This is a genomic window from Glycomyces sp. NPDC021274, assembly GCF_040641195.1.
Taxonomy (GTDB): Bacteria; Actinomycetota; Actinomycetes; order Mycobacteriales; family Micromonosporaceae; genus Glycomyces.
The window spans coordinates 1-57671 of record NZ_JBFADC010000004.1 but is presented as its reverse complement, the minus strand read 5'-3'; the positions used below and the strand labels follow the sequence as shown (position 1 = coordinate 57671).

The following is a 57671-nucleotide window of genomic DNA, read 5'->3' as shown; positions in this document are numbered from 1 at the left end:
GGCGAACGCCAAGTCGTTCATCTGGTACTCGCCGCAGTTCTTCGCCGACAACAACTACACCGTCCCCACCACGTGGGACGAGCTGATCACCCTCTCCGACACGATCGCCGCCTCCGGGATCACCCCGTGGTGCGCCGGCTTCGAATCGGGCGGCGCCACCGGATGGCCGGGCACCGACTGGATCGAGGACATCGTCCTGCGCGAGGGCACCGACCTGTACGACCAGTGGGTCAACCACGAGATCCCGTTCAACGACGCGCGGATCGTCGCCGCGATCGAGAAGGCCGGCACGGTCCTGCAGAACGAGGAGTACGTCTTCAACGGGCCGGACACGATCAGCTCCACCGCGTTCCAGACCGGCGGGCACCCGATCCTGAACAACGAGTGCGCGTTCTACCGCATGGCCTCCTTCTACGGCGCCATGTGGCCTGAGGACACCGAGGTCGCCGAGGACGGCGACGTGTTCGCCTTCCAGTTCCCCGAGACCGACCCGGCCGCCAACACCATGCTCGTCGGCGGCGAGTTCGTGGCCGCGTTCTCCGACTCCGAGGCCACCGAGGCCACCCGCCAGTTCCTGGCGTCGGAGCTGTACCACAGCACCCGCCTGCAGACCGGCCCGTGGAGCACCGCCCAGCAGGGCGTCGACCCGTCGGTCGCCACCACGCCCGTCAACGTGTACGCCACCGAGATCCTGACCGACCCGGCCGTCACCGTCCGCTTCGACGGCTCGGACCTCATGCCCGGTGAGGTCGGCGCCTCGTCCTTCTGGACCGGCATCGTCGAATGGGCCGACGGCGCGAAGACCGCGCAGCAGATGGCCGACGACATCGAAGCCTCCTGGCCGCAGTAGCCTGCCGCCTGCGCAGACGTAGATGAAGCCGAGCGGGACCCCACCGGTCCCGCTCGGCCCCATTGCACCCGCGGCGCAGCGCAAGCCGCCGACGGGCGCTGCACAGACAACTGGAGTCGCACAACGTGGACATCTCCGATTACACCGACCGCTTCGGCCTCCTGGGCGTCGGCCTGGTCGCCTTCGCGGCGGTCCTACTGGGCCTCTACGGCCTCGCCGAACTCGCCTCGCGGCGCGACCGCAGCCGCGCGGTCGCCCTCGTGTTCCTCGCCCCCGCCGTCCTGTTCCTCGTGGTCGGCCTCGTCTACCCCGCCATCCGCACCGTCGCCATGTCGTTCTACTCCGGCGACGGCTCGCAGTTCGTGGGCGTCGACAACTACACCTGGGCCGTCACCGACCCGGACGCCCTCAGGGTCCTCATCAACACCGTCATGTGGATCGTCATCGTCCCGCTGGTGTCCACCGTGGTCGGCCTCGTCTACGCCGTCCTCATCGACGGCCGCAGAGGCGAGCGCGTCTACAAGGCCCTCGTGTTCCTGCCCATGGGCATCTCCTTCGTGGGCGCCTCCATCATCTGGAAGCTCGTCTACGAGTACGACCGCTCGGGCGACCAGATCGGGCTCGCCAACCAGGTCCTCGTCTGGTTCGGCGCCGACCCGGTCAACTGGCTCACCGTGAACCCGTGGAACAACCTCCTGCTCATGGTCGTCCTCGTCTGGATCGAGGTCGGCTTCGCGACCGTCGTCCTCTCGGCGGCCCTCAAGGGCGTGCCCACCGAGATCGTCGAGGCCGCCCGCATCGACGGGGCCAGCCCCTCGCAGATCTTCTGGAAGGTCACCGTCCCGTCGATCCGCTCGGCCATCGTGGTCGTCGCGGTCACCGTCTTCATCGCCACGCTGAAGCTCTTCGACATCGTGCGGGCCATGACCGGCGGCCACCAGGGCACCGACGTCCTCGCCCACAACATGTGGGACCAGGCCTTCCGGCTCGGCAACGACGGACGCGGCGCCACGATGGCAGTGCTGCTGTTCGCGCTCGTCATCCCCGTCGTCATCTACCAGGTGCGCAACATGCGCCGCCAGGAACTGGAGACCCGATGAGCGTCGACACCACCGCGCAGGAGCAGGCCTCCCGGATCGGCGAGACCCGCGGCCAGCGCCTGCGCCGCGTCCTCTCCAGCCGCCTCGCCAGCGTCATCGCCCTCGTCATCGCAGCACTGTGGACGATCCCGACCGCCGGGCTCTTCATCTCCTCGCTGCGTCCCGAGGACGACATCAACGAGACCGGCTGGTGGATGTTCTTCACCGATCCGGGCTCGGCCACACTGGAGACCTACAACTACGTCCTGTACTCGAACACGCAGGGCGGCGGGCTCATCCGCAACCTCATCAACACGATCGTCATCACCATCCCCGGCGTGGTCATACCGGTGGTGTTCGCCGCCATGGCGGCCTACGCGCTGTCCTGGATCAACTTCAAGGGCCGGAACTTCCTGTACATCGCGATCTTCGCGCTGCAGGTCGTCCCGCTCCAGATGGCGCTCATCCCGCTGCTGTCGTTCTTCAGCAAGGGCCTCCACATCGGCGGCGTGACCATCACGCCCGCCTGGGAGCTCGAGGGCGTGAACACGATCGTGCAAGTCTGGATCGCCCACGCGATCTTCGGGCTGCCGCTGGCGATCTTCCTGCTGCACAACTTCATGCGGGAGCTCCCGGGCGACGTCATGGAGGCCGCCCGGATCGACGGCGCCACCCACTCGCAGATCTTCCGCAAGGTGGTCCTGCCGCTGGTGACCCCGGCGATCGCGTCCATCGCGATCTTCCAGTTCCTGTGGGTGTGGAACGACTTCCTCGTCGGCCGCACCTTCGGCGGCGGCGAGGCCACCCGGCCGCTCACCGCGGTCCTCGGCGACATGGCCGGCAGCTGGGGCAACAACTGGACCCGCCTGCCGGCGGCGGGCTTCCTCGCGATCATCGTGCCGCTCCTGGTGTTCCTGCTGCTCCAGCGCTACTTCGTGCGCGGGCTGCTGGCGGGTTCGGTCAAGGGCTAGCGAGACCGAAAAGGAGGGAGGGGCCGCGAGGCCCCTCCCTTCCGGTCTACCTGCCCTCGTTCCACAAGCGCTGGAAGTGCTGCGCGTAGCGGTCGGCCACGCCCTGGTTCGCGACCCGCAGCACGTTGTCGTCGGCGTGCTTCAGGCCGTTCCCGTTGAGGTTGTGCGTCCCGGTCCACACCACCGCCCGGTGCTCGCCGCCGAAGCCCGCCTCCGCGACGATGTACTTGTTCCGGTGCGCGTCATGCACCTTCACGTTCCGCGATCCGAGCTTCTCCTCGACCCACCGCGGACTCGACGTCTCCGCGTCGAGCACCACCACCCGCACCGTGCAGCCCAGGCCCTGGATCCGGTCGAGCTCGGTGCGCACGGCCGGGCGGTTCGACTGGAAGTTCGCGTGTGCCACCAGCACCCGGTCGCCCGAGGCGCACGCGGTGATCTCCGCGAGCTGGTCGGCTACCGCATCGCTCCCGCGCGAGAACACCCACGCCCGCGCCAGGCTCCCCGTGGTGCTCTTGTGCTTGTCGGTCCAGCCGTCCCAGTTCCCGGCGTACAGCCGGTTCCAGTACGACGTGTAGAAGTCGAACAGGTCCCGATCGCCGTGGACGCCGAGGAGGTTGTGCGCCTGTGTCGTCTGCGACCACGTGAAGTTGAAGCTCGTCACCAGCACTGTGGGCGCGCCGCCGTGCTCGATGAGGAAGAACCGGTTGTGCATGGGGCCCTTGCGGGTCCCGTTCGCGTTCGGCAGGCAGGAGCCGGAGCACTGGCGGACCTTCACCCCGGCGGCCCTGAGCTTGCCGATCACCGGGTCGTTCGCCGCCGGCCTGTCGGAGCGGGTGCCGATCACGGCCTGCACGTCCACGCCGCGCTGCTCGGCGGCGACCATCGCATTCGCCAGCGCCGCCACCGGCGGGTCGAGTGTCCACTGGTAGGCGGCGGCGCGGATCGTGTCGCCCGCCCCGGTCGCGTCGACCTGCTGAACGATCTCACTGACGATCGCGGTGTCCTTGGCGCCGTTGGGGTCCGTGCCGCACATCGTGTAGCTGCCGGTCCTGGCGCAGCCGGTGCCCGTCGCATCGGCTTCGGCCGAGACGGTCACCGTCAGGGCCGCGAGCAGCGCGCCCGCCGCCGCCAGGGCGATGATGCTCCGGTTCATGCCGGTCTCCTTCTGCGGTTGCCTGAGACATGAACATGGCACGGGTTCGGGGCGGTGGCGGGTTTTCGGGCGGGTACCGGACGTTTCGCATGGTAGGGCGGTCACGGCCGTGTAATTTCCACGAGGGTGAAATGGGGTCGTTGTCAGGCGGATTCCTGGAAACGACAGTCGGATACCCGACGATTTCTCAACAATCAATGGAGGTCCCCAAACTCGCAGTGCCGATTCGACCAGTGCAGTCAGGAGTCATCATGAGTATGAGCGCCGCAGGAGAACTGCCCGAGGAATTCCGCAGGGACCTCGCCGAACAGGCCAAGCAGACCGCCGAGCACCCGGAACCGCACTTCCTCGCCGAGGAGCAGCCGCGGCTGGCCGAGCCCGCGAGCGGCTGGCTGCTCATCGGCATGCTGCTGGTGGTGGCCGTGGGAGTGCTGCTGCTCCTCATCTTCGCCTCGGGCGGCAACGCGGAGCAGTCGCTGATGCTCTAGGCCCGCCGCGCTGGAACACGCTTGCATCACTGCCGCCCCGTCACGGCGCCGTCCGCGTTGCGGGAGTGGCAAGATCGGGACCGTGGAAACCTGGCGTGGAATAGACGCGACCCCCGAGGGCTGGCCCGCCTCAGTGATCGCCATCGGCGTGTTCGACGGCGTGCACCGCGGCCACGCGGCCCTCGTCCGCACCGCCGTCAAGGCCGCAGCCGAGCGCGAGGCCCGCTGCGTCGTCGTCACCTTCGATCCCCATCCGACCGCCGTGGTCGCACCGCACGCGATGCCGTCGCAGCTCACCGGCATCGAGCGGCGCATCGAACTGCTCGGCGCGCTCGGCGTCGACGCGGTGTGCGTGCTGCCGTTCACCAAGGAGCTCTCGCAGCTGAGCCCGGAGTACTTCGTGCGGCACGTCCTCGTGGGCGGCCTGCACGCCAAGGCCGTGGTCGTCGGCGAGAACTGGCGCTTCGGCCACAAGGCCGCCGGCGACGTCAAGCGACTCGCCGAACTGGGCGAGGAGTACGACTTCGAGGTCCTGCCGCAGACCCTGACCTCCGACGAGGAGGTCTTCTCCTCGACCCGCGTGCGCGGCCTCATCGCCGCGGGCGACGTGGCCGGTGCGGCGGTGCTGCTCGGACGCGACCACGGCATCGAGGGCACGGTGGTCCACGGGGCCGGGCGCGGCGGGACCGCCCTGGGCTTCCCGACCGCGAACATCGAGTGGACGCCGGGCGCGGCGATCCCCGCGGACGGGGTGTACGCGGGCTGGTTCCAGCATCACGCCGACCGCGACTCGCACCGCCACGCCGCCGCGATCAGCGTCGGCACGAACCCCACCTTCGAGGGCACCGCGCGCACGGTCGAGGCGCACCTGCTCGACTTCGACGGCGACCTCTACGGCGAGCACGTCCGGCTCGACTTCACCGAGCGGCTGCGCGGCCAGATCACCTTCGACGGCCTCGAACCGCTCATCAAGCAGATCGAGACCGACGTCGCAGACACCCGCCGGGCTTTGGACCTGGGCTGACGCCCTGTTAGCCTGGACAGGTTCTGCAACTGACCAGCCTGCTCGACACCGCGGGTTGGCCGTAACCATGAAAGGGTGTTCGAACATGGCGCTCGACGCTGAAAAGAAGGCCGCGATCATCAAGGAGTACGCGACCAGTGAGGGCGACTCGGGTTCCACCGACGTCCAGGTCGCGATCCTGACGACCCGCATCCGCGAGCTCACCGCCCACGTGCAGGAGCACAAGCACGACCACCACTCGCGTCGTGGCCTGCTCCTCCTGGTCGGCAAGCGCCGCCGCCTCCTCAAGTACCTGAAGAAGGAAGACATCACGCGCTACCGTGCGCTCATCGAGAAGCTCGGCATCCGCGACAACGCTTAATCGCGACTTGCAGAAAGGGAGCGTCCCGCCTGGGACGCTCCCTTTCGCCTACCCCGTCCGAGTGCCTGTCCCGGCTCACTTTTGCTTCGCCTGTGCCGCCGCGTCGGCCGGATAACGTATGGTGGGGATTGAGCACACGCTCGACCGCAGCGCCTCAGGGAGGCGCGGCGCGGCCCGCCAAAGACCGCCCCGGTCCTCGGTAGTGGCATCCGGAACGTCCCGCTTGAAGCGGGGCCGAGCTTCCGAGTGCTTCGATCGAAGACCGGAAAAGCGCGCCGGCGAGCCGCATTCCGAACGACGCAGTGCGCTGCACTGCAAAAGGAGATCGACACTCTATGTCCGATAACCAACGGACACCCGAGGCCTTCAACCTCGGGGAGCACCACGCCACCGCCGTGATCGACAACGGCGCCTTCGGCACCCGCAAGATCGTCTTCAGCACCGGCCGCCTGGCCAAGCTGGCCCACGGCTCCGCGATCGTCCAGATGGACGACACCGTCGTCCTCTCGACCACGTCCGCCTCGAAGAACCCGAAGGACCACTTCGACTTCTTCCCGCTGACCGTGGACATCGAGGAGCGGATGTACGCCGCCGGGCGCATTCCCGGCTCGTTCTTCCGCCGCGAGGGACGCCCGAGCGAGAACGCCATCCTCATCTGCCGCCTGATCGACCGCGGCCTGCGCCCGTCCTTCGTGTCGGGTCTGCGCAACGAGGTCCAGGTCATCGGCACGATCCTCTCGGTCGACGCCCGCGACGAGTACGACGTGGTCGCCATGAACGGCGCCTCCATGTCGACCCAGCTCGCCGGCCTGCCCTTCTCGGGCCCGCTGGGCTCGACCCGCATCGTCCTCATCGACGGCACCTGGGTCGCGTTCCCGACCCTGGAGCAGATCGAGAAGGCCACCTTCGACATGATCGTCACCGGCCGGGTCCTGGACTCGGGCGACGTCGCGATCATGATGGTCGAAGCCGAGGCCACCGCGGGCGCCATCGGCCTCATCGCGGCCGGCGGCACCAAGCCCACCGAAGAGGTCGTCGCGAGCGGCCTCGAGGCCGCCAAGCCGGTCATCGCCGAGCTCGTGCGCGCCCAGGCCGAACTGGCCAAGGTCGCCGCGAAGCCGCAGGCCGACTACCCGCGCTTCCTGGACTACCAGGACGACGCGTACGCCGCCGTCGAAGCGGCCGTCTCGGCCGAGCTCGACCAGGCGCTGCAGATCGCCGACAAGACCGACCGCCAGAACGAGCTCGACCGCGTCAAGTCGGTCATGCTCGAGAAGCTCGGCGCGGACTTCGAAGGCCGCGAGGCCGAGCTGGGCGCCTCGCTGCGCTCGCTCACCAAGAAGCTGGTCCGCAAGCGCGTCATCAGCGAGGGCGTCCGCATCGACGGCCGCCTGCCCGCGTACATCCGGCCGCTCGCGGCCGAGGCGGGCATCCTGCCGCGCGTCCACGGCTCGGCCCTGTTCGAGCGCGGCGAGACCCAGATCATGGGTGTCACCACGCTGAACATGCTGCGCATGGAGCAGGCCATCGACACGCTGTCGCCGGTCAGCAAGAAGCGCTACATGCACAACTACAACTTCCCGCCGTACTCGACCGGTGAGACCGGCCGCGTGGGCTCGCCCAAGCGCCGCGAGATCGGCCACGGCGCGCTCGCCGAGCGCGCCCTCGTGCCGGTGCTGCCGACCCGCGAGGAGTTCCCGTACGCGATCCGCCAGGTCTCCGAGGCGCTCGCGTCCAACGGTTCGACCTCGATGGGCTCGGTCTGCGCGTCCACGATGTCGCTCATGAACGCCGGCGTGCCGATCAAGGCCCCCGTCGCGGGCATCGCGATGGGCCTCATCTCCGAGGAGGTCGACGGCGAGACCAAGTACGTCACGCTGACCGACATCCTCGGCGCCGAGGACGCTTACGGCGACATGGACTTCAAGGTCGCCGGCACCGCCGAGTTCGTGACGGCCCTGCAGCTGGACACGAAGCTCGACGGCCTGCCGTCGGACGTGCTGGCCCAGGCGCTGCAGCAGGCGAACGACGCCCGCCACGCGATCCTCGACGTCATGCTCGACGCGATCAGCGAGCCCGGTGAGCTGGCGCCGACCGCGCCGCGCATCACCACGCTGAAGATCCCCGTGGACAAGATCGGCGCGATCATCGGCCCGAAGGGCCAGACGATCAACCAGATCCAGGACGACACGGGCGCGGACATCACCGTCGAGGACGACGGCACGATCTACGTGTCGGCGGAGAACGGCGAGGCCGCTCAGGCCGCGGTCGAGACGATCAACGCGATCGCGAACCCGACCCTCCCGAACGTGGGGGACCGGTTCCTCGGCACGGTCGTCAAGACCACCGACTTCGGCGCGTTCATCTCGCTGACGCCGGGCCGCGACGGCCTCCTGCACATCTCGAAGGTCGGCGACGGCAAGCGCGTCGAGCGGGTCGAGGACGTGCTGGGCGTCGGCGACAAGGTCGAGGTCGAGATCGGCGACATCGACAACCGCGGCAAGATCTACCTGGACAAGGTGTACCCGGAGGGCCAGGAGCCCGAGGGGTACAAGAAGGGCCGCCCGGCCGAGCGCAAGGAGTCCCGCGGGGACTCCCGCGGGGACCGGGGCGATCGCGGTGACCGCGGCCCGCGCCGTGACCGCGAGCGCTCCGGTGAGCGTTCCGGTGGCGGCGAGCGCAGTGAGCGCCCCGCGGCCTCCGGTGGCGCCGGCAGCGACGGCGAGCGCCGTCGTCGCCGCACCCGCCGCAGCGACGAAGGCGGAGGCTCGGAAGAGTAGATGAGTCGACCCCAGACTCACACGCTGATTGACGATCCGCTGGGCGGCACGGTCCGAGTGACCGTGCTGCCCGGCGGTTTGCGTGTGCTCACCGAATCCGTCCCGACCATGCGCTCCGCCTCGGTGGGCGTGTGGGTCGGCGTGGGGTCCCGCGACGAGGCCCCCGAGCTCGCCGGCGTCTCGCACTTCCTGGAGCACCTGCTGTTCAAGGGCACCGAGAAGCGCACCGCCACGGAGATCGCCGAGGCCGTGGAGGCCGTCGGCGGCGAGTCGAACGCGTACACCGCGCGGGAGCTGACCTGCTTCTACGCGCGCGTGCTCGACGACGACCTGCCGATGGCCGTCGACGTGCTCGGCGACGCCATGTGCAACTCGCTCGTGACCCCCGCCGACGTCGAGGTCGAGCGCGACGTGATCCTCGAGGAGATCGCCGCGTCCGCCGACGAGCCGTCCGATGTCGTGCACGAGCTGTTCTCGCTGGCGCTGTTCGGCGAGGGGGCCCTGGGCCGGGACATCGCCGGCGACCCTGACACCGTCCGGGCGCTCACCCGCGACCAGATCTTCGACTTCTACCGCGAGCACTACCGGGCCCCGAACCTGACGGTGTGCGCGGCGGGCGGGGTCGACCACGCCGAGACCGTGAAGCTCGTGGCGGAGGCGTTCGCGCCGATCCTGGGCGGCGCCGAAGTGCCGCGCCAGCGCCGCCACGACGACGACCTGCTGCCCGCGCCGGTGCCGCTCATGGTGGAGCACCACGACACCGAGCAGGCGCACCTGGTGGTCGGCTGCCGCCTGTTCTCGCGGCACGACCACCGCAAGGACGCCTTCGAGGTGCTGAACAACATCCTCGGCGGCGGCATGTCCTCGCGGCTGTTCCAGTCGGTGCGCGAGCAGCGCGGCCTGGCGTACACGGTGTACTCGTTCTCGACGTACTTCGCGGACACCGGCATGTTCGGCGTCTACGCCGGCTCCAACCCCGACCGGGTCCACCAGGTCCGGGACCTGGTGCTCGCCGAGCTCGCGAAGGTGGCCGCCGAAGGCGTCACCGAGGCGGAGCTGCGGCGCGGCCAGGGCATGAGCAAGGGCGGCATGGTGCTCGCGATGGAGGACTCCGGTTCGCGCATGAACGCGCTGGGCCGCGAGGAGCTGCTGTACGGCGAGCACACGAGCCTGGAGCGGGACATCGCCGACATCGAGGCGGTGACCGTCGATCAGATGAAGGCGGTGGCCGCCGAGATCCTCACGCAGCCGATGACGACCGTGGCCGTGGGGCCGTTCGACCAGAAGGATTTCGCATGATCAAGGTGGGTGTGCTCGGCGCGCACGGCCGCATGGGCAAGGCCGTGTGCGAGGCGGTGGACGCCGCCGAGGACATGGAACTGGCGGCGACCGTGGGTCGCGACGAGGCGCTGGACGCCCTCACCGGCGTCGACGTGGTCGTGGACTTCACGCTGCCGGACGTCGTGATGGGCAATCTGGAGTGGTGCGTCGACCACGGCATCCACACCGTGGTCGGCGTGTCGGGCTTCGACGCGAAGCGCCTGGAGGCCGCCCGCGAGATCATCGCGGCGGACCCCGAGGTCGGCTCCGTGATCGCCCCGAACTTCGGGATCGGAGCGGTGCTGATGATGCAGTTCGCGGCGAAGGCCGCCAAGCACTTCGACTCGGCGGAGATCATCGAGTCGCACCACCCGCGCAAGGTCGACGCGCCTTCGGGCACGGCCGTGCACACTGCGCGCGTGATCGCGGCGGCCCGCGCCGAGGCCGAGCTGCCGGACATGCCGGACGCGACCGAGACGGACCCGCAGGGTGCGCGCGGTGCCGAGATCGACGGGGTGCGCATCCACGCGGTCCGCTCGGCGGGCTATGTCGCGAGCCAGGAGGTGCGCTTCGGCGGCCCCGGCGAGCGGTTCGCGATCAGCCACGACTCGCTCGACCGGGCCTCGTTCATGCCCGGCGTGCTGCTGGCGGTGCGCGAGGTCGTGAAGCGCCCGGGCCTCACGGTGGGCCTGGACGACCTGCTCGACTAGCGCTCAATGACGAAGGGCCCGCCGAAAGGCGGGCCCTTTTCTCGTCTCTGCTACTCGGTGGCGGGGCTTTCGCTGACGGTGTCGTCCTGCGGGGTGGGGCTGGCGGTCTCCTCGGTGCCGCCGGACCCGGCGTCGGGCGTGGGCGACGCGCTGGGCGAATCGGTCGTCGCGGACTCGCTGGGGGAGGTGCTCGGTGAGGGCGACTCGGAGGTGGCGGACTCGCTCGGGGACGCCGATTCGCTGGGCGCCACGGAGGTCGTCGGGCTCTCGGGGCTCTCGCTCTCGACGTGGGTCTCGATGATGATGGTCTCGGGGCCGTCGCTCACGAACCGCTCGGGGTCGCCGGTCAGGGCGCCGAGCAGGTAGAGGGCGGCGACGGTGAGGGCGAAGACGAGGACGCTGGAGACGAGGATGGCCACGAGGGTCCGCTTGTTGGACTGGGTCTTCGTGACGTGGCCTTCAGGGGCCGGTTCGGCAGGGATCACGATCTCGTCGGTGTCTGCAGTGCCGAAGGGCCTGGTGGCGTCGGAGCCGCCGGCAGCGTCGGCTGCGCCCAGCGGTTCGGTGGCGTCGGGCTGCTCGGCGAGGACGGCCGTCTCGTCCGGGTCCGCTGCGGTGCCGGGGAGCTTCGCGGTGGCCTGGACGCTGCCTGGCCCGAGCGGCCGGGTCACCGCGGTGGCCTTGCCTCGGGCGACGGGCGCGAGCGCGGTGATCTGCTCTTTGATCTTCTCGCCGGTGCGGCGCATGGCCCGGAGGATGAGGACGGCGCCGATGGAGGAGCAGACGCTGAGGACGGCGGTGCCCGCCAGGGTGCCCCAGAGGCCGAGGAGTTTGGCGAGGACCGCGCCGAGGACCGTGGCGCCCGCGGCGGCGAGGACCTGGCCGATGCTCAGTTCCAGGCCGGGGTCGTGTTGCTTGTGCCCCTTGCTTTTCGACTCGTATTGAGTCACCGGCCCTCCCCGCTGGTGTTATAGATCCGTTATGCCGACAGGCTCACCAGAATACGGGCCGTAGGGGACACGGCTACGGTTTGTGCTGGAGCTAACGGCTCACGCTGACGGGTTGCCGACGGAGTGGCGGCGCAAACGCCGCGACTGCCACAGCCACAGCAGCCCGCACGCGACCAGCAGGAATGCGATGCCGGCGATGAGGAACGCGACGCCGTCGTTCTCGACGGCGGTGGCGTTGAGGTCGTACTCCTCACCGGGGGTCATGGTCCAGGTGACGGTGCGGCCCTCGAGGGTGCCGTTGTGCTCGGTGACGCGGGCGGGGAAGTCGACGCTGAGGAGGATCTCGGCGTCCTCGAACGCGTCGGGGTCGAGGAACCCGGCGGCGCGCAGGTCCCAGTGGCCTTCGAGGCCGTACTCGCGGCCGGTGTGGTCGAGGCGGAGGTAGCCCCAGTCGTCGCCGCCGAACTCGGCGAAGTCGCCGAGCGGGCGGTCGGTGAAGGTCGCGGTGTAGCCGCTGTAGCCGTCCTCGTCGTAGGGGGTGCGCTCGGTGCCGGGCACGCCGTCGAGGAGGGCGTCGAGGAACGCGTCGAGCTGCGCCTGGTCGAGCCCCTCGTCGCCGGCTTCGGCCACGAACTCGTCGCTCCAGGCGGCGGTGAACGCGCCGCCCACGGTGTCGTCGGGGCGGACCTGGAGCCCGAGGTCGAGCCGGAGGCACCCGGAGGTGGCGACGAGCAGTCCGAGCGCGGCGGCAGCGGCGACCGCCCGGCGAGTGTGCAGACCCAGCATGACCTGAGCCTAGGCCCGGAAAAGCGCCGATTCACCGGTTTCGACCGACTCAGGGGGAGCGGCATGTCGTACCCCCGTGCCACCCTGTTACCGGGGGCCCTGGAAACGAGCCTCAGCTGCTCTCGCCCTGCCTTCGTATCGAGCACAGCGGCGCAATGTCGTACCCCCGTGCCACCCTGTTTTCGGGGGCCCTGAAAACGAGCTCCGGTGGCTCTCCCCGTGCCCGCCGAACTCGCGCGCTCGGCCGTTCCCGTTAGGCTGTGGGGGAGGAGGCGATGTGTGCGCAGTCGATGAGGCCACGCTGGTGTCAGAACCGGGCCAGAGCCCGCCGGAGCCCAAGCGCGGCAACCCGGTGCAGCGCTGGGTCACGGGCTTGTTCGGCCACCCCGCATTCGCGCCGCTCGCGATCCTCGGCTGCTTCTCGGCCGCCGCGGCCGGGATCGTCGCCACGGACCCGACCGACAACACCGGCCCCAGCACCTGCCTGTTCAAGATCGCCACCGGCTTCGACTGCCCCGGCTGCGGCGGCACCCGCGCGTTCTACTACCTCGCCACCCTCAACCTGCCCGAGGCCGCGCGCCACCACCTCATGGCCGTCTTCGCCGCCCCGTTCCTCGTCTGGATGTACCTCGCCTGGGCCCTGCCGCGCCTCGTCCCGCGCCGCACCTGGCGGCTCCCGACCTTCCACCTCACCCCGAACGCCCTCACGACGTTCCTCATCGTCTGGGGCGTCTTCTTCATCGCCCGCAACCTGCCGTGGGAGCCGTTCAGCTTCTTCTACGTATGAGCAGAAAAGGCCCGGCCGACTGCGCCGACGCTCGCAAGGCGAGCAGGTGCACAGTGCGGCCGGGCCTCACTCGGGTGTTGGGTTGCAGCTGTTACGCGTAAGCGCTCGCGCGGTGCAGGTAGATGTCGCCCGAGACCGAGCGGGCCCGCACTTCCAGGCTCGTGCCGGTGCTCGACGGGGCCGGCGAGGTGTCGCCCGTGGCCAGCTCCGAGGTGACCGAGCCCGCCTTGGCGTCCAGGTCGACCCAGATGTCCGTCCCCGGGATCACGCCGAGGCTGATGCGCCCCGAGACCGTGTTCGCCTTGACCGAACCGGAGCGCAGCGCGCTCAGCTCGATCCCGCCCGAGAGCGTGTTCACGTTCGCGTTCGAGTCGAGCCGCTCGGCCGTGATCGAACCGGCCACCGTCTTCGCGGAGAAGTCCCCGCCGACGTGGTCGGCCCGCACCTGGCCCGAAGCGGTGTTCGCACGGAAGTCCTCGACCGCGTCGATGACGCTGATCGAACCCGAGACGGTGTTCGCGCGGACGCTGGTCGCGTTCTCCACCGTCGCCGAGCCGGCGACCGTGTTGATCGAGACCGCGCCGAGCTTGCCGTGCAGGCTGATCGGCGCCGAAGTCGTCTTCACCGAGATCTCCGAGCGGACCGGCACCTTCACCGCGAGGTGGACGCCGATCTCCTTGCGGAAGAACCAGTTCTGCGCCTTCTCAGGGGCCACGACGCGCAGGTGCCCGTTCTCGAACTCGACGCGCGCCAGGTCGGCGGCGTCGGCGTCCCCCTCGGTGCGGCGCTGCGCGGGCTTGACCTCCACGAGCACCGTGTCGAGCTCGTGGGCGGTGACGGTGACCGAGCCGTCGGCGAGGGTGATCGCCGCCGTGATCGGGCCGTCATGGGTGAATTCGGTGTACTCGTTCATGCTCGGTGCTCCTAAGCCCTGGCGTAGCCGGTGATGCGCTGGCTGTACTTCGCGCCGGCGGGCTGGCCCGAGGTGCGCGAGACGTGGACGGCGTTGTTGATCGCACGCACCAGCCAGGCGTTGACCGAGGCGCCGTCAGAGGAGGCCGCCTTCTCGACGTCCTCCTTCAGCGACTCGGGAAGACGCAACGTGATGCGGGCGACGTCGTCGTCCACCGGCGGGGCCGGAGGCGGCGCGATCTCGGCGGTCTCGCCGCCGCTCACCCGCAGGTCCACTTCCCGGCCGCGCACGCGCAGGTCGACCGAGGCCGAGGAACCGGCCTGGTCGAGCCCCGCCGTGATCTCGGCGGCGGCCTCCGAAAGGGCTTCCATGAGCGCCAGGCGAGCGCCCGCGTCCAGCGCCTCGGACAGCAGTTCAGCGGTCCGCGCGGCTTCCTCGCCACCGGGCGCGGCGGCAGCGGTGAGGCTCCGGCGGAGCGATTCGATATACGGCGTCAAGTCCATGACACCATGGTGACATCATTTCTGACGTCTGTCAAGCGGCGTTCTGGAACCAGACACTGCGATCCGAACCACCACTCCCACCCGCACGCCGCCCCCGCACCCGCCGAAGCCGGGCGCGTGCCGGACCACACTCCGCAGCCGAGTACCCTCAGGGAGTCGAGAACCAGCAATAACAGGCACCGAACACGAAACGAGGGGGAGCGGGGATGCCCGAAATCGTACCGATGGACGTCCAACTCATCGCCTGGACGCACTTCGAGTCCCCGGCCGACGTCCCCTGGGAGACGGACGCCGACGGCGGCCAAGCCCTCGCCGAATTCGCCGGACGCGCCTGCTACCAGTCCTGGAAGAAGCCCAACCCCAAGACCGCCACGAACGCCGGATACCTCGAGCACATCCTCCAGGTCGGCCACCTCTCGGTCCTCGAGCACGGCACCGTCAGCTTCTACCTCAGCGGCATCTCCCGCTCCCTGACGCACGAGCTGATCCGCCACCGCCACTTCTCGTACTCCCAGCTCTCCCAGCGCTACGTCCCCGAGCGCGACGCCGCCATGGTCGAACCCGAGGCCATCGCGAACGACCCCGAACTCCACGAGCGCTTCCTCGCCGCGGCCGAAGCCGCCCAGAGCGCCTACAACGACCTCCTCGAAGGCCTCGAGAAGCAGTTCGCCGACGTCGCCAACCCCACGCTGCGCCGAAAGCAAGCGCGCCAAGCGGCGCGCGCAGTACTCCCCAACGCCACCGAGACCCGCATCGTCGTGACCGGCAACTACCGCGCCTGGCGGCACTTCGTCGCCATGCGCGCGTCCGAGCACGCCGACGTCGAGATCCGGGCGCTGGCCGTCGAATGCCTCAAGCAGCTCAAAGACAAGGCCCCCAACGTCTTCGCCGACTTCCAGATCACGAAGCTCGACGACGGCACCGAGGTCGCCTCCAGCCCCTACGTCACCGAGGGCTAGAGCCGCAGGCAACTCCCCGCCGCCACCGGGCAACGCCCGCAAGGACCGCCGAGCGGGCCGATCGCAGGCCCGCAACGCTCCTTGAGGGCCGTTTCGCGGTGGCGCGGCGGAAAAACTTGAGACAGTTACAAACGCAGCGAGCGGCCGGGCGCAGGCGCCCCGGCCGCCGGACCAAGCATTGGTGAAAGCAACATGCGCAACGCAACGCGCCCCTTCGGGCGAACACTCGCGGCCATGATCACGCCGTTCACGCCCTCGGGCGAACTCGACGTCCCCGGCACCGCCGCCCTCGCGCGCCACCTCGCCGACGAGCAGGGCTGCGAGGGCCTCGTCGTCAACGGCACCACCGGCGAATCCCCCACCACCACCGACGCCGAGAAGACCCAGGTCCTCGAGACCGTCCTCGAAGCCGTCGGCGACCGCGTCCACGTCATCGCCGGGGCCTCCACCTACGACACCCGCCACTCCGTGCGCCTCGCCCAGGACGCCCAGAAGGCCGGCGCCCACGGGCTCCTGCTCGTCACCCCCTACTACAACAAGCCCACCCAGGCCGGCGTCATCGCGCACTTCAGCGCCATCGCCGACGCCGTCGAGCTGCCGGTGATGCTCTACGACATCCCCCCGCGCTCGGTCATCGGCATCGAAGAGGACACCTTCGCCCGCCTCGCCGAGCACACCCGCATCATCAGTGTCAAGGACGCCACCGGCGACCTCGCCAAGGCCCAGCGCGTCCGCGTCGCCACCGGCCTCGCCTTCTACTGCGGCGTCGACGAACTCAACCTCGCCGCCTACGCCACCGGCCAGGTCGGCGTCGTCTCCGTCGTCGCCCACCTCCTCGGCAAGCACCTCAACGCCATGTTCGACGCCTACGACGACGGCGACACCGCCAAGGCCGCCGAGATCAACGACCGGCTCCTGCCCGCCGTCACCGCCCTCATGGGACGCGGACCCGGGATCATCGCCGTCAAGGCCGGACTGGGCGGCCAAGGCGTGCCCGCCGGCGAACCCCGCCTGCCGCTCCTGCCCGCGGACGAAGTGCTCGCCGCCGATATCGCCACCGCCCTCGCCGATCTGAAGGAGGCCTGATGGGCCTGACACGACCCAAGACCCTCGGCGCACCCGGCGCCCTCCCCGAAGGGGCGCTGCGCGTCATCCCGCTCGGCGGACTCGGCGCCATCGGGCGCAACATGACGCTCTTCGAATACGAAGGGCGCCTGCTCATCGTCGACTGCGGGGTGCTCTTCCCCGACGTCGACCAGCCCGGCGTCGACCTGATCCTGCCGGACTTCACGCCGATCCTCGACCGCCTCGACGACATCGAGGCCATCGTCGTCACCCACGGCCACGAGGACCACATCGGCGCGATCCCCTACCTGCTCGAGCACAAGAACGACATCCCCGTCGTCGGCTCCAGGTTCTCGGTCGCCCTGGTGGAGGCCAAGCTCCGCGAGCGCCGCATCAAGCCCGCCGGCGTCGTCGTCGCCGAGAACGAGACCCTGCAGCTCGGGCCGTTCGGCTGCGAGTTCCTCGCCGTCAACCACTCGATCCCGGACGCGCTCGCCGTCGCGATCCGCACCGAGGCCGGCCTGGTGCTCCACACCGGCGACTTCAAGATGGACCAGCTGCCGCTCGACGGGCGCATCACCGACCTCGCCGGCTTCGCCCGCCTCGGCGACCAGGGCGTCGACCTGCTCCTCTCGGACTCCACGAACGCCGAGATCCCCGGCTTCGTGACCTCGGAGCGCCAGATCGGGCCCGTGCTCGACCGGCTCTTCGAGGACGTCAAGGGCCGCATCATCGTCGCGTCCTTCGCCAGCCACGTGCACCGCGTGCAGCAGGTCCTGGACGCCGCGTACGCGCACGGCCGCAAGGTCGCGTTCGTCGGCCGCTCGATGGTGCGCAACATGGCGATCGCCCGCGACCTCGGCCTCATGGAGGTCCCCGAAGGGCTCCTCGTGAGCATGGACGAGGCGGTGCGACTGCCCGGCGACGAGATCGTCTACATGTCCACCGGTTCGCAGGGCGAGCCGATGAGCGCCTTGGGCCGCATGGCCTCCGGCGACCACCGGCACATCGCGGTCGAGCCCGAGGACACGATCATCCTCGCCTCCTCGCTCGTGCCCGGCAACGAGACCGCCGTGTACGGCGTCATCAACCGCCTCGCGCGCACCGGCGCGACCGTGATCCACAAGGACGTCGCGAAGGTCCACGTCTCCGGCCACGCCCCCGCGGGCGAGCTGCTGTACGTGCTCAACGTCGTCAAGCCCTCCAACATGATCCCGGTCCACGGCGAGGCCCGGCACCTCCAGGCGCACGCGCGCCTCGCCATCGAGTCGGGTGTGCCGGCCGACCAGGTCATCGTCATCGAGAACGGCGACGTCGTCGACCTGATCGACGGCCGCGCGCGCCTCGTCGGGCATGTCCCGAACAACCTGATCTACGTCGACGGCCTCTCCGTGGGCGACGTCGGCGAGCCCGTGCTCAGCGAGCGCCGGATGCTCGGCGACGGCGGCTTCATCGCGGCCACGGTCGTCATCGACTCCGAGAACGGCAAGATCGTCGGCGGCCCGACGGTCTCCGCGCGCGGGTTCTCCGAGGACCCGAAGGCCTTCGACGGGGTCCTGCCGCTCATCGACGACGCCATGGAGCGCGCCGCGGTGGACGGCATCACCGACCCGCACCAGCTGCAGCAGATCCTGCGGCGCACGGTCGGCAAGTGGGTCAACGACACCTACCGCCGCCGCCCGATGATCGTGCCGCACGTCCTTGAAGTATGAGAGGACGCGAGAAGCGCAGCCTCGAAGTATGAGAGGACGCAAGGAGCAAAGCCTCGAGGTCTGAGAACGCAAGCGGCGCAATCGCGAACAAGTGAACGCAAAGCGGCGGGGCCGCGCCCTTTCGGGCGCGGCCCCGCCGCTTTGCGCCTTGCGTCAGCCGGGGTGGACGGTGACGGTCGGATTGGTGCCCGGCAGTGGTTGCATCGCTTGGGCGGTCAGGAGCGCCTCGTTCCTGCGCGGGTTCGTCTGCATCAGGAAGGTGCTCAGCGCCAGCAACAGCGCGGCGACCAGGATGAGGTAGACGCCGCTGTCGGCGGTGATGTCGATGTCTGACGCGGATTCGGAGTACTCGTCCTCGTACTCGTCGTCGCTCGATGTCGAGGCTTCCAGGACCTGGCGCATCACCGTGACGGGGTGGTAGGCGAAGGCCGCCAGCAGCGCCGCGGTGCCGATCGCTCCGAGACGGGACGGCCAGCGCAGCGCGGGGCTTCGGTGGGCGCTCATACCGACCGCCGCGAGCAGCGCGAGCGCCAGGACCACTGTGGCCGTGTCGATGCCGAAGCCGCCGGTGCCGTACAGGCCCGAGAGGGAGTAGAAGGCCATCTCGTCGTTGAGCTCGTCGATCTTGATGCGGGGGAGGAGCAGCGAGACGCACAGTAGCGCCAGACCGACTCCGGCCACAGTCAGGCCGAGCATCGAGGGCCGGTCGGAGGGCGGGGGAACGGGCAGCATCGGCTGCTGTCCGGGTTGCTGCGGAGGGCCCATCGGAGGCGGCTGGTGCATTTGCAGGGGCTGCGTGCCCTGCGGTGGCGGCGGCATCATGTGCGGCTGCCCGGGCGGAACCGGTGGGATGGAAGGTTCCTGAGGAGAGTCGGTGTTCACGGACCTGATGGTACTGGCCCGGCACGCTGCGCAGAGTCCCTGAACATGAGGGGGTGTCGTGTTTGCTTTGCGGTTCGAGCGGGCGAGGGCGCGATGCGTGTCGGACCTGCGCGGTATTTTTGTGCCAGGGGTCCCTTAAGGGGGATTTATCATCTTAAAAGGGTATTTGCTAGCTTTTCGCCTTGAATGGCAGCGGGTTCGGCGGTTCGATGCGGAGGTCGTTGACCACCATGTCGTCCGGGGCGTTGAGGATCCCGACGATGGTCGTCGCGATCGACTCCGGGCTCGTCGCGCGGGCCGGGTCGTAGTCCGCGCCGTACTGCTCGCGGACGCTGCGCTGCATGTCGGTGGCGAAATGCGAGGGGTACACGCTGGTCACCCGCACCCCGTTGGGCTGCTCCTCGCCGCGCAGCGCATCGGCCAGCGCGCGCAGCGCGTGCTTGCTCGCGGCGTACGAGCCCCACTTCGGCCCCGCGTTGAGCCCCGCCCCCGAATTGACGAAGACGACGTGGCCCCGCGCGGCGCGCAACGCCGGGAGCAGGGCGCGGGTCAGTTCGGCCGGGGCGGTCACGTTGATTGCGAGCGTCCGCTCCCACTGCTCGAGCGGCTGCTCGGCGACGGTACCGATGTGGGCGATCCCGGCATTGTGGATCACCCCGTCGAGCCGTTCCAGGCCGAGCGCGGCCACCGCGTCCGCGATCCGCGCCGGTTCGGCCAGGTCCAGCACGAGCGTCCGGTCGTGCGGCACACCGTCCAGAGCGGACTCGCTGCGCGCGTGCGCGATCACCTTGTCGCCGCGGGCGGTGAGCTGCTCGGCGAGGGTCCGGCCGAGCCCGCGGCCCGCGCCGGTCACCAGAATCGTTTTCGACATGCCGTCACATTAACCGTTTTCATGGTTGCCTTCGGCCCGACTCCGCTCGGCATGAGGGCGGTAACGTATGGGGCATGATGGCCAGGACGAGCGGCAGTTCGGGCGGCGCCGCCCGCAAGGGGGGCGCGGTCCGCAAGAGCACTGCACCCGCGGCGCGCCGCAAGCCCGCCGCATCCGCCGCCCGATCGCCCGCGAAGCCCGCTCCGCGCAAGGCGGCGAAGTCGACCGCTAAGAAGACCACCAAACAGGGCTCGCAAAAGCAGTCCACCGCCAAGCGGGCCGCCAAGAAGACCACCGCGAAACGCAAAGGCATGGACGCGGTCCCCGGACCGCTCGAAGCACTCGGCCTCGGCCTGCGCGGCCTCTGGGTCGGCACCGCCCGCTCCACGGGCTGGATGGCCCGTTCCGTCGGCAAGGAGGCCGCCACGGCCCGCGACATCGATCCCGCGCACCGTCGAGACGGCCTCGGGCTCTTCATCATCGCCATCGCGATCGTCCTGGCCTGCGCGGTCTGGTTCGACGTGGCCGGCCCGATCGGCGAACGGCTCGCGTTCATCCTCGACTGGCTGCTGGGCCTCGCCACCCGCGCGCTCCCGGTGCTGCTGGTCCTGTGGGGACTGCGCGTGATGCGGCAGGTGCCGCCCGAAGAGGCGCACGGCCGCTCACTGGTGGGCTGGACCTCGCTCTGGCTCTCGAGCCTCGGCCTGCTGCACCTGATCTCGGGCCTGCCGTCCGACATGGGCGAGCGGATGGTCGCGGGCGGCCAGATCGGCTGGCTCGTGGGCGGCGGCCTCGCGCTGGGCGTCTCGTCGTACGTGGCGTTCCCGCTGCTGATCCTCCTGCTGCTGTTCGGGGTCCTGGTGGTGACTGCGACGCCGCTGAACCAGGTGCCGTACAAGCTCGGCCGCCTGTGGGACCTGGCGACCGGCCGGGTCGACGCCTATGAGGACGATGACGAGGAGGGCGAGGAGCCCAGCCCGCGCAAGACGCGCGCCGAGAGCCGCGAGGCGAAGCGGCTCAAGGAGGAGGAGGCGCGCCGGGTGCACCGTCCGACGACGGTGCTGCCGCGGCTCGCGCCCGAGGAGGTGCCGGAGCTCAACTCCGAGCACGTGTCGGCGCGCGACTCCTCGCCTACGCCTGAGCCCGAGCCGGTGCGCGAACCGCCGAAGCACTCGCCGCCGCCCAAGCGGATCGAGCAGCCGACTCTTTCGGACGGCGGCGCGGCCGTGGACGGCGACTACCGGCTCCCGTCGATGGACCTGCTGCCGGTCGGCCCGACCGCCAAGAAGCGGTCCAAGGCCAACGACTCGGTCATCGCCGCCTTGCAGGAGGTGTTCGCGCAGTTCCAAGTGGACGCGGCGGTCACCGGCTTCACGCGCGGCCCGACGGTGACGCGATACGAGGTCGAGCTGGGGCCGGCGGTGAAGGTCGAGCGGATCATCCAGCTCTCCAAGAACATCGCGTACGCGGTCAAGAGCTCCGACATCCGCATCATCAACCCGATCCCGGGCAAGAGCGCCGTCGGCGTCGAGATCCCCAACACCGACCGCGACGACGTGGCGCTCGGCGACGTGCTCCGCTCGCCGCTCGCCCAGTCCGACGCCCACCCGATGATCGTGGGCCTGGGCAAGGACGTCGAAGGCGGCTACGTCCTCACCAACCTGACGAAGACCCCGCACCTCTTGGTGGCCGGCGCCACCGGCTCAGGTAAATCTAGCCTCATCAATACTTTGCTGGTGTCGATGCTGGTGCGGGCCACGCCCGAGCAGGTGCGGCTGCTGCTCATCGACCCCAAGCGGGTCGAGCTCACCAACTACGAGGGCGTGCCGCACCTCGTCCACCCCATCGTGACCAACCCGAAGAAGGCGTCCGACGCGCTCCAGTGGGTGGTCAAGGAGATGGACATGCGCTATGAGGACCTCGCGAAGGCCGGTGTGCGCCATGTGGACGACTTCAACCGGAAGGTGCGCTCGGGCGAGCTCAAGACCGATCCGGCCTCGGGCCGGGAGCTGCGCCCGCACCCGTACCTGCTGGTGATCGTGGACGAGCTGGCCGACCTGATGATGGTGGCGGCCAGGGACGTCGAGGAGTCGGTCGTCCGCATCACGCAGCTGGCCCGCGCGGCCGGCATCCACCTGGTGCTCGCCACGCAGCGGCCGTCGGTGGACGTGGTCACCGGCCTCATCAAGGCGAACGTGCCGTCGCGGCTGGCGTTCTCCACATCGTCGCTGGCGGACTCGCGGGTCATCCTCGACCAGCCGGGCGCGGAGAAGCTCGTGGGCCGCGGCGACGGGCTGTTCCTACCGATGGGCGCGTCCAAGCCCGAGCGGATCCAGGGCGCGTGGGTCAGCGACGCCGAGATCGAAGCGGTCGTGGAGCATGTGAAGTCCCAGATGGAGCCGCAGTTCATCGAGGAGGTCACGGCGACACCGGGTTCGACGCGCGACATCGACCCCGACATCGGGGACGACCTCGAACTGCTCATCCAGGCGATCGAGCAGGTCGTGACCACGCAGTTCGGTTCCACTTCGATGCTGCAGCGCAAGCTGCGCGTGGGCTTCGCGAAGGCCGGGCGGCTCATGGACCTCATGGAGACCCGCGGCGTGGTGGGCCCCTCCGAGGGGACGAAGGCGCGCGATGTGCTGGTGAAACCCGACGAGTTGGACGGCGTCATCGCCTCGCTCCAGGGCTAGACGATGCGCGAAGGGCCGGTCCGCGGAAGCGGACCGGCCCTGCTTGCGGCTCAGGCGAAGCTGACGGTGAGCTCGTGGTTCTTGTCGCCGCTGATCGACATCGAGATGTCCTCCGCGGGCCACTTGACCGGGCCCTTCGGGTGGAAGCTCAGCGAGTAGTCGAGCATGTCGGCGGGCACGTCGTACGTGAGGGTGAACGTGCGCCAGACGGCGTCGGTGAGGTCCTCGTCCACGTGCTCGGACGTGAGAGGCGTGAGCGCGCCGTTGGCGTCGGCGATCTTGAACGCCTCGTTCGGGTCGATGGCCCATTCGAGGCCGTTGGCCGAGTGGAGCCACCCGAACTCGACCGTGAGCAGGGCCCGGTCCGGTTCGGCCACCCAGCCGGCGCCGGGCTGGAAGACGTCGCGGGCGAGGTAGAACTGCGTCTGGTAGCGCCAGTCGTCGAAGGAGTACTCGTAGCTGCCGCGGGTGGCGGAGCCGTCCACGGAGCCCTCGACCACCTCGGACTCGGCGACGGCCTTACCGGTGTACAGCGCCTGGATGAGGCCTTCGCGGGTGCGTTCGCGCAGGTCCATGGTCTGGGTGCGTTCGACGTCGACCACTTCGAGCGTGATCGGGGCGTCCTTCTCCGCGACCGTGAAGAAGACCTCGCCGGGGGCGGGCACCTCGCCGTCGAAGTCCCAGGCCTCGTCGCCGATCTTCAGCGTCGCGGCCAGCTCGCCGGCCTCGGCGTTGAAGGGCGCTTCGACGCCGGGCTCGCGCGAGAACTGGACGAGCGTGAACTCGTACCCGGGCTGGGGCGAGTACAGGCTCGGGTTCTCACCGAACAGGTAGTCGAGCTGGAAGCCCTCGGGCAGGGCGTCGAAGGACGCCACGCACTCGACGCGGAGCGCGAAGTGGGCGCCCATGAGCAGGCCCTCGTCGCCGGCGAACCGGGACGCGTCGTCCGCGGGGCACACCGAGACCGGGACCTCGTCGCTGGTGAGCGTGTAGCCGGCGCGGGTGTGGAGCGTGCCGGTGGGCGGGGCGCCGCAGGCGGCGACCGTCATCACTGCGACCGCGGCGAGCAGCGCGAACGCGGAACGGCGGATCACGTGAGGGGTGCGGGCACGGCGATGGGCTGGGGCGATGTCTTTGGGGGACATAGCGCAAGCCTAGGGTATGGCCGCCAGGTGCGACGATGCACTGTTGCCCCTGCGCAGGCGGGTATCGAAAGGGCCGGATTGTCCGATTCGTAACCGGTCCGCGACCGGTCGGTCGCGACGACTCGGGTAAGCCCGGTCACCCCGCCGACCAGGGTCACTGTGGCCCGCCCCGCCGCCGGGGGCATTCGCGCCCCGCCGGTAGGTACGCTTTCCTGGTGTCTGCAGCTCATTCGACCCGTTCCGAGGAATCGACCGCACGCGAAGCCGGCAAGAGCGTCGCGCTCTTGACCCTCGGCTGCGCCCGCAACGAGACCGACTCCGAGGAGCTGGCCGCCCGCCTCGCCGCCGGCGGTTGGCGCATCAGCGACGACGGCGAGAACGCCGACGTCGTCATGGTCAACACCTGCGGTTTCATCGAGCAGGCCAAGACCGAGTCCATCGACGTCCTCCTCGACGCCTCCTCCACCGGCGCCAAGGTCGTCGCGACCGGCTGCATGGCCGAGCGCTACGGCCGCGAGCTGGCCGAGAGCCTGCCCGAGGCCGACGCCGTGCTCGGCTTCGACCACTACCCGGACATGGCGGCCCGGCTCGACGACATCCTCGCCGGGCGTTCGATCGAGTCCCACCAGCCGTCCGACCGCCGCAAGCTCCTGCCGCTGGCCCCCGCCGCGCGCCAGAGCGCCGCCGCCGTCGTCCCCGGCCACTCCCGCGCCTCCCAGGCCGACGCCGCCCAGCTCGACGCGGGCGCCCCGCAGCACCTCGCGGTCGTGCGCAAGCGCCTCACCGACGGCCCCGTCGCGAACCTCAAGCTCGCCTCCGGCTGCGACCGCCGCTGCACTTTCTGCGCGATCCCGTCCTTCCGCGGCTCGTTCGTCTCCCGCACGCCCGAGGAGATCCTCGCCGAGGCCGCCTGGCTCGCCTCCGAAGGCGTCAAGGAGCTCAACCTCGTCTCGGAGAACACCACCTCCTACGGCAAGGACCTCGCCGACTCCCAGGCGCTGGAGCACCTGCTGGAGGGCATGTCCGCCATCGAGGGCATCGAGTGGATCCGCCTCTCCTACCTGCAGCCCGCCGAGCTGCGCCCGAGCCTCATCGAAGCGATGCAGCGCACGGACAAGGTGGTGCCGTACTTCGACCTGTCGTTCCAGCACTCCTCCGCCAAGGTCCTGCGCCGCATGCGCCGCTTCGGCTCCACCGAGAACTTCCTGGCCCTGCTCAAGCAGATCCGCGACGTCGACCCGCTCGCCGGCGCCCGCACCAACGTTATCGTCGGCTTCCCCGGCGAGACCGAGGAGGACGTCGAGGAGCTCATGGGCTTCCTCGAAGAGGCCCGCCTCGACTCCACCGGCGTGTTCGCCTACTCCGACGAGGACGGCACCGAAGCGGTGCACCTCGACGGGCACGTGGACGAGGACGTCGTCTCCGAGCGCCACACCCGCGTCTCGATGCTCGTCGACGAACTGGTGAGCCAGCGCGCCGCCGAGCGCGTCGGCGAGGTCATGAAGGTCCTCGTCGAGTCCGTCGAAGACGACGGCGTGGACGGCCGCGGCGCCCACCAGGCCCCCGAGGTCGACGGCACGATCGCGCTCGTGGGCGAGGTCGAGGGCCTGGAGCCCGGCGACTTCGTGACGGCGAAGGTGATCGACTCGCACGGTGTCGACCTCGTGGCGGAGATCGTCGAGGAGGCCTGGTGACCACTGAGGACCCGCCGGTCTCACCGTGGAACATCGCGAACGTGGTGACGGTGGCCCGGATCTTCCTGGTCCCGGTGTTCGCGGTGTTCGTGGTTCTCTCGGGGATGGAGCACCCGGGCTGGCGGATGGCCGCCTGCGCGCTGTTCGTGTTCATCTCGGCGACGGACTTCGTGGACGGCTGGCTGGCGCGCTCGCGCGGCCTGGTCACCGATTTCGGGAAGCTCGCCGACCCGATCGCCGACAAGATCCTCATCGGCGCCTCGCTGATCCTCTTGAGCTACTACGACCACCTCGCGTGGTGGGTGACCGTGGTCATCCTCCTGCGTGAACTGGGGATCACGGCGCTGCGCGTGGCGGTGCTGCGGCGCACGGTGATCGCGGCCGACCGGGGAGGGAAGCTCAAGACGGTCCTGCAGATCACGGCCGTGGCCTGGTACCTGTGGCCGTGGCCGTCCCCGCTGGACGCGGTGGGCCCGTGGCTGATGGGGGCCGCGCTCGTCCTCACGGTGGCGACGGGAATGGATTACCTCTGGAAAGCATTCAAAACGAAGAAGAGCGAGCCGAACCGGACGAGATAGGCTTGCGGAACCCACCTAAGCTCATGTGAGCTATCGCGGCGCGGAGGAGAATCCTATGGTGTTGTTGCGGGAACTGCTGGGAGAGACCCTGCGGCGCCGCCGCCGCGCGCAGAAGCGGACGCTGCGGGACGTGTCGAAGCAGGCCAATGTGAGCCTGGGCTACCTCTCGGAGATCGAACGGGGCCACAAGGAACCGTCGAGCGAGCTGCTGGCCTCGGTGTGCGGGGCATTGCAGGTGCGCCTGTCCGAGGTGCTGGCGGAGGTCTCGCGCGAGGTCGCCGTCCACGAGCGCGGCGAGGCCGAGTCCCTGGGGCGCGAGGCGCTGGCGCAGGGCCGCCAGGTCGCGGTGCTGCCCCGGCCGCGCGACAAGGCCGAGAGCGACGTCCAGGAGGAGGTCGCCCGTCGGCGGCGCGCCCTGTCGGCGGCGCCCGCTTCGATTGCGCAGGTCCGCTCTCGGCACCGGCGTGGCGACGTGACCGATTCGGTGGTCCGCGCGGCGGCTTGAAATCAGCCGATGATGTAGTTTTGGCGATTGAGGCGCCACCCTGTCCCACGCAAGTGGCGCCGATGTCCGACACTAGAGGCATGTCGGCGTGGCTGAACACATTTATGGCTCGAAAGCTTCGCCAAGGAGCACCGGAAGGACCCCGATAATGGCCAATCCGTTCGTCAAGGGCTGGAAATACATGATGGCGCTCTTCGGTGCGAAGATCGATGAGCATGCCGACCCCAAGATCCAGATCCAGCAGGCGATTGAAGAAGCCCAGAAGCAGCACCAGGCGCTGGTGGGGCAGGCGGCGTCCGTGATCGGGAACCAGCGTCAGCTGGAGATGAAGCTCAACCGCTCGATGTCCGAGGTGGAGCGTCTGCAGGCGCAGGCCCGCCAGGCCCTCGTGCTCGCGGACAAGGCCCGTGCCGACGGCGACGAGGCGAAGGCCCAGCAGTTCGAGTCGACCGCCGAGATCCTCGCCGGCCAGCTGGTCTCCACCGAACAGTCCCTCGAGGACATGAAGGTGATGCACGACCAGGCGCTCACCGCTGCGGACCAGGCCAAGAAGGCCGTCGAGAACAACCAGATGATCCTGCAGCAGAAGCTGCAGGAGCGCACGAAGCTGCTCGGCCAGCTCGAGCAGGCCAAGATGCAGGAGACGATCGCCTCCTCGCTCGAGTCGATGTCGCAGACCGCCGCCCCCGGCAACGTCCCGAACTTCGACGAGATCCGCGACAAGATCGAAGGCCGCTACTCGAACGCGATGGGCCGCGCCGAGCTCGCCTCGAACTCGGTGGAGGGCCGCCTCCTCGAGGTCAACCGCGCCACCCGTGACATGGCGGGCGCCTCGCGCCTGGACCAGATCCGCGCGTCGCTCGAGGGCGAGCAGCTCTCCGGCGGGAAGGTGAGCCCGGCGATCGAGTCGAAGGAGTCGACGACGAACGCCCGCCTCGCGGACATCCGCGCGTCGCTGGGCAACGACGAGGGCACGGCCGAGCCCGAGGCCGACAAGACCAAGAGCTGACCCGAAGGGACCCCCGGTGGACGCCAAGGACCGCAAGCGCGCGTTCAAGCGCCTGCGCTCCCGGTTGTCCTCCGCCAAGTCCTGGACGACCACCGCGGGAGGCGCTGTCGCCGGCAGCGCCTTCTTCGTGCCTTATGCCGGTCTCGGTACGCCGGACGGGATCTGGGTGACGGTCGCGGGGTTCTCGACCGCGATGGCGGTGGTCCGCTGGTTCGACTACCGCCGCCTCGCCCGCGCGCTCCCGGACGCCGAGCGCGTCTCGTTGGAGCTGCACGGCCCGGCGAAGCTGGCGAAGGAGGCGCAGGGCCTCTTCGGCGAGACGGCCGAGGCGATCCGGCGCGGGCGCATCCGTGCGAAGTTCCGGGGCAGTCGGGCGCTGCCTCCGTACGAGCGGCTCGAGCGGGCGTCGATCGCCGCCGAGCAGATGGCGAGGCGCCTCGAAGGGAACGAGGAGGCGGTGGCGATCCTCGCGGGGGCGTCGAAGGCCGGGCAGGAGTTGTACCGGCTCGCCTTGGGCGTCAAGGACGTCGAGGCGGCGATCGCGATCGCGCCCGAGGTGAAGCGCGCCGGTCTGGGCGCGAACCTGGACCGCATGGTGGAGCGCCTGGAAGCGGGCGTGGCCGCCTATGAGGACATGGTGAGCGCGGCGGGGGAGTGCCTGGCCGGTTCGATCGGGCTGCAGCAGGCGCTGTCGGCGCACCGCTCGGACGAGACGCTGGACCTGCTCACCGATGCCGCCGACCGGCTGCGCGCGGCCGGTGACGCGGCGAGTGAGATCCGCGGGAGCGTCGGTCCCCAGGCCAACGGCTGACGATCCGTCACGCGTGGTGACGCGACAGACGCGCTGCGGAGTGGGATGAGGCGAATAGGTCTCATTTGATCTAATTCGACGATGAAATCCCCGATGCTCCGAGCGGTCGCAGTCGCGGCCGCGGCCTGCTTGACCGGTCTGGTTCCCGGCGGCGCCGCGTACGCCCAGAACGTGCCCGCGGGAGCGGTGAAGATGTTCCTCAAAGACCACGAGGACCTCCCGCTGGCGGCCTCCGAGGACGGCGCCCACTTGACCGCCGACCCGCACCTGTGGCGGCTCGTCGCCGTCGAGGCGTTCCAGGAGCTCGGCCGGTACCAGCTCGTGCACGACGACTCGGGCCGGTGCCTGAGCGCCGACACCACCGGGGGCGGCGAGACCGCGCCGGTGTTCCTCATCGACTGCGCCGACGCGATCGCCTGGGAGGTCGTCTTCGACACGGTGCCCGCCAACAGCGACTTCCGCTTCATCACCGCCGACGGCTACTTCCTCGGCCTGGCGGACGGGTCCGAGGCGGAGGAGGGCGCCGAGGTTCTCGCGGTGCAGCTGGAGACGGGTACCAGCAGGCACTTCCAGGAGTGGCTGTTCGCGGCCCCGCCGCCGGGACCCACGCCGTCCGCATCGCCGTCCCCCTCCGCTCCCGCGCCGAGCGAGAACCAGTCCTCCCCCTCCCCGGTCGAGTCCGGGTCGCCGAAGCCGACGCTCCCGACCACGGGCGCGGGCCTGGGCCTCGGGGTCGGCGCCGGCGTCGTGGCCGTCGCGGGCGGCGCGGCCCTCGTGCTGTGGTGGCAGCGCCGCCGCGCGCTGCGGGCCGACTGGTGAGAGGCCAAGGCGCGCAAGCGCAGGGCCCCCTGCAACACGACGCGCCGTCACGACACACTGAATCCCACGATGCGGGAAATGGTGGTTCGGGCCCACGGCCGGTGGCATACTACTTTTCGTGACCTTCCAGCTCATGATTAGCTGCGGGCGTTCCGCGGAGCACCGCCGTTAGATGCTCCCGCCGAACGCCAGACCTCCTGCCGCCCGCAGGGGGTCTTTTTCGTTCAGGGCAAACGAACGTTCAGGTAGGCCCCGCAGCGGCCGTGCCAAAAAAGTAGAAAACTGGAGCACCAAGTGACGCAACCAGATCCGCACCACGGCAGTGAACCTGCGAACAGCGGCGGGGATTTCCACGTCTTCGACACCACGCTCCGCGACGGCGCGCAGATGGAGGGCCTCCGCTACTCCGTCGCCGACAAGCTCGCCGTCGCCGAGCTCCTCGACGAACTCGGGGTCGACTACATCGAGGGCGGCTGGCCCGGCGCGATCCCCTCGGACACGGAGTTCTTCGCCCGCGCGGCCGATGAACTGAACTTCAAGCACGCCAAGCTCGTCGCCTTCGGCATGACCCGCCGCGCCGGTTCGAGCGCCGCCGAGGACCCCGGCTTCCAGGCCCTCCTCGACTCGCGCGCCCCCGTGCTCTGCCTGGTCGCCAAGTCCGACATGCGCCACGTCGCGCAGGCCCTCAAGACCACCGCCGAAGAGAACCTGGCGATGATCGCCGACTCGGTGCGCACCGGCCGCGAGCACGACCGCCAGGTCTTCATCGACTGCGAGCACTTCTTCGACGGCTTCCGCCACGACCCCGAGTACGCCGCCCTGGTGGTGCGCACCGCGCTCGAAGCCGGCGCCGAAGCGGTCGTCCTCTGCGACACCAACGGCGGCAGCATCCCCTCCGACATCACCGCCGTCGTCACCTCGCTGCGTACCCGCCTCGAAGCGGTCCTCCCGCGCGAGCGCGTACGCCTGGGCATGCACGCCCAGAACGACACCGGCTGCGCCGTCGCCAACACCCTCGCCGCCGTCCAGGCCGGCGTCATGCACGTCCAGGGCACCGCCAACGGCTACGGCGAACGCCCCGGCAACGCCAACCTCTTCAGCGTCATCGCGAACCTCGAGACCAAGCTCGGCATGAAAGTGCTGCCCGACGGCGGCCTCGCGCAGCTCACCCGCATCTCCCACGCGATCGCCGAGATCGCCAACATGACCCCCGACGAGCACGCCCCCTACACCGGGCACGCCGCATTCGCGCACAAGGCCGGCATCCACGCCTCCGCGATCAAGGCCGACCCGGCCCTGTACAACCACGTCGACCCCGTCGTCGTCGGCAACGACATGCGCATCCTCGTCACCGAGATGGCCGGTCGCGCCTCCGTCGAGCTCAAGGGCCGCGAACTGGGCATCGACCTCTCCGGCGACAAGGCCGCGCTCGACCGCATCACCAAGCGCGTCAAGGAGCTCGAGTCCAAAGGCTGGTCCTTCGAGGCCGCCGACGCGTCCTTCGAGCTGCTGGTCCGCGACGAGGTCGAAGGCGGCCTGCCCCGGCCGTTCAAGCTCGACACCTACCGCGTCATCGTCGACCACGACCCGAGCGCCGTCACCGTCGCCGAAGCCACCGTCCGCCTGGACGTCGACGGCGAACGCGTCATCGCCACCGCCCAGGGCAACGGCCCGGTCAACGCGCTCGACGCGGCCCTGCGCAGCGCCCTGGCCGCCCGCCACCCGCGCCTGGCCGAGCTCACCCTCTCCGACTTCAAGGTCCGCATCCTCGCCGGCTCCAAGGGCACCGACGCGGTCACCCGCGTCCTCGTCTCCATGAGCGACGGCGAATCCGAGTGGACCACCGTCGGCGTGGCCCCCAACCTCATCGAGGCCTCCTGGAACGCGCTCGCCGACGGCCTCGCGTACGGGCTCAACCGGCGGGGCTCCGCAAAGTCCTGAACTCCCACCGCATCGCGCGGCGCCCCACGAGCGGCGCCGCGCGGCACTGACACGGCCCGGTCCACGAGACCGGGTCCGCGCCTGCACCGCGCCGATCGTGCGGCAGGCAAGTGAAAAGGGCCCGGCCTCCGCGAGCGGAGGCCGGGCCCTTTGCCGTAGGCCCTAGTCGAAGACCGCGAGGCGCTTCTGCTCCTGCGTGCCGCCCCCGAAGGTCGTGAAGGAGCCGCCCACCGTCAGGTTCGTGCCCGACGGGTGCGCGGTCGCGTCCCAGGCGCCCACGACGCCGTTCGCGGCCGGGTTCCAGTCCAGGAGCTTCCCGTTCATGTCGACCGCGAGGAGCTTCCCGCGCTCGGCGCGCACGCCGTCCACGCACTGGCCCAGGGGGCCGGCATGGTTGGTGACGCAGGCCTTGTCGAAGTGGCCGCCGCCGATGACGGTGCTGCCCCAGACCTCGACGGTCTGCATGCCGCCGTCGACCGCCTGGTACCAGAGCGTCTCGCCGGCGCGGGTGAACGCCCGGATTTCGCCGCCGCGCCCGTCGAGCGCCGCGTACACGCGGTCCCCGGCGACCTCGACCTCGCGGGTCAGGACGTACACCTTGGACACGAACGAGGTGTCGACCGCGCCCGTGGACGGATTGACCGCGCCGAGCTTCCCGTACTTCTTGTCGCCGCCCATCGTCCCGAACGCCCCCGCGACGTACAGGCGGTCGTGGCCGTACTGGAGGTCGCGCACCGCGCCCTCCGCCACGGTCGGCTTGAACGTGGTGACGGGAGCGCCGTTGACGGCGCTGACGGCCGCGAGGGCCGGCTGGGCGAACCCGCCGACCGACAGGAACGTGCCGCCCAGGTAGACCGTGGAGCCGACCGGCTCGATCGAGTACACGGCGGCGGACGGCTTCGGGTTCCAGGCCGTGTCGAGCTTCCCGGTGTCGAGCCAGAACCGGGCCACGCGGGACCGTGCGACCCCGTCGACCTCGGTGAACTTCCCGGCGATGTACAGGTGGTCCCCGGAGGTCTTGACCTCGTGGACCGTGCCGTTCAGTGCCGGCGCGAACGGAAGGAGCACCCCCGTGGCCGAATTCACGGCCGCCAGGTAGTTGCGGCGGGAGAACGTGCCGTCGGTGTTGCGGGCTCGTGTGAAGAGCCCTCCCGAGTAGACGATGTCGCCGTCGTAGTCCACCTTGAGCACCTGGTCGTTGAACGAGGCGGACGCTTGCGGCAGGCTGGAGTCGATCGCTCCGGCGGGCGCCTGCGCGATGAACAGGGCCCCGAGCAGTACGAAGAGTGTGATCAAACGACGCATACGGCAGTCTTGCACGCAACACGCGACGCATCAGGCATTGCGCACGGCGCGTCACGGTGACGTGACGCTCCATGAATGCGCAATAGGCGGTTTCCACAGGAGACGGCCCGCGGCCCGCGCCTGCAGGCACCGCGCGCGGTGAGCACCGTGCCTGCGCCGCTGGTGCGGCCGTACTAGAGTTGTGGTGTGACTTCCTACAAGACCGATCGTGCCCGCGCGGCGGCCATGGCCGCGGATTCGGCCGTGTATGGGCGCCGCCGCTTCATGTCCGGTTTCTTCCTCGGCCTCGTGATCCTCGTGATCGCGGCCTTCGCCTTCGGCTTCGTGCTGGTGGGCGACATCGGCGAGACCATGAGGGTGCGCTTCGGCGCCACCGCCATCTCCCTGCTCGTGGCCGCGCCGCTGACCTGCGTGCTCGGCTTCCTCATCGGCCTGTTCGGGTCGGTCCGCCGCCTCGGCATGGGCATCGTCGTCGGCGCGCTCGTCGGCGTCGTCATCATCGGCGGCATCTTCCTGCTCGTGCGCTGACGCGACGCGGCACCTGACCGCGCGCCGCGCCGCACGTGATGCGGGCGCGCCCCGCGCGACAGTGCGTCGACCCCGCCCCGACCCCGAACTAAGCTGAGGCCGCAAGGTTTCGAACCAGTCTCAGAGAGGGGCCGACTGTGCGGATCGCGCGGATCGCTCAACCGACCGGCATGTCGTTCGCCGTCCTGGAAGGCGAGGGCCCCGGGGCCACCGCCGCCGAGATCGAGGGCCACCCGTTCGCGCAGATCAAGCTCACCGGCCAGCGCTGGGCGCTCGAGGACGTGCGGCTGCTCGCCCCGATCCTGCCGTCCAAGGTCGTGTGCGTCGGGCGCAACTACGCCGACCACGCCGCCGAGCTGGGCAACGAGGTGCCCAAGGAGCCCCTGATCTTCCTCAAGCCGTCCACTTCGGTGATCGGCCCGAGTGAGGCCGTCCGGCTCCCGGCCGTGGCCGACCAGGTCGAGCACGAGGCCGAGCTCGCCGTCGTGATCGGCCTGCACGGGGCCCGCGGCCTCGACCGCGAGGCCGCCAAGAGCGCGATCTACGGCTACACGTGCGCCAACGACGTGACCGCCCGCGACATCCAGCGCCAGGACGTGCAGTTCACGCGCGCCAAGGGCTTCGACTCGTTCTGCCCGATCGGGCCGTGGATCGAGACCAGCCCGGAGGTCGACATGGCCGACGCCGAGATCCGCTGCGAGGTCAACGGCGAGGTGCGCCAGCTCGGCTCGACCAAGGACATGGTCTTCGACCCGGCCGCGATCGTCGCCTACGTGTCGCAGGTGATGACGCTGCTCCCCGGCGACGTGGTGCTCACCGGCACGCCCGCCGGCGTCGGCCCGCTCCAGGCCGGCGAGACCGTCTCCGTTTCCATCGCCGGCATCGGCACGCTGTCCAACAAGGTGGTTCCCAGTGAGTAACGTCCGCACCCGCTTCTGCCCCAGCCCGACCGGTTCCCCGCACGTGGGCCTGGTGCGCACCTGCCTGTTCTCGTGGGGCTACGCCCGGGCCAAGGGCGGCGAGTTCGTGTTCCGCATCGAGGACACCGACGCGGCGCGCGACACCGAGGAGTCGTACGAGCAGCTGCTGGAGGCGCTCTCGTGGCTGGGCATGACCTGGGACGAGGGGCCCGACATCGGCGGGCCGTACGCGCCCTACCGGCAGTCGCAGCGGCTCGACGTCTACGCCGACGTGATCAAGCGGCTCCTCGACGGCGGCTACGCCTACGAGGCGTTCTCGACCAATGAAGAGGTCGAGGCCCGCCACCGCGCCGCCGGGCGCGACCCGAAGCTCGGCTACGACAACTTCGACCGCGACCTCACCGACGAGCAGAAGGCCGCCTTCCGCGCCGAGGGCCGCAACCCGGTGTACCGGATGCGGATGCCGAACGAGGACATCACGTTCCGCGACGCGGTGCGCGGCGAGGTCACGACCCCGGCCGGCACGGTGCCGGACTACGTGATCGCGCGCGGCGACGGCTCGCCGCTGTACACGCTCACCAACCCGGTGGACGACGCGATCATGAAGGTCAGCATGGTGACCCGCGGCGAGGACCTCATGCCCTCGACGCCGCGCCAGATCGTCATGTGGCGCGCGCTGGTCGAGCTGGGCATCGCCGACGCCGAGCCGGAGTACGCGCACCTGCCGCTGATCGTGGACGAGCGCGGCAAGAAGATGTCGAAGCGGGACCCGCGCTCGAACCTGCTGCAGTACAAGGAGGCCGGGTACCTCCCCGAGGGCGTGCTCAACTACGTGGCGACCCTCGGCTGGTCGATCTCGGGCGACCGCGACGTGTTCACCGTCGCGGAGTTCCTGGAGGCCTTCGACCTGCACGACGTGAAGTCGAACCCGGCGCGGTTCGACGAGAAGAAGTTCGACGCGATCTGCTCGGACCACTTCCGCGCGGTCGACGTCGACGAGCTGATCGAGATGCTCGTGCCGCGCCTGCAGGACGCGGGGCTGCTCGGCGCCGAGGTCACCGCGGCGCAGTCGCATGTGCTCGACGTGGCCGTGCCGCTGGTGCAGGAGCGGTGCGCGACGCTCTCGCAGGCCGTGGAGATGCTGCGGTTCCTGTTCTGCGGCACCGAGGTCGAGCTCGACGAGGACAGTGCGAAGAAGACGTTCAAGGACGACGCTGCGCAGGTGCTGGACGCCTCCATCGCCTCGCTCGAGGGCATCGAGTGGACGACCGGGGCGATCGAGGAGGCCTTGAAGGCCGCTCTCGTGGACGGCATGGGCCTCAAGCCCCGCAAGGCCTTCGGCCCGGTGCGGGTGGCGATCAGCGGCAAGACCGTGTCGCCGCCGCTGTACGAGTCCATGGAGCTCCTGGGCCGGGACGTGAGCCTCGCGCGCTTGCGCGCGGCCCGCGCGACCCTCTGAGCACCGCAAGCGAGAACGGCCCCGTCGGCGACGACGGGGCCGTCGCGTTTGCACGCGTCCACTACTGTGCAATGCATGGTACTGTGGATTGCGTGGACAGATCGCAACTGCTCAAGGGCCTGCTCGACATCATCGTGCTGCGCGTGCTCGAACGCCAGGACGGATACGGGTACGAGATCCTCAACCGGCTGCGCGCCGCGGGCTTCGACGATCTCGGCGACGCCTCGGTCTACGGCACGCTCCGGCGGCTCTACCGGGCGGGCTACCTGTCCACCTACGTGCAGCCGAGCGAGTCGGGCCCGCACCGCAAGTACTACTCGCTCACCGAACCCGGCCGGAAGTACCTGCGCCAGGCGCGCGAGGCCTGGGAGGACGTGAGCACCAAGATGCGAGTGCTGTTCGACGTGCCCACGAAAGGTTGACCATGACCGACGCCCCTACGCCGACCGACGTGATCGCCGCCTACCGCGCCTCGGTCGAGCACCACCTCGCCGTCCTGCTCGAGGACATCCGCCAGGACCTCGCCGCCGGGCTGCGCGCCCACCTCGCCGACGTCGCCTCGGACCTGCGGCCCGGCGAGACGCTCGAGCACCGCCTCGGCAGCCCCGACCGGCTCGCCGTCGCGGTCCTCGGCTACAACCCCGCCCTGGAGGTTTTCCAGGAGGACCATGCAACGGCCCCGGCCTCGCGATCGGTCTACACGGCATGAGCAACCCATCATCGACGACCGCAGCTTGTAGAAGGGCAGCACCATGACGACCACATCCGACCGGTCCACGGAGATCGCGTCCTACCTGGCCGCGGTGGAGCGGCACCTGAACGACCTGCCCACGCACATCAGGCAGGACCTCATGTCTGAACTGGACACCCACCTGTCCGAGGTCGCCGCCGACCTCGAACCGGGCGCGTCGCTCCGCGACCTCCTCGGCAGCCCCGAGGCCTACGCCCGCGAGCTCCGCGACACCGCCGAGGTCGAGAAGGAACCGGTCGCCGTCCGCATGCGCCGCAAGCTCTCCGACACCGCCGCCCCGGCCCTCGCCCGCGTGAAGGGCCTCGCCGACCGGTACGCCGTGAGCACCGGACACGCCGACGCCGCCGAACTGCGCGAACGCCTCCGCCCCGGCTGGTGGGTGCTGCGCGGCGCGATCGTGGCGGCTCTGTTCGTGTACTGGCTCGCGTCCGCCCAGTTCGGTGTCACCGGGTACTCGATGTTCGGATCGATCCCCGGCCTGCTGCTCATGACCGCCGTGCTGCTGGTCTGCGTGTGGGCCTCGATGCGCTTGGGCGCCAAGTCCATGGAATGGCGCGGCAGGCGCCGCCGCTGGACGATCGCCGCCGGGATCGCGATCGTCGCGCTCGCGGGCTACCAGTTCTCCTGGATGATCACGGGTGCGATGCCGACGCAGTACGTCGAGACCACGTACTACGACGACGGGCCGTACGTCAACGACGTCTACGTCTACGACGAGAACGGCAACCTGCTCACCGGCGTGTACCTGTTCGACCAGGACGGCAACCCGCTCTACCTCGGCGACCCGACCCTCTGCCCGGCCACGCCTGGCGACCCGTTCGCGACGGCAGTGGAGGAGGAGGTTGGGTACGCGTACGACGAGAACTTCGGCTACCAGTACCCGCTGTGCGCCCCGCAGGAGGCCGCGACCATGCCCGCCGGCGAGGAGCCGACCGTCGACGCGGACGGCGCGACCGAGCTTCCGTCCGAGGGCCCCACGCAGACCGCGGGAGAGATGCCTTCAGAACCGGAGACCAGCCCGGAAGCGGCCGAGTCCGCGACCCCCGGCGAGTCGCCGACCAAGTAAGCGCCGCGCGGCATGCGAACCGGCCCTGCCGCCAGGCGGGGTCGATTCCGCTTTTTCCGGGCAATACGGGCATGTTAGCGGTCCTCTATGACATTGATCTCACTAGACCTCTGTGGAAGAAGATCTGTCGAGGCGGCGCGGTGTCAATGGGCCGTTCGGGGGAGGCCCGGCACCCGAGTCCAAGGAGGACGGGGACGGCGCGCGCGATACCGGCGCTATCGGGCCAAACGGGCACCCGATAGTTTCGCTCGCATGTGGAGATGTGCCGTATTGGTGCGATTACCGAGCGGTACGGGGCGTCGGTTTCGGACCCCTAGGGTTGCCCCGATGTTTACCCGCATGCACACCTCCCGCGCGCGGCACCGAGCCGAGGACCCCGAGCGGCACCCCGCCCGTAAGCGCGTCCTCGTGTCCGCAGCCGCCGTCCTCTTCGCCGTCGGCTCCGCCAGCAGCGCCAGCGCCGCCATCATCAGCACGGACGACCCGACCGCCGAGGAACTGCTCGCCGCCGAGATCGTCGCCGACGCCGGCGACGCCGAGCACCAGTGGGACCAGGTCGCCCCGATGGAGAGCATCCTCCCCGTCAAGGAGGCCGCCGCGGTCGAACCGGTCGAGAAGACCGAGCCCGCCGAGGTCCCCGAACCCGAGCCCGAGCCCGAGCCCGCCGCGGAGGACACCGGGTCCTCCGACGGCGGCGGCAGCGTCGACATCGCCGCCGACTGCTCCGAGTACTCCGGCAACCAGGCCGTCGGCTGCACCATGACCCTCGAGGCCGGCTGGGACATGAACGAGGTCGGCTGCCTCATCGACCTGTGGAACCGGGAGTCCGGCTGGGACGAGAGCGCCTACAACTCCGGCTCGGGCGCCTACGGCATCCCGCAGTCCCTCCCCGGCGACAAGATGGCCTCGCACGGCGACGACTGGGAGACCAACCCGGCCACCCAGATCGCCTGGGGCCTGGACTACATCGACGGCCGCTACGGCAGCCCGTGCGGCGCCTGGTCGCACAGCGAGTCCAACGGCTGGTACTAGACATTCCCTAAGCTTGAGACCAAGCGGACCCGGAGTTCGCTGACCCGCAGAGCAGCCCCGGCGCGACGGCGCCGGGGCTGCTCGCACGTTCAGGCCTCAGGGCCGGTCGTCCGTCTCCCTGGAGGCCGCGCGCACCGAGCGCAGCAGCAGCCGCGGGTCGCCCAGCATCCGCTTCAGGCGGCGTTCGAGCCCGGCGATCGGGGTGAGGTTCTGCGGGGCCCGCGCGTCCTTGTGCGCGGCGGAACCCAAGGGCGGCAAGGCCGCCGCGGTGGCGTCGGCGAGCGCGATGGCCGCCTCCTCGCTCAGGTCGTCAGCGGCCTCGAGCCGCGCGACGCCCGCCCAGCCGCGGGACGAGGTGCCCGGCAGCCGCAGGTACCAGGTGTAGCGCGGCCAGCCCGACATGAGGTGGAAGACCGGGGTGCGCTGGCCCGGCTGCAGCCGCTCCACGACCGCGTTCAGCTCGCCCTGCAGGTAGGAGCGGTGGTGGCTCTTGATGTAGCCCACCGAGTTCGGGAGGCGGGTGCGCCCGCGCAGGGGCCCGTCGAGGACGGAGAGCTCGGCTTCCATGGCCACCATCGACGCCATCTTCGCCTCGAGGTCGGCCATCTTCTGCTGGGCCTCGTTGACGAGGTCGCCCGGATCGGCCGACACGGCCTCGCAGTACGGGTAGTACCCGAAGTCGACGCCGGGGCTCACCGCGGCGAACAGGCCCCGCTCCACGGCCGCCTCGGCCACGGTGGAGACCTGTCCGTCGAGGTCGCAGGCGACCGCTCCGGCCGCCCAGGAGACGCACACGCCCGGCCAGCGCTCGCCGTCCTCCAGCAGCTCGACGCGGGCGTCGATGCGGCGGACGCCGTCGACGACGACGATGCGGCGCGGGCCCGATGCGGGCGCGTCGACCGGGCGCCAGTCGGCCGGCGCGAGCTCGACGCCCGCGTTCACGATCGCCTGGTTGGCGCGCGAGGGCGACTCGGGGTTGTCCGCGAAGGACGGGTCCCAGGCGTCGACGGTGATCTGCAAGGCGCACCTGCTTTCGAAGCGGTTGCGGCCCACCCTACTTCCCGCCGTCGACGCCCGAGCGTCCGTGTCAGGCGGTGATCTCGGTGACCAGGCCGGTCTCGAGCGAGTAGACGCCGCCGACCACGGTGAGCCTGCCGTCGGCGACCAGCTCGACCATGTTGGGGTGCTCGCTGAGCGCCTGCATGGTGAGCAGGACGTTGGCCTTGATCATCGCGTCGATCGGGTCGCCGGACTCGCCTTTGGCCGCTTCGTAGGCGGCCCGCAGGGCCTCGACGGTCTCGGGGAGGGCGTACTCGTGCTCCTCGAGCTCGGTGCCCTCCTCCTCGGCCAGGAGGGCGTCGTGAGCGGCCGTGACGGCACCGCAGTGCTGGTGTCCGAGGACGACCAGGAGCGGCTCCTTGAGCGCGGCGGGGCCGTACGAGACCGACTCGGAGACCAGCGGGTCGTAGACGTTGCCGGCGGTGCGGGTGACCATGATGTCGCCGACGCCGGTGTCGAAGACGAACTCGGGGGCGACGCGCGAGTCGACGCAGCTGAAGATCGCGGCGCGGGGGGCCTGGCCCTCGGCGAGCGGCTGCCAGTCCTCGGGGGCGGTGTCGGGGTGGACGGGGGCGCCGTCGGCCCAGCGCTGGTTGCCGTCGAGCAGGGCCTGCCAGATGTCCTCGGCCGATTCGAGTTCCTTGAGGCTGGGGACGTCGGCGGTCTGCGCCGCGGCGTCCTCGCCGCCCATGCCGTTGCCGTCGGCGCTGCAGGCGTCGAGGGTGAAGACGGTGAGTGCTCCGGCGCCGATGACGCCCGCTCCGGTGATCAGCTTGCGGCGGTTGCCGCGAATGTGCAATGTGCTCATATCTGCATAAGTACTTGAATGATCAAGTTTAACGCCAGGTGAATGACCCTCATGTATCCTGCGGCACAATCGGACATCGCGCGCGAACCGGACGGCGTGCATGCCAACGGCGCGCCTGCGGTGCGGATGCCGTGGCGGCGTCACGCGGCGGACGAACTCAAATTACTCCCGGCCTCAAGGGATTGCCAGAACGAAGGCGCGCGGAACCGCGACAGGGGCGTCAAGAATTTGTCAAGAGCCTCTGACCTGGTCTAAGTCCAGGTCTTCTCCACATGGGACCCTTTGGCGTCCTTGGTGACTCGGAACCGTACCGGGACCCGTTCTGCGAGTTCGGTCACATGCGTCACGAGTCCGACGGTGCGACCGGCGGAGAGCGTCAGCGCCTCGAGCGTCGTCGCGACCGCGTCGAGCGTTTCCGGGTCCAATGTCCCGAAACCCTCGTCGAGGATGATCGACTCCAGGCTCGCCCCGTGCCGCGACAGGCTCGCCAGCTGGTCGCTCAGGGCGAGCGCCAGCGACAGCGAGGCCGCGAAGGTCTCGCCGCCCGAAAGGCTCCGCGCCGGGCGCGGCATGTCCGCGTCGTGGTGGTCCACCACCCAGAAGTCCTGCTCGCGGTACACGAGGTCGTACTGGCCGCCGGTGATCCGATTGAGCATCACGGTCGCCCCCGCCACGAGTTCGTCGAGGGCTTCGCTGAGCAGCCACTCCATGAACTTGCGCGCGTCCAGGTGCTTGGCGAGCTCCTTGGCCACGAGCGCTTCGCCCGCGAAGCGCCGCATCTCGGCGTCCAGGTCGATGCGCCGCTTCCGCGCCTCGGTGAGCGCCGCGGACTCCGCGCGCGCCGCCTCGACGGCGGTCGCGTGCCGGGCCACGTAGTCGCCGCCCGTGCCGTTGCGCGGCACCTCGACATTGAACTCGCCCAAGGCGAACCGGAGCTCACCGCGCAGCGTCTGCGCGCGGCCGTCGAGGCTCGCGAGCTCGGTGCGGGCGGCCTCGCGTTCAGCGCCCGCGCGCTCCAGCGACGCCTCGGCCCAGGCGACCAGCTGCGCCCAGCTCGCGGCCAGATCGTCCCCGCCCGCGGGCGGGCCGAGCACGGCCACCTGGTCGCGGGCGTGCTGGAACTCCTTCCAGGCCCGCTGCCGGCGCTCATCGGCGACGACCTTGCGCTTCTCGGCCTCGCGCAGCGCCCGCCGCGCGGCTTTGAGGGCCGCGCCGGTGCCCGCGAGCTGCTGCCGGGCCTCCTCCGAGTTGGCCCGCCGCTGCTGCAGCACCGCCGGTTCGGGGACGTTCTCGAGCTTCTTCTTCAGCCGCCGCTCGGCCAGTTGCAGCTCGGTGAGCCGCTCCTCGTAGTTCTCGAGTTTCGTCTGGAGCGCGACGACGGCGGCCTGCGCGTCCCGGAACTCGACGGTGGCCGTGCGGGAGGCCTCTTCGGCCTGGTGCATCGACTCGGAGAGGTCGTGCTCCGGAACCTGGTCCACGGGACGGTCGCAGACCGGGCACTCGTCGCCGATCTCCAGACCCGCCCTGAGGGTGCCGGCGAGTTCGGCCATGCGGACCTTGTGGAGCGACGCGTGCTGGATCTCGACCTCTTCCGAAGCGGCCTCTTCGAGCTCCTTCGCCTCGGCGAACTGGTCGCGCAGCTCCTCGGTGAGCTCGAGGCCGGTCTTCAGCTTCGACTCGGTCTCGGCGAGCTCCGCCCAGGCCTTGAGGTCCCGCTCGAGCTTCGCCAGGTCGAGTCCGTCCAGTTCGGACCGCAGCCGCTCGTCCTCGGCCTCGGTGGCCTCGACTTCGGCCGCCTTCTCGACCACTGCGGCATTCGCCGAGGCGACCTGCGCGGCGATGTCCGCGACCCCGGACGGCTCCTTGATGTAGGTGAGCGAGGCGAGGTTCGCCTCGGCCTCGGTGAGCCTGCGCCGCGCGGCCTCGACGGCCGCGGCGAGGCCGTCGAGCGCGCTCGACTTGTCACGCACCGGTTCCGAGAGCTTCTCCAGGCGTTCGACGCGTTCGGCGGCGTGCCGGATCTGCTCCTCGGTGACCGGCGCGATCCCGGCGAGCTGCGTCTCGTACGCCTGCCGCTTCGCGTCCGCGTCGACGAACCGGGTGCGGGCGCGCTGCTGGATGCCGCGGTAGACGCTGTGGCCGAGCAGGTTCTCCAGGATGTTCCGCCGGTCGGCCGAGGAGGCGCGCAGGAACTCCGCGAACTCGCCCTGGGGGAGCAGCACGCACTTGGTGAACTGCTCGAACGGGAGGCCGATGATCCGCTCGGCGGCGGCGTTGACCTCGTTCGGGCTCCCCCCGAGGGCCTTGCCGAGCCCTTCGACGAGCTCGGTGTCCTCGGCCGGGTTCACGCCCTCGGGCAGCTGCTCCATGGCCGCCGTGGTGGTCTTGACCTTGCCGTTGCGGTCGCGCCGCAGGATGCGCGTGGCCACGTAGTGCTGCCCGGCCGCGCGGAACACCAGCCGCACCCGTCCCTCCACTGAGGACGGTGCGAGGGAGTTCTGCGTGGCCGACTTCGGCCAGCGCGGCGTGCGGCCGTACAGCGCGAAGCAGATCGCGTCGAGCACGGTGGACTTGCCCGCGCCGGTGGGCCCGGTGAGCGCGAAGAACTCCGCGTCGGTGAAGTCGAAGGTCTCGGACCCGGTGTACGAGCCGAATCCCTGGAGGTCCAGTCGGATGGGCCGCATCAGGCCTCCTCGGTGACGGTCTGGGCGTCTTCGTAGAGCTGGGCGAAGAGCTTCGTGACGGCGGGGTCGTCGTGCTGGTGCTCGGTGAGGTACGCGGCGAAGAGGTCGCCGGGGCTGCGGCCCGAGCGCCGTTCGCGGGGTTTCGCGTCGTCGGCGCGCATGACCGGGTCGATGTGGATCTGGACGGCGCGCGGGAAGAGGTCGGCGACCTCGCCGCGGAGCCCGGCGCGGGCCGGTTCGGTGACGAAGACCCGCAGCCAGGCCCGCTCGTCCACCTTGGCCTTCGCGAGCTTCTCGAGGGTGCCGCGCACGGTCTGGAGCGGCACGGCGGCGGTGAGCGGCACGGTACGGGCGCGGGCGGGGACCCCGGGTGCGACGTCGACGATGGCGACGCTCGGCGTGTGGTCCTCCTCGCCGAAGTCGACCGCGAGCGGACCGCCGGAGTAGCGGATCGGGCAGGGCCCGGTGATCGCCTGGGCCTTGTGCAGGTGCCCTAGGGCCACATAGGAAGTGGTGGGCGGGAAGATCGCGGCGGGGACGGCGTAGTCGGCCACGGTGTGGACCTCGCGTTCGCCGCCGCCGACCTTGCCGCCCACGACGGTGAGGTGCCCGGTGAAGAGGTTCACGGTGTCAGCGGTGAAGTCGTGCGTCAGCGCGGAGACGAGGCGGCGCAGGTGGTCGGAGTAGTTCGCCTCGGCGCCGGCCGCGCCGAGCTCGAACAGTTCGGCGGCGCGCACGGCGTGCCGCTGGGCGATGAACGGGAGCGCGGCGCAGCGCCAGGGCTCGCCACCGCTCGTGGTGCCGGTGATGAGGTGGTCGGCGGCCTTGCCGAGCGAGCCGCGCAGGTGGATGCCGGCGGCGTGGGCCCAGTGCCGGAGGGCTTCGAGGGCCTTGCCGTTGTCGTGGTTCCCGGCGATGACGACGACCTCGGCGCCGGTGCCGCGCAGGGCGGACAGGGCCGAGAACAGGAGCCGCTGCGACTCGGCCGAGGGCGAGGCGGTGTCGAAGAGGTCGCCGGCGACGATCACCAGGTCGACCGCTTCTTCACGGGCGACGTCGACCATCTGCTTGAAGACGGCGCGCTGCTCGTCGAGGCGCGAGCGGCCCTTCATGGTGACGCCGACGTGCCAGTCGGACGTGTGGAGAATCCGCAAGGCGTGCTCCTCTGTGCCTGTGAAGGTCGGTGCAGTGCTGTGGGCCCGAAACTAGAACGGGATGTCGTCTTCGTCGTCCCCTGCGAGGTCGAACGGGTCGACCTTCGCGGTGGGCGAGAGTGCACGGCCGGACCGTGCGGTGGCGGACGGGGCGGACCCGGCCTCGGAGGGGCGGGTGGCCCAGGCGGGGAACGGGAAGTTCACCACGAGTGGGACCGGGAGCTCGGGCTGGGCCACGAACATGGTGCCGGGCTTGGCCATGAGCACGCGCATGCGCTGGGCCTGCGTGAGGAACCCGTACTCGGGGCGCGTGGCCTCGGCGGCGTCGAGGCGGCCGACGACGCGGATCGCCGAGTTCGAGGCGATGCGTCGCTCCACTTCGGACGCGGTCTGCTGGGCGCCGATGAGGATGACCCCGAGGGAGCGTCCGCGCTCGGCGATGTCGAGCAGGATGTCCTTGATGGGGCTGGTGCCCTCGCGCGGCGCGTACTTGTTGAGCTCGTCGAGGACGACGAACTGGAGCGGGCGCGCCGTGCCGGCCTTCTCCTTGCGCTCGAACTCGGAGCGGAGCACGACGCCGACGACGAAGCGCTGCGCCCGGTCGGGCAGGTTGTGCAGGTCCACGACGGTGACCTGGGCGTCCGAGGTGAGCACGGCGCCCTTGGGCGGCAGGTCGCCGCGGATGAGCCGCCCGATGTCGCGCCCGGAGGCGATGAGGCGGCGGATGAACGCGTTCACGGTGCCCAGGCCGATTGCGGACCCGGCCCATTCGGTGCGGGTCTCGTCGTCGGAGAGGCGCTCGCAGATGAGGTCGACGAGGTCGCGGTAGCTGGTGAGCAGCTGCCCGTCGACGCTGATCGCGCCGTTGTCCTTGGGGCGGGCCTCCTTGCGCAGCCGCGCGGCGACCTGGTGGACGACCATCGTGTACTGCTGGCGGTCGTCGTCGCCGTCGGCGAACACGAACGGCAGGAGGCTGAGCTGGCAGAACTCGGCGAGGGTCCAGTAGAACGCGTCCACGCCGGTGGACCGGCAGGCCACGTCAGGGACGCCGTTGGAGTCGCCTTCGCGCGGCGGGGCGAGCACCTCCACGGACTTGAACGCGCCGGGCTCCATGCCGAGGCGGCGGTAGGAGTCGCGGATGCTCTCGTCGATCTTCGTGTTGTCGTGGTCGAGGAGCAGCAGGTCCTCGCCCTTGACGTTGAAGATGAGCGCCTTCGTGTTCGCGGCCTCCGCGCCGAGCGCGCCGGAGTGCAGGAGCGAGTAGAGCATCCACGTCGCGAACGAGGTCTTCGTGGCGACGCCGGAGATGCCGGAGATCGAGACGTGCGCCCCCCTCGTGCCGTCGAGGAAGTCGGGGTTGAGGAACACCGGCTGGCCGTCGCGCGAGAACCCCAGGGGCACTTGGCGGGCCATGCCGTCGAAGTAGAGGGCCCGGTCGCGGTCCTCGCCCGTGGCGCGCTGCACCTCGGCGCCGGGGCGCGGCGGCACGAACACCTCCGGTTCGACGCGGGTCACGGTGACCTCGGCGGCCTCCTGCACCTGCGCGGGGAGCAGGCCTCCGGCGATGTCGAAGACGTCCGAGTCGAACTGGGCGCCTTCGTGTCGCGAGCGCACCGAGGTGACGACGCCGGAGATGCGGACCGTGCCGACTCCGGGCACCTGGCGTTCGGTGGTGAGCACGTCGTCGAGCTGGGCGTACGCCTCCGGTCCGACGCCGACCCAGAACGACAGGGGCGTCGCGTCCTCTGTGCCGAGCACGCGGCCCACCGATTCACTCATCGGTCGAGTCTCGCAGATACCGCAGGATGAGGTTCCCCCCGGCTTCGAGGACGTGTCGCAGCTCCAGGGGCCGGGCCGCATCGGCGGCGCGGCCTTCGGCGATGCGGACGGGACCGGCCCCGACCAGCAGCGGCGAGAGCGTCAGATCGAGTTCGTCGGCGAGGTCGGCGGCGATGAGGTCGCCGAACACGCGGGGCCCGCCTTCGCTCAGGATCTGGCGCAGCCCGCGTTCGCGCAGCGCGTCGACCGCCGCCGCGTAGTCGACCGCGCCGGTGCCGGCGGCGATCACGTCCGCGACCTCCCGGAACGGCCCGACCTGCGTCTCGGGGAGGTCGGCGGGGACGACGACGATCGGGCGCCGCGGCGCTTCGGTGAAGAGCCCCTGCTGCGGGTCCAGCCCGGCGAGGCTGCGCGAGGCGACGGCCATCACGGGCACTTCCGGCAGGCCATGCGCCCGGCGCCAGGCCATGCGCTCGGGAGAGAGGACCAGCGGCCCGTACCCTTCCGCGGCCACGGTGCCCGAACCGGTCAGGAGCACGTCGCAGCGCGCCCGCAGGACCTTGAACACCCGCTTGTCCTGTTCACCCGAAAGGGGACCGGAGAGCCCTTCCAGGGTCGCCGCGCCGTCGGCGCTGGAGACGAAGTTGACCCGCAGCCAATCAGGCGCGGGCGGCTCGTACGCCGCGTAGACCTCGTCGTCGGTCATCTCATCGAGTTTTCGGAACTGGACCTCTGCCACGGCCAAAAGGTAGCCCACGGCCCCGACAACATCGCGGTTCGCCACGTTACGGGTGGTACCATCGGTGGTATGCCTAGGAAGAAGAGCACCATATACCTCGATGAGAAAGCCGATCTGCGTCTCGAGGCCGAAGCGCGGCGACGCGGGATCCCTAAGGCGGAGTTGATGCGGCGTTTCCTCGACGAGGGATTGCTGCGCGCGGCCGACGAGGACCCGCTTCCGCCGCTGCCGAAGTTCAGTAGCGGCGGGCCGCTCACCGTTGAAGAGATGGATGAGGCGATCTATCAGAGCATTCGTCGGCGGTCGCTGAAGCGATGATCGTCGTAGCGGACACTTCGGCGGTCTTGGCTGCATTCGATACGGACGAGCCGCTCCAGGCGGAGTGCGAACGGGTCATGGAGTCGGAAACACTGCTGGTATCCCCGTTGGTGCTGTCGGAACTCGACCACCTTGCCCGCCGAAATGGCGGCTTTCGGTTCGCAATCCAGATTTCTGAAGCGATGCTGGCACGCTTTGAACGCGGACAGTACCAGCTCGCGACCATCCAGTACGGCGATATCGAAACCGCTCACCGGACCCGTATCGATTACAGCGGTTTGGAACTCGACCTCGCGGACACCGTCGGGATCGCGCTCGCAGGCCGCTATGGCATCAACAAGATCTTCACTCTCAATCAGCGCGACTTTCGTGTCGTCAAACCGCTCACCGCGGGATTCGACGCGTTCGAAATCCTGCCGTTTGACTGGATTTCCTAGGGCCCAGGTAAATCGGTCAATCGCCGAGGACCCGCTCCAGGTACGGGTTGGAGAAGCGGCGGTCGGGGTCGACCTCTTTCCTCACCGCGAGGAAGTCGTCGAAGTGCTCGTACCGCTCGCCCAGGCGCTCGGCGTCCAGGGAGTGCATCTTGCCCCAGTGGGGCCGCCCGTCCGCGGCGTCGAAGATCGCGGCGCAGTCCTTGAAGTACGGCCCGTGGTCGTGCCGGTGGTACTGGTGCACCGCCACGTACGCGGTGCGCCGGCCCTGCGCGGTCGAGAGCCAGATGTCGTCGGCCGCCGCGAACCGCACCTCGACGGGGAACGACACGAGGTGCCGCTCCCGCTCCACCATCGCCTGCAGTTCCCGCAGCACGCCCGGCAGCGCCTCCCGCGGCAGCGCGTACTCCATCTCCCGGAACACCACCGACCTGGGCGAGGCGAAGACCCGGTGCGACACGTCCGTGTACTCCCGGGCGCTCCACACCCGCCCGGCCAGGCGGTTCAGGCGCGGCACCATCGCCGGGAACCGCGCGCCCACCCGGTTGCTCGCCTCGAACAGCGTGTTCTCGGTGAACGCCTCGCTCCACCAGTACGACAGGCGGCTCGGCGCCCGGCTCGGTTCCGACATCGCGTACCGGTTGTTGAGCTTCGTGAGGGTCCGCGCGGTGTGCGGGAACCAGTAGAACTCGAAATGGTCGTTCTCGGACACCAGCTCGTCAAGGTTCTCGAGCACCGTGTCGAGCCGCTCGGGCCGCTCCACCGCCTTCAAGCGGAACGCCGGGACGCACTGCAGCGTCACTTCGGCGATCACACCGAGCGCGCCGAGGCCCAGCCGCGCCGCCGCGAACAGCTCCGACCGCTCGAACTCCGTACATTGGACGATCGAGCCGTCGGCGAGGACCAGCTTCAACCCCTTGACCTGCCACGCGAACCCGCGGTACCGGTCCCCGGTGCCGTGCGTCCCCGTCGAGATCGCCCCGGAGATCGTCTGCCGGTCGATGTCGCCCATGTTCTCCAGGGCCAGCCCGTGCGCGTCGAGGATCTGGTTCAGCCGCCACAGCGGCATCCCCGCCTCAACGGTCACCAGGCCCGAGCTCGGGTCCACCGCGACCACCTGGTCGAGAGCGCCCATGTCGACCTGCACGCCGTCCGCGACCGCGATCCCGCTGAACGAGTGGCCGGTCCCGACCGCCTTGACCCGCAACCCGTCCGAGGCCGCCGCGGTCACCGCCGCGGCCAGCTCCTCGGCGCCCGCGGGGCGGACGGTGCGGGCGGGGTCGGCGTTCTCGGTGCCCGACCAGTTCTGCCAGATCGAGGTTCCCACGGCAGCTCCCATAGCTACTCCGGTTGAATGTGAGGCGAACTTCACGGTAGCTTTCATCTAACCCCAATTAAGCTGCCGAAGGGAAGTCGGATGGGCTACCAGCGAGTTACCGGGGTCGATGTCCCCGCCGCGCTCGAACACCGGTTCGCCGAACTCGGCCGCGCCACCGCCGGGCTCCAGCCGCCGTTCGCGGTCGTCGATCTCGGCGCCTTCGACACCAACGCGGCCATCCTGCGCCGCAACGCCATCGGGAAGCCCCTGCGTCTCGCCAGCAAGTCGCTGCGCTGCCGCGCCCTCATGCGCCGCGCGCTCGCCCAGCCCGGTTTCAAAGGCATCCTCGGCTTCACCCTCCCCGAAGCGCTCTGGCTCGCACAGGAATTCGAGGACATCGTCGTCGCCTATCCGACCGCCGACACCGACGCGCTGCGCGCCCTCGCCGCCGACGACGAGCTCGCCCGCCGCATCACGCTCATGGTCGACTCCGTCGAGCACCTCGACTTCCTGCGCCGCCACGTCGAACCCGACCCCTCCCGGCCCCTGCGACTCTGCCTCGAACTCGACGTCTCGCTCGAACTGCTCGGCGGCCGCATCCACATCGGCGCGCACCGCTCCCCGGTCCGCACCCCCGAACACGCCCTCGACATGGCCCACGAGATCGACAAGCGCCCGGGCGTCGACCTGGTCGGCATCATGGGCTACGAAGGCCAGATCGCCGGCGTCCAGGACGCCTACTCCGCCGCCGCCCTGAAATACCCGCTGGTGCGGCTCATGCAGCGCGTCTCCCGCATCGAACTCGCCGAACGCCGCGCCGAGGCCGTGGCCGCCGTGCGCAGCGTCGCCGACCTCGAGTTCGTCAACGGCGGCGGCACCGGCTCGGTCATCTCGACCGCCGCCGACCCCTCGGTCACCGAGATCGCCGCCGGATCGGGCCTGTACTCGCCCGCGCTCTTCGACGGCTACCGGTCGATCCGCCCGATCCCCGCCGCCTTCTTCGCGCTCCCGGTGGTCCGGCGCCCCCGCCCCGGCATCGTCACCGCCCTCGGCGGCGGCTGGGTCGCCTCCGGCGTGCCCGGCCCCGACCGCCTCCCGAAACCGACCTTCCCCGCCGGCATGCGCTTCTCCAGGACCGAAGGCGCGGGCGAGGTCCAGACCCCCCTCAAAGGCCGCGCCGCCGACGGCCTCGCCATCGGCGACCGGGTCTGGATGCGCCACGCCAAAGCCGGCGAACTCGCCGAACGCGTCAACACCGTCCACCTCGTCCGCAACGGCGAAGTCGTCGCCGAAGTCCCGACCTACCGCGGCGAAGGCCACGCCTTCGCCTGAGCCGCGAGCGAGGCCGGGCGCGTGCGCCCGGATGCTGTTGCACCGCAATGCGAAAGGGCCCGGCGGAAATCGCTTCCCGCCGGGCCCTTTCACACGATCCGAGGATCAGTCGTCGTCGCCGCGACCGCCTCCGTTGCCACCACCGTTATTGCCGCCGTTACCGCCGCCGTTGTTACCGCCGTTGGTCGTCCCGGGCTCGCACAGGCCCATGAGCTCCGACACCGGGTCACACGTCTCCTGACCCCCCGGCGGGGCCGCCTGCACGCACTTCGGATCGCCCGCGTTCAGCGCGCAGTACGGGCTGGAGGCGTCGATCTTGCCCTCCGCGTTCAAGATGTCGTCCACGATCGGACTGCCCATATGCGAGGCTTCCGCCCAGTCCTTGACCTCGTACTCCTCGGACTCGATCGCGCCGTTCATGAACTGGATCCACACCGGGTAGCTGAGCTTCGAACCGAACGTGCCTTCGTACCCGCCGTCCTTGTTCAGCAGCGGCGCCGACTCCGCGGTCGCGTTGCCCACCCAGGCGGCGATGCTCAACTGCGGGATCGCGCCCACATACCAGGTGTGCGCGTTCGCGTCGCCCCCGTACTGGTCGCCGGCCTGCCAGGTACCGGTCTTGCCGGTGAGCGGCCGGTCGCCGTCGATCTTCTCGCCCTCACCGGTGATCGTCGAACCCACTTCCTGCAGGTTCCGCGCCTCGCTCGTGTCGAGCGCCGCGTAGGAGTCCAGGCTCCGCTTCTCCGGGACCGGGTTGCCGTTGCGGTCGTACACGGCCTCCACGTAGTGCATCTCGTTGTACACCCCGTCGGCCGCGATCGTCGCGTACACGCTGGCCATGAACGCCACCGAGGTCGGGTACTGGCCGAAACTGATGTGGTAGAAGAACGGATCGTTCATCGACTCCAGGTTCAGCTCGGTCCGGATCGGCGTGATGTTGTCCGACTCGTACCCGTCCAATGACGCGTCGATGTCGATGTTCCCGTTGTCATCGGTGACGAACGAGCCGTCCTCGTTCTCGATGATCCCGTGGCGCGAGTAGGTGATGGTCCCGTCCTCGGCGCGGTAGAACCGGTACGTGACCTCCTTGCCCTCCAGGGTCTGCGTCAGCTGCCGCACGCCCATGTCGACCGCGGTCTGCAGGATGGCGGTCGCGCCCCACTTCTCGGCGATCGCGTACATCGGGGTGTTCTTGGACTGCCGCACCGCCTCGGTGAGGGTCATGTGGTCGGCGCCGTTCGTGTTCGACCCCGAGTTCGCGATCGTGGGGTCGTCGAAGTCCTTCAGCGATTCGAACTCGCGCGGCGACTCGGCGTTCCACCACGAGTCCACCGACGCGCCGTTCTTGATCGCCGTCGCCGCCGTGATCATCTTGAACGTCGACGAGGGCGGGTGCGGGTTCTCCAGGCCGGCCTTGTCGATGCCGAGGCCGTTCTGACCGCCGTAGTAGCCCAGCACGCGGCCGGTCCCGGGCTCGACCGCGACGACCGCGCTGGCCATCGAGGTGTTGTACTCGTAGAGCGCCGCGTCCTTGTTCTCGTTGACGAACTCGAAGTAGCCGTCCTCGTTCACGTACTCGGCGGCGGCCGCGGCGTTCTCCTCGGCGACGGGCTCGTCGTTGTCGTCGACGAGCTGACCCTCCTCGTTGCGCTTTCGCTCGAGGTCGCCGCGCCCGGCGGTCCGCTGGGCCTCGGCCTGGATCTCGGGGTCCAGGGTCAGCTCGACGGTGTAGCCGCCGGTGTCCTCCTCCGCGCCGTAGAACTGGTCCTGCGTGAGGCCGTAGCGGCTCTCCAGCTCGTCCCAGATGTAGCCGTCGGTCGGGTTGGTGATGAAGCCGGTGGGGGTGTCGTGGCCCCACGTGCCGGGGTTCTGCAGGGCTGCGAGCGTCTCCGGCATCCCGGCGTCCAACTCCGCCTGGATCGCGGCCAGCTGATCGTCGTCGAGCTTGTCGGTCATGGAGAGCAGCGTGTTCATGCCGTGCGTCCAGCGGTCGACCGGGGCGGTGCTCCCCTCCTTGGCGATGCGCGGGTCGAACGAGCCGTCACCGGCCTTGACCTGCATGACGAGCATCATGCCCTCGCCCCACGTGAGGTCCTCGACCTTCTTGTTGAACCAGACCTCGGCGGCGGCCTCGATGCCGTAGGCGCCGCGTCCGTAGAAGTTGAGGTTCAGGTAGTGGAGCAGGATCGTCTCCTTGGAGTTCTCCTGCTCGAGCTTCATCGCCATGACGGCTTCATTGGCCTTGCGGCTGTAGGAGATGTCACCGCGGATGTCGGAGACCATGCCCGCGTACTGCTGGCTGATGGTCGAGGCGCCCTGCGTGTCGCCGCCCTTGAGGTTGTTGACCAGGGCGCGCAGGGTGCCCTTGTAGTCGACGCCCTCGTGCTCGAAGTAGTCCTTGTCCTCCAGGGCGAGCAGCGACCACGTGACCTGGTCCGGGAGCCTTTCGTAATCGTCGACGAGCTTGCGCGTGAATTCGCCGTAGCCGGCGATCGGGGTGTCGCTGCCGGCGAGCGTGAAGGTCGTGGACTCGCCGAACTTGAGGTCTTCGGGGGCGGGGACGTCGTTGAAGAACCACGCCCCGGCCACGGTCACGGTGCCCAGCATCATCAGGCAGGCCATGATGAGCGCCGCGTAGACACGGCGGCGGCGCTTGGACATCCGCTTCTTCTTGCGGCCCCGCTTCGCCGGGCCGGGGACGGCCTTGGGCTTGGCGGCGCCGACCACTGATGCGCGGCCCATGTTGCCGCCGCCCGCCACGGACGGCGGGCCGACCGGGGAGCCGGCGGACTGGCCCATGGGCGGACGCATCGGCGGTCCCGGCGGGGGACCCATCGGCGATCCCGCTGGAGGACCCATCGGTGGTCCTGCCTGGGGACGCATCGGCGGGCCTGCTGGGGGACCGGCCTGGTGGCGCGGGGCAGGGTGCTGAAAGTCGCTCATGCTCAACCATCCACGAGTTGTGAGGTGCCGATCAGCGGCCTGCGGCCTGCGATCGGCTTCGGCGAGCGCCGCTGAGGAGCGGTTAGGCTGGCGCCCGCAGAACCTTGGATGTTAGCGGACCACGCCCGGTAGGCGAGGAGTGCTCGGTTTCGCGGGTGAGGAAGGCCGCTTGACGACCACCTTAGACCGCCACTACCACATCGTCACCGGCATGCCGGTGACGACCCGGCACACAACGTCACGATCCGGCGACGCCGCGCGCGGCCTGCCTCCCCGAGAACAGGCACCCGCCCAGGAACGTGCCCTCCAGCGACCGGTAGCCGTGCATCCCGCCGCCTCCGAAGCCGGCCGCCTCACCGGCCGCGTACAGCCCCGGCAGCGGCGACCCGTCCGCCCGCAGCACCCGCCCGTCCAGATCGGTCTGCAAGCCGCCCAAGGTCTTCCGCGTCAAGAGGTGCAGCCGCACTCCGATGAGCGGCCCGGCCTTCGGGTCGAGCAGCCGGTGCGGGGACGCGACTCGAATGAGCTTGTCGCCCCGGTAGTTCCGGGCCCCTCGCAACGCTGTGACCTGCAGGTCCTTCGTGAACGTGTTGTCCATCTCGGCGTCCCGCGCCGCGACCGCCGCCCGCACCGTCTCGTACTCCAGCAGGGCCTCGCCGGTGATGCCGTTCATCTTCGCGACCAGCTCCGGCAGCGTGGCCGCGACCGCGAAGTCCGCACCGTGCTTCTTGAACGCCTCCACCGGACCGGGCGCGCCCGGCAGCACCCGCTTGAGCAGCAGCTTCACGTCCTTCCCCGTCAGGTCGGGGTTCTGCTCGGAGCCGGAGAGCGCGAACTCCTTCTCCAGGATCTTCTGGGTGAGCACGAACCACGTGTACTCGTGGCCCGTGGTCATGATGTGCTCGAGCGTCCCGAGCGTGTCGAAGCCGGGGAACAGCGGCGCGGGCAGCCTGTGCCCGGTGGCGTCGAGCCACAGCGACGAGGGCCCGGGCAGGATCCGGATGCCGTGATGCGGCCAGATCGGGTCCCAGTTCTCGATGCCCTCGGTGTAGTGCCACATGCGGTCGCGGTTGATGAGGTTCGCCCCGGCCTCCTCGGCGATCCCGAGCATCCGGCCGTCCACATGCGCGGGCACGCCGGAGATGAGCCGCTTCGGCGCCGGCCCCATCCGCGTCGGCCAGTGCTTTCGCACGAGGTCGAAGTTCCCGCCGATGCCGCCGGAGGTGACGACGACGGCTTCCGCGCTGAGCTCGAACTCGCCCAGCGCCTCCCGCGTGGTCGCGACTCCGCGTGCCGACTCGTCGGGGGACAACAGCGTCCCGGAGACCCCGGTGACGACCCCGTCGGTCACCGTGAGGCGGTCGACCCGGTGCCGGAAGTTGAACTGCACCTTCCCGTCGACCTCGGCCTGCCGCACCCGCCGGGCGAACGGCTCCACGACCCCCGGGCCGGTGCCCCACGTGATGTGGAAGCGCGGCACCGAATTGCCATGCCCCTGCGCGGTATAACCCCCGCGCTCGGCCCAGCCGACCACCGGGAAGAACCGCACTCCCATGGCGTGCAGCCACGACCGCTTCTCCCCGGCCGCGAAGTCCACATACGCCTCGGCCCAGCGCCTCGGCCACTCGTCCTCCGCCCGGTCGAACCCGGCCGTCCCGAGCCAGTCCTGCCACGCCAGCTCGTGCGAGTCCTTGATCCCCATGCGGCGCTGCTCCGGCGAGTCCACCAGGAACAGGCCCCCGAACGACCAGAACGCCTGCCCCCCAAGGGACTGCTCGCCCTCCTGCTCCAGCACGGTCACGCGCTTCCCGAGCCTGACCAGCTCAGCGGCAGCGGCCAGCCCGGCCAACCCCGCCCCGACAACGATGACGTCACTGTCCATCGCCCGCGCCTCCCCAGCAGCAGATACAACGCCTACTGGCGCGTAGCGCCAATATGCCAGTACCGCGATGCCCCGTCAACTGATCGGAGTCTTGTCGCCGACCGAGACGCCACATCGGTTCCAGGCTGGAGTCGTCCTGCCGGCTTTGGGGGATCTGTCGAAGCCGTGAGCATGCTTCGATCGACGGATATCGGACGAACGATGCGGTGAGGAGGAGGCCAGTGGCAATTTCCGAGACGGAAGTTTCAGGAAGGAAGCTGTGGGCTTTTCGTCTCGGGCCCGTGGACGAGGACCGCACTGTCTCGATACCCTTGTATCCGAACGAATGCGCACGGTCGTACCGGCTTCCTCAGTCCGCTTCGCCGGCCAGAAGCGGTGAGGAGTCATCAGCCGTTCCGGCGGCGGTGCCGTCTCTATGGTCCGTCCAACGTTCACCCCCTGAACTACCCTCGATATGACTCGAATGCCGACGTGCGTGGCTCCGCCGAGCCACGGCTGAAAGGGCGTATCCCCGAAGATGACGAGCACCCAGTGGACCCCGGATCCGGAATTGGCACGGGAGGTCGACGATCTCTACGAGCGAGCGATCCTGTCCTACCGTGCGAATCCGAACTTGATCACCGAGCATGCGAACCATGAGGAATCGATCCGCGTCGGCGGATACTCGAACCGGACGCTCTTGGAACTTGTACAGAATGCGGCCGATGCGATGACCGGTGCCGAGGAGTACGGGGCCGGATCAGGACGGGTCGAAATCGTGCTCGATCAGGAGAGCCGGACTCTGTACTGTGCCAATGCCGGGCGTCCCTTTTCCCGAAACGGTCTGATAACCCTCGCCCATGCTCATCTCAGCGGTAAGCGAGGCGACGAGATCGGTCGTTTCGGCCTGGGCTTCAAATCGGTGCTGGCGGTTACGGATTCACCCCAAGTCTTCAGCAGGTCGGTGGCATTCGAGTTCAACTCTCCGGAGGCGATCGAATCGATCTCGGCCATCGTTCCCGGGACCAGAAGGCTCCCGATCCTTCGGACTATGAGGAGCATCGACGCTGGTGCGGCCTTTGAGACGGATCCGATTCTCGCTGAACTCGCCACTTGGGCCTCGACGATCGTGAGGCTGCCGGACCTCTCGCGGGAGGACACCCTCAGAGGAGAGATCGAGAACTTCCGATCGGAGTTCCTGCTGTTCGTGGATTCGGTCCGTGAAGTGCGGCTGCGGGTCAGCGGGTCGGACAAGGACTACGGCACACGGCACATCTCGCAATCCCTGGGAGGCGGCAGGTTCAGGATCAGTCGTCCGAACGGCGACAACGACGAATGGCTGGTCGAGAACCGAATGCACACGCCGACGCGTGAAGCTCGGGCGGAGGTCGGAGAAGCCGTATCCCGCGACCAGGTCAAGGTCACCGTTGCACTTCCGGCTCGAAGCGCTCAAATGAGACTTGGCGAGTTCTGGTCCTATTTTCCGCTGCAGGACAGGACCTCGGCATCCGCGCTCTTCAACGCACCATGGAGCCTCAACGACGACCGGACCACGTTGCTGCGGAACACCTATAACCGTGAAATCCTCGTCAACCTGTCGGCGATCTTTGCTGAAATGTTGCCGAAGGCCTCCATGTCGACCGACCCTGCTGCGCATCTGGATCTCATGCCGGCTCGTTCCGCCAGGGGCGAGGAGTACTCGTTCGGGGACGAGATCATCCGCGCCCAAGTTCCACGGCATGGATCTTCCAATGCGCTGATCCCGGATGCGAGCGGTGTGCTGCGTCGAGCGAGCGAGCTTCGGCCGCTCGATTTCACCATCGACGGTGTCGGCGAGCAGGACCACAGAGATTGGATCGTCTCACCGCACACGAGCGACGACGTTCCCCACTGGCGCTGCTACTCGACCACGCAACGGGCTCGACGAGTGCGCGAAATCTATATGAACGTGTATTCTCCGGTAGTCCTGGACAGGGCCACCAGAGACGACAAGGTCGCTCTCGAAAAGATGCCGAAGCGCGGCATCCTGACCTGGTTGAAAGAATGGGCCGATGGTCCGGATCTCGAATCCGCTGCCAGAGCGTTCTTCTTCGTGACCGAGCGCCGGCAGCTGAGAGAACTGGAAGCTGCCAAGGTGATTCCCACGACCGAGGGGATGCGGTCGATGTCCGACAGGAATTCGGTCTTTCTCGAGTCTAATGAGGATCTCAGGATCGAAGGAGCCTGCTTCGTTCTTCCCGAATTTCTGGCTCTGAACGGTGTCGAGGCGAAGCTCAAGGATGCAGGGTTCGGGAACCTGGACGCGACTTCGATCCTCCGTGCCCGGCTCGCCCAATTGCATTCCGGCTCGGACGATGAATCCCATGCACGGCTCTGGGACGCGGCGCTCGACGTGCCTCCGTCGCAGGCCGTCCAGGTGATGTCCCAATTCGCGGAGCATCACATCAAGGTCCCCACTTGTGACGGTGGTTGGGCACCGCCGACCCTCGTTCTGGACATCGCCGGCATCGGGGAGGGCGCTCCGGAACGGCGGCTCGATCATCCTCGATGCGTTCCGACGGTGGCCCATGCCCTGGGTGTCGTCCGTGCCCCTGTTGGAGAGTATTCGATCGAGGACGAGTCGGCATTCCCCGAGTATCTCCGATATGCACTCGATTACCTGAACGAGCGGTCGGGAATCGGCGATCGGCGGATCGAGCGCCTGGAGTTCGTCCGAAACGACGGACCAGGAAGCTCATGCAAATGTCTCGTTCGGGTGAAGTCGTGTCTTCGTTGCCCTGATTACCGATGGTGAGCGGCAGCGGGCTCGTGGATTCCTT

The 57671-nt window shown here is 69.5% G+C and carries 50 protein-coding genes (1 of these 50 running past the window's edge); 32 read left to right on the top strand and 18 right to left on the bottom strand.

Translation table 11 applies throughout. The annotated features are described in order from the left end of the window. The 3 genes from AB0I03_RS11150 to AB0I03_RS11140 all read left to right on the top strand — a co-directional run. A protein-coding gene (locus tag AB0I03_RS11150; RefSeq protein ID WP_360410138.1) for an ABC transporter substrate-binding protein crosses the window boundary here: on the top strand, positions 1-850 show its 3' portion. Its footprint begins 500 nt before the window's first position; 850 of the gene's 1350 nt are visible here — the last part of the coding sequence; its start codon lies beyond the left edge, outside the window; the stop codon is at positions 848-850. A 125-nt stretch (positions 851-975) separates the two neighbouring features. Further along, a complete protein-coding gene (locus AB0I03_RS11145; RefSeq protein WP_360410135.1) occupies positions 976-1950 on the top strand; it encodes a sugar ABC transporter permease in 975 nt (324 codons plus the stop codon). Beyond that, on the top strand, positions 1947-2900 hold the full coding sequence (locus AB0I03_RS11140; RefSeq protein ID WP_360410132.1) for a carbohydrate ABC transporter permease: 954 nt from the start codon (positions 1947-1949) through the stop codon (positions 2898-2900). Before AB0I03_RS11145 ends, AB0I03_RS11140 begins: the two co-directional genes overlap by 4 nt. Positions 2901-2946: 46 nt before the next feature. Here AB0I03_RS11140 and AB0I03_RS11135 read toward each other — a convergent pair whose 3' ends face one another. Next, complete coding sequence (locus AB0I03_RS11135) at positions 2947-4056, bottom strand: phospholipase D-like domain-containing protein (RefSeq protein ID WP_360410129.1); 1110 nt, start codon at positions 4054-4056, stop codon at positions 2947-2949. A gap of 251 nt (positions 4057-4307) precedes the next feature. On the opposite strand from AB0I03_RS11135, the gene AB0I03_RS11130 reads away from it, so the two are divergent. The 6 genes from AB0I03_RS11130 (at position 4308) to dapB (ending at position 10739) form a co-directional block, all read left to right on the top strand. Further along, positions 4308-4544, top strand: a complete 237-nt coding sequence (locus tag AB0I03_RS11130) for a hypothetical protein (protein ID WP_360410126.1) — start codon at positions 4308-4310, stop codon at positions 4542-4544. Between the two features lie 82 nt (positions 4545-4626). Then, the gene (locus AB0I03_RS11125; protein WP_360410123.1) at positions 4627-5568 is read left to right on the top strand and encodes a bifunctional riboflavin kinase/FAD synthetase; all 942 of its coding nucleotides are present in this window, start codon (positions 4627-4629) and stop codon (positions 5566-5568) included. 85 nt (positions 5569-5653) lie between these two features. Beyond that, a complete protein-coding gene (gene rpsO / locus AB0I03_RS11120) occupies positions 5654-5929 on the top strand; it encodes a 30S ribosomal protein S15 (protein ID WP_270114460.1) in 276 nt (91 codons plus the stop codon). A gap of 335 nt (positions 5930-6264) precedes the next feature. After that, positions 6265-8709 (top strand): polyribonucleotide nucleotidyltransferase, encoded by a 2445-nt coding sequence (locus AB0I03_RS11115; protein WP_360410119.1) that lies wholly within the window; start codon positions 6265-6267, stop codon positions 8707-8709. Next, positions 8710-10008, top strand: coding sequence for a pitrilysin family protein (locus AB0I03_RS11110; RefSeq protein WP_360410116.1), 1299 nt, complete (start codon positions 8710-8712; stop codon positions 10006-10008). Beyond that, the gene (dapB, locus tag AB0I03_RS11105) at positions 10005-10739 is read left to right on the top strand and encodes a 4-hydroxy-tetrahydrodipicolinate reductase (RefSeq protein WP_360410113.1); all 735 of its coding nucleotides are present in this window, start codon (positions 10005-10007) and stop codon (positions 10737-10739) included. The genes AB0I03_RS11110 and dapB overlap by 4 nt, the downstream gene beginning before the upstream one ends. 50 nt (positions 10740-10789) lie before the next feature. Here dapB and AB0I03_RS11100 read toward each other — a convergent pair whose 3' ends face one another. Next, positions 10790-11689, bottom strand: coding sequence for a hypothetical protein (locus AB0I03_RS11100; protein WP_360410110.1), 900 nt, complete (start codon positions 11687-11689; stop codon positions 10790-10792). Between the two features lie 99 nt (positions 11690-11788). Continuing rightward, positions 11789-12475 (bottom strand): hypothetical protein, encoded by a 687-nt coding sequence (locus AB0I03_RS11095; RefSeq protein ID WP_360410107.1) that lies wholly within the window; start codon positions 12473-12475, stop codon positions 11789-11791. A gap of 277 nt (positions 12476-12752) precedes the next feature. Here AB0I03_RS11095 and AB0I03_RS11090 point away from each other — a divergent pair, with 277 nt between their 5' ends. Continuing rightward, complete coding sequence (locus AB0I03_RS11090) at positions 12753-13262, top strand: DUF2752 domain-containing protein (protein ID WP_360410104.1); 510 nt, start codon at positions 12753-12755, stop codon at positions 13260-13262. Between the two features lie 91 nt (positions 13263-13353). Here the strand turns inward: AB0I03_RS11090 and AB0I03_RS11085 are convergent, their stop codons facing one another. Together AB0I03_RS11085 and AB0I03_RS11080 are read right to left on the bottom strand one after the other, a co-directional pair. Further along, positions 13354-14175: a DUF4097 family beta strand repeat-containing protein gene (locus AB0I03_RS11085; protein ID WP_360410101.1), complete on the bottom strand. Its 822-nt coding sequence runs from the start codon at positions 14173-14175 to the stop codon at positions 13354-13356. An 11-nt stretch (positions 14176-14186) separates the two neighbouring features. Continuing rightward, complete coding sequence (locus tag AB0I03_RS11080; protein WP_360410098.1) at positions 14187-14678, bottom strand: hypothetical protein; 492 nt, start codon at positions 14676-14678, stop codon at positions 14187-14189. Positions 14679-14884: 206 nt separating this feature from the next. Between AB0I03_RS11080 and thyX the strand changes: the two genes are divergently transcribed. The 3 genes from thyX (at position 14885) to AB0I03_RS11065 (ending at position 18414) form a co-directional block, all read left to right on the top strand. Beyond that, a complete protein-coding gene (thyX, locus tag AB0I03_RS11075; protein ID WP_360410095.1) occupies positions 14885-15637 on the top strand; it encodes an FAD-dependent thymidylate synthase in 753 nt (250 codons plus the stop codon). Between the two features lie 234 nt (positions 15638-15871). Beyond that, positions 15872-16723 carry a 4-hydroxy-tetrahydrodipicolinate synthase gene (gene dapA / locus AB0I03_RS11070; protein WP_360410092.1) on the top strand — a complete coding sequence of 284 codons (852 nt, stop codon included), beginning with the start codon at positions 15872-15874 and terminating at the stop codon, positions 16721-16723. Continuing rightward, complete coding sequence (locus tag AB0I03_RS11065; protein ID WP_360410089.1) at positions 16723-18414, top strand: ribonuclease J; 1692 nt, start codon at positions 16723-16725, stop codon at positions 18412-18414. The genes dapA and AB0I03_RS11065 overlap by 1 nt, the downstream gene beginning before the upstream one ends. Before the next feature lie 153 nt (positions 18415-18567). Here the strand turns inward: AB0I03_RS11065 and AB0I03_RS11060 are convergent, their stop codons facing one another. Together AB0I03_RS11060 and AB0I03_RS11055 are read right to left on the bottom strand one after the other, a co-directional pair. Continuing rightward, on the bottom strand, positions 18568-19179 hold the full coding sequence (locus tag AB0I03_RS11060) for a hypothetical protein (RefSeq protein WP_360410086.1): 612 nt from the start codon (positions 19177-19179) through the stop codon (positions 18568-18570). A gap of 286 nt (positions 19180-19465) precedes the next feature. Beyond that, positions 19466-20167 carry an SDR family oxidoreductase gene (locus tag AB0I03_RS11055; protein WP_360410083.1) on the bottom strand — a complete coding sequence of 234 codons (702 nt, stop codon included), beginning with the start codon at positions 20165-20167 and terminating at the stop codon, positions 19466-19468. A 311-nt stretch (positions 20168-20478) separates the two neighbouring features. Between AB0I03_RS11055 and AB0I03_RS11050 the strand changes: the two genes are divergently transcribed. After that, positions 20479-22860: a DNA translocase FtsK gene (locus tag AB0I03_RS11050; RefSeq protein ID WP_360411047.1), complete on the top strand. Its 2382-nt coding sequence runs from the start codon at positions 20479-20481 to the stop codon at positions 22858-22860. A gap of 50 nt (positions 22861-22910) precedes the next feature. Here AB0I03_RS11050 and AB0I03_RS11045 read toward each other — a convergent pair whose 3' ends face one another. Then, entirely contained in the window at positions 22911-24005 is a 1095-nt protein-coding gene (locus tag AB0I03_RS11045; RefSeq protein ID WP_360410080.1) for a hypothetical protein, read from the bottom strand. Positions 24006-24220: 215 nt separating this feature from the next. Here AB0I03_RS11045 and rimO point away from each other — a divergent pair, with 215 nt between their 5' ends. The 7 genes from rimO (at position 24221) to cimA (ending at position 31362) form a co-directional block, all read left to right on the top strand. Next, positions 24221-25699, top strand: coding sequence for a 30S ribosomal protein S12 methylthiotransferase RimO (gene rimO, locus AB0I03_RS11040; protein ID WP_360410077.1), 1479 nt, complete (start codon positions 24221-24223; stop codon positions 25697-25699). Next, positions 25696-26277 (top strand): CDP-diacylglycerol--glycerol-3-phosphate 3-phosphatidyltransferase, encoded by a 582-nt coding sequence (pgsA, locus tag AB0I03_RS11035; RefSeq protein WP_360410074.1) that lies wholly within the window; start codon positions 25696-25698, stop codon positions 26275-26277. Before rimO ends, pgsA begins: the two co-directional genes overlap by 4 nt. Positions 26278-26332: 55 nt before the next feature. After that, positions 26333-26782: a helix-turn-helix transcriptional regulator gene (locus AB0I03_RS11030; protein WP_360410071.1), complete on the top strand. Its 450-nt coding sequence runs from the start codon at positions 26333-26335 to the stop codon at positions 26780-26782. 148 nt (positions 26783-26930) lie between these two features. Beyond that, entirely contained in the window at positions 26931-27791 is an 861-nt protein-coding gene (locus AB0I03_RS11025) for a PspA/IM30 family protein (protein ID WP_360410068.1), read from the top strand. A 16-nt stretch (positions 27792-27807) separates the two neighbouring features. Continuing rightward, positions 27808-28602 carry a hypothetical protein gene (locus AB0I03_RS11020; protein WP_360410065.1) on the top strand — a complete coding sequence of 265 codons (795 nt, stop codon included), beginning with the start codon at positions 27808-27810 and terminating at the stop codon, positions 28600-28602. 81 nt (positions 28603-28683) lie between these two features. Next, on the top strand, positions 28684-29421 hold the full coding sequence (locus AB0I03_RS11015; protein WP_360410062.1) for a hypothetical protein: 738 nt from the start codon (positions 28684-28686) through the stop codon (positions 29419-29421). Positions 29422-29715: 294 nt separating this feature from the next. Then, positions 29716-31362 (top strand): citramalate synthase, encoded by a 1647-nt coding sequence (gene cimA, locus AB0I03_RS11010; protein ID WP_360410059.1) that lies wholly within the window; start codon positions 29716-29718, stop codon positions 31360-31362. A 162-nt stretch (positions 31363-31524) separates the two neighbouring features. Here cimA and AB0I03_RS11005 read toward each other — a convergent pair whose 3' ends face one another. Then, on the bottom strand, positions 31525-32658 hold the full coding sequence (locus AB0I03_RS11005; protein ID WP_360410056.1) for a hypothetical protein: 1134 nt from the start codon (positions 32656-32658) through the stop codon (positions 31525-31527). 195 nt (positions 32659-32853) lie between these two features. On the opposite strand from AB0I03_RS11005, the gene AB0I03_RS11000 reads away from it, so the two are divergent. From AB0I03_RS11000 to AB0I03_RS10970, 7 genes are all read left to right on the top strand, one after another. Next, a complete protein-coding gene (locus AB0I03_RS11000) occupies positions 32854-33195 on the top strand; it encodes a hypothetical protein (protein WP_360410053.1) in 342 nt (113 codons plus the stop codon). Positions 33196-33332: 137 nt separating this feature from the next. Further along, the gene (locus tag AB0I03_RS10995; protein ID WP_360410050.1) at positions 33333-34115 is read left to right on the top strand and encodes a fumarylacetoacetate hydrolase family protein; all 783 of its coding nucleotides are present in this window, start codon (positions 33333-33335) and stop codon (positions 34113-34115) included. Further along, on the top strand, positions 34108-35574 hold the full coding sequence (gene gltX / locus AB0I03_RS10990; RefSeq protein ID WP_360410047.1) for a glutamate--tRNA ligase: 1467 nt from the start codon (positions 34108-34110) through the stop codon (positions 35572-35574). Before AB0I03_RS10995 ends, gltX begins: the two co-directional genes overlap by 8 nt. Positions 35575-35666: 92 nt before the next feature. After that, on the top strand, positions 35667-35996 hold the full coding sequence (locus tag AB0I03_RS10985; protein WP_289954767.1) for a PadR family transcriptional regulator: 330 nt from the start codon (positions 35667-35669) through the stop codon (positions 35994-35996). A gap of 2 nt (positions 35997-35998) precedes the next feature. Beyond that, positions 35999-36283, top strand: coding sequence for a hypothetical protein (locus tag AB0I03_RS10980; protein WP_360410043.1), 285 nt, complete (start codon positions 35999-36001; stop codon positions 36281-36283). A 43-nt stretch (positions 36284-36326) separates the two neighbouring features. Further along, on the top strand, positions 36327-37391 hold the full coding sequence (locus tag AB0I03_RS10975) for a hypothetical protein (RefSeq protein ID WP_360410040.1): 1065 nt from the start codon (positions 36327-36329) through the stop codon (positions 37389-37391). Positions 37392-37730: 339 nt separating this feature from the next. Then, positions 37731-38423, top strand: a complete 693-nt coding sequence (locus AB0I03_RS10970; protein ID WP_360410037.1) for a lytic transglycosylase domain-containing protein — start codon at positions 37731-37733, stop codon at positions 38421-38423. A gap of 96 nt (positions 38424-38519) precedes the next feature. On the opposite strand, the gene AB0I03_RS10965 is transcribed toward AB0I03_RS10970, so the two are convergent. The 6 genes from AB0I03_RS10965 to AB0I03_RS10940 form a co-directional block, all read right to left on the bottom strand. Beyond that, entirely contained in the window at positions 38520-39443 is a 924-nt protein-coding gene (locus AB0I03_RS10965) for a hypothetical protein (protein WP_360410034.1), read from the bottom strand. A gap of 67 nt (positions 39444-39510) precedes the next feature. Beyond that, a complete protein-coding gene (locus tag AB0I03_RS10960; protein WP_360410031.1) occupies positions 39511-40290 on the bottom strand; it encodes a carbonic anhydrase in 780 nt (259 codons plus the stop codon). Between the two features lie 251 nt (positions 40291-40541). After that, positions 40542-42974, bottom strand: a complete 2433-nt coding sequence (locus tag AB0I03_RS10955) for an SMC family ATPase (RefSeq protein ID WP_360410028.1) — start codon at positions 42972-42974, stop codon at positions 40542-40544. Continuing rightward, a complete protein-coding gene (locus tag AB0I03_RS10950; protein ID WP_360410025.1) occupies positions 42974-44128 on the bottom strand; it encodes an exonuclease SbcCD subunit D in 1155 nt (384 codons plus the stop codon). Before AB0I03_RS10950 ends, AB0I03_RS10955 begins: the two co-directional genes overlap by 1 nt. Before the next feature lie 51 nt (positions 44129-44179). Further along, positions 44180-45907: an ATP-binding protein gene (locus AB0I03_RS10945; RefSeq protein ID WP_360410022.1), complete on the bottom strand. Its 1728-nt coding sequence runs from the start codon at positions 45905-45907 to the stop codon at positions 44180-44182. Then, the gene (locus AB0I03_RS10940) at positions 45900-46646 is read right to left on the bottom strand and encodes a pyrimidine reductase family protein (protein ID WP_360410019.1); all 747 of its coding nucleotides are present in this window, start codon (positions 46644-46646) and stop codon (positions 45900-45902) included. The genes AB0I03_RS10945 and AB0I03_RS10940 overlap by 8 nt, the downstream gene beginning before the upstream one ends. A gap of 69 nt (positions 46647-46715) precedes the next feature. On the opposite strand from AB0I03_RS10940, the gene AB0I03_RS10935 reads away from it, so the two are divergent. Next, entirely contained in the window at positions 46716-46964 is a 249-nt protein-coding gene (locus AB0I03_RS10935) for a ribbon-helix-helix protein, CopG family (RefSeq protein WP_360410016.1), read from the top strand. Next, positions 46961-47401, top strand: a complete 441-nt coding sequence (locus AB0I03_RS10930; RefSeq protein ID WP_360410013.1) for a PIN domain-containing protein — start codon at positions 46961-46963, stop codon at positions 47399-47401. The genes AB0I03_RS10935 and AB0I03_RS10930 overlap by 4 nt, the downstream gene beginning before the upstream one ends. A 16-nt stretch (positions 47402-47417) precedes the next feature. Here AB0I03_RS10930 and AB0I03_RS10925 read toward each other — a convergent pair whose 3' ends face one another. Then, complete coding sequence (locus AB0I03_RS10925; protein ID WP_360410010.1) at positions 47418-48725, bottom strand: D-arabinono-1,4-lactone oxidase; 1308 nt, start codon at positions 48723-48725, stop codon at positions 47418-47420. Positions 48726-48815: 90 nt separating this feature from the next. Here AB0I03_RS10925 and AB0I03_RS10920 point away from each other — a divergent pair, with 90 nt between their 5' ends. Continuing rightward, complete coding sequence (locus tag AB0I03_RS10920) at positions 48816-50048, top strand: amino acid deaminase/aldolase (RefSeq protein ID WP_360410007.1); 1233 nt, start codon at positions 48816-48818, stop codon at positions 50046-50048. Between the two features lie 105 nt (positions 50049-50153). Here AB0I03_RS10920 and AB0I03_RS10915 read toward each other — a convergent pair whose 3' ends face one another. Continuing rightward, positions 50154-52859, bottom strand: a complete 2706-nt coding sequence (locus AB0I03_RS10915; protein ID WP_360410004.1) for a transglycosylase domain-containing protein — start codon at positions 52857-52859, stop codon at positions 50154-50156. 370 nt (positions 52860-53229) lie between these two features. Then, positions 53230-54873 (bottom strand): FAD-binding dehydrogenase, encoded by a 1644-nt coding sequence (locus AB0I03_RS10910; protein ID WP_360410001.1) that lies wholly within the window; start codon positions 54871-54873, stop codon positions 53230-53232. A gap of 517 nt (positions 54874-55390) precedes the next feature. On the opposite strand from AB0I03_RS10910, the gene AB0I03_RS10905 reads away from it, so the two are divergent. After that, on the top strand, positions 55391-57646 hold the full coding sequence (locus AB0I03_RS10905) for a hypothetical protein (protein ID WP_360409998.1): 2256 nt from the start codon (positions 55391-55393) through the stop codon (positions 57644-57646). Positions 57647-57671: the final 25 nt, after the last annotated feature.

Excerpts from the sequence above, each read along its gene's own strand:
- AB0I03_RS11140 (WP_360410132.1), top strand. The coding sequence starts at position 1,947 with ATGAGCGTCGACACCACCGCGCAGGAGCAGGCCTCCCGGATCGGCGAG.
- AB0I03_RS11135 (WP_360410129.1), bottom strand. The coding sequence starts at position 4,056 with ATGAACCGGAGCATCATCGCCCTGGCGGCGGCGGGCGCGCTGCTCGCG.
- AB0I03_RS11130 (WP_360410126.1), top strand. The coding sequence starts at position 4,308 with ATGAGTATGAGCGCCGCAGGAGAACTGCCCGAGGAATTCCGCAGGGAC.
- rpsO (WP_270114460.1), top strand. The coding sequence starts at position 5,654 with ATGGCGCTCGACGCTGAAAAGAAGGCCGCGATCATCAAGGAGTACGCG.
- AB0I03_RS11115 (WP_360410119.1), top strand. The coding sequence starts at position 6,265 with ATGTCCGATAACCAACGGACACCCGAGGCCTTCAACCTCGGGGAGCAC.
- AB0I03_RS11110 (WP_360410116.1), top strand. The coding sequence starts at position 8,710 with ATGAGTCGACCCCAGACTCACACGCTGATTGACGATCCGCTGGGCGGC.
- dapB (WP_360410113.1), top strand. The coding sequence starts at position 10,005 with ATGATCAAGGTGGGTGTGCTCGGCGCGCACGGCCGCATGGGCAAGGCC.
- AB0I03_RS11095 (WP_360410107.1), bottom strand. The coding sequence starts at position 12,475 with ATGCTGGGTCTGCACACTCGCCGGGCGGTCGCCGCTGCCGCCGCGCTC.
- AB0I03_RS11085 (WP_360410101.1), bottom strand. The coding sequence starts at position 14,175 with ATGAACGAGTACACCGAATTCACCCATGACGGCCCGATCACGGCGGCG.
- AB0I03_RS11080 (WP_360410098.1), bottom strand. The coding sequence starts at position 14,678 with ATGGACTTGACGCCGTATATCGAATCGCTCCGCCGGAGCCTCACCGCT.
- thyX (WP_360410095.1), top strand. The coding sequence starts at position 14,885 with ATGCCCGAAATCGTACCGATGGACGTCCAACTCATCGCCTGGACGCAC.
- dapA (WP_360410092.1), top strand. The coding sequence starts at position 15,872 with ATGATCACGCCGTTCACGCCCTCGGGCGAACTCGACGTCCCCGGCACC.
- AB0I03_RS11065 (WP_360410089.1), top strand. The coding sequence starts at position 16,723 with ATGGGCCTGACACGACCCAAGACCCTCGGCGCACCCGGCGCCCTCCCC.
- AB0I03_RS11060 (WP_360410086.1), bottom strand. The coding sequence starts at position 19,179 with ATGGGCCCTCCGCAGCAACCCGGACAGCAGCCGATGCTGCCCGTTCCC.
- AB0I03_RS11055 (WP_360410083.1), bottom strand. The coding sequence starts at position 20,167 with ATGTCGAAAACGATTCTGGTGACCGGCGCGGGCCGCGGGCTCGGCCGG.
- AB0I03_RS11050 (WP_360411047.1), top strand. The coding sequence starts at position 20,479 with ATGGACGCGGTCCCCGGACCGCTCGAAGCACTCGGCCTCGGCCTGCGC.
- AB0I03_RS11045 (WP_360410080.1), bottom strand. The coding sequence starts at position 24,005 with ATGTCCCCCAAAGACATCGCCCCAGCCCATCGCCGTGCCCGCACCCCT.
- AB0I03_RS11030 (WP_360410071.1), top strand. The coding sequence starts at position 26,333 with ATGGTGTTGTTGCGGGAACTGCTGGGAGAGACCCTGCGGCGCCGCCGC.
- AB0I03_RS11025 (WP_360410068.1), top strand. The coding sequence starts at position 26,931 with ATGGCCAATCCGTTCGTCAAGGGCTGGAAATACATGATGGCGCTCTTC.
- AB0I03_RS11015 (WP_360410062.1), top strand. The coding sequence starts at position 28,684 with ATGAAATCCCCGATGCTCCGAGCGGTCGCAGTCGCGGCCGCGGCCTGC.
- AB0I03_RS10980 (WP_360410043.1), top strand. The coding sequence starts at position 35,999 with ATGACCGACGCCCCTACGCCGACCGACGTGATCGCCGCCTACCGCGCC.
- AB0I03_RS10975 (WP_360410040.1), top strand. The coding sequence starts at position 36,327 with ATGACGACCACATCCGACCGGTCCACGGAGATCGCGTCCTACCTGGCC.
- AB0I03_RS10970 (WP_360410037.1), top strand. The coding sequence starts at position 37,731 with ATGCACACCTCCCGCGCGCGGCACCGAGCCGAGGACCCCGAGCGGCAC.
- AB0I03_RS10960 (WP_360410031.1), bottom strand. The coding sequence starts at position 40,290 with ATGAGCACATTGCACATTCGCGGCAACCGCCGCAAGCTGATCACCGGA.
- AB0I03_RS10955 (WP_360410028.1), bottom strand. The coding sequence starts at position 42,974 with ATGCGGCCCATCCGACTGGACCTCCAGGGATTCGGCTCGTACACCGGG.
- AB0I03_RS10945 (WP_360410022.1), bottom strand. The coding sequence starts at position 45,907 with ATGAGTGAATCGGTGGGCCGCGTGCTCGGCACAGAGGACGCGACGCCC.
- AB0I03_RS10935 (WP_360410016.1), top strand. The coding sequence starts at position 46,716 with ATGCCTAGGAAGAAGAGCACCATATACCTCGATGAGAAAGCCGATCTG.
- AB0I03_RS10930 (WP_360410013.1), top strand. The coding sequence starts at position 46,961 with ATGATCGTCGTAGCGGACACTTCGGCGGTCTTGGCTGCATTCGATACG.
- AB0I03_RS10920 (WP_360410007.1), top strand. The coding sequence starts at position 48,816 with ATGGGCTACCAGCGAGTTACCGGGGTCGATGTCCCCGCCGCGCTCGAA.
- AB0I03_RS10915 (WP_360410004.1), bottom strand. The coding sequence starts at position 52,859 with ATGCGTCCGCCCATGGGCCAGTCCGCCGGCTCCCCGGTCGGCCCGCCG.
- AB0I03_RS10910 (WP_360410001.1), bottom strand. The coding sequence starts at position 54,873 with ATGGACAGTGACGTCATCGTTGTCGGGGCGGGGTTGGCCGGGCTGGCC.
- AB0I03_RS10905 (WP_360409998.1), top strand. The coding sequence starts at position 55,391 with ATGACGAGCACCCAGTGGACCCCGGATCCGGAATTGGCACGGGAGGTC.